This window comes from Anaerotignum sp. MSJ-24 (assembly GCF_018918145.1).
Taxonomy (GTDB): domain Bacteria; phylum Bacillota; class Clostridia; order Lachnospirales; family Anaerotignaceae; genus Metalachnospira.
The window spans coordinates 288,358-346,028 of sequence record NZ_JAHLPX010000001.1 but is presented as its reverse complement, the minus strand read 5'-3'; the positions used below and the strand labels follow the sequence as shown (position 1 = coordinate 346,028).

At 41.2% G+C, this 57,671-nt stretch carries 47 protein-coding genes and 1 pseudogene (1 of these 48 running past the window's edge); 40 read left to right on the top strand and 8 right to left on the bottom strand.

What is annotated here, in order from left to right; translation table 11 throughout:
• The 12 genes from KQI66_RS01595 to metA all read left to right on the top strand — a co-directional run.
• Positions 1–1,027, top strand: the 3' portion of a protein-coding gene (locus KQI66_RS01595) for a DUF5067 domain-containing protein (protein ID WP_216426951.1). The gene continues 779 nt to the left of window position 1, outside the view; 1,027 of the gene's 1,806 nt are visible here — the last part of the coding sequence; the start codon falls outside the window, past its left edge; it ends in the stop codon at positions 1,025–1,027.
• Between the two features lie 319 nt (positions 1,028–1,346).
• Positions 1,347–2,486, top strand: a complete 1,140-nt coding sequence (locus KQI66_RS01590) for a Trm112 family protein (protein WP_216426950.1) — start codon at positions 1,347–1,349, stop codon at positions 2,484–2,486.
• Between the two features lie 13 nt (positions 2,487–2,499).
• Positions 2,500–3,294, top strand: coding sequence for a TPM domain-containing protein (locus KQI66_RS01585; protein ID WP_216426949.1), 795 nt, complete (start codon positions 2,500–2,502; stop codon positions 3,292–3,294).
• A complete protein-coding gene (locus KQI66_RS01580; protein ID WP_216426948.1) occupies positions 3,281–4,507 on the top strand; it encodes a hypothetical protein in 1,227 nt (408 codons plus the stop codon). The genes KQI66_RS01585 and KQI66_RS01580 overlap by 14 nt, the downstream gene beginning before the upstream one ends.
• A 276-nt stretch (positions 4,508–4,783) precedes the next feature.
• Positions 4,784–5,725 carry an AEC family transporter gene (locus KQI66_RS01575; protein WP_216426947.1) on the top strand — a complete coding sequence of 314 codons (942 nt, stop codon included), beginning with the start codon at positions 4,784–4,786 and terminating at the stop codon, positions 5,723–5,725.
• A gap of 160 nt (positions 5,726–5,885) precedes the next feature.
• A complete protein-coding gene (locus KQI66_RS01570; protein WP_216426946.1) occupies positions 5,886–6,047 on the top strand; it encodes a hypothetical protein in 162 nt (53 codons plus the stop codon).
• Between the two features lie 116 nt (positions 6,048–6,163).
• The gene (locus KQI66_RS01565; protein WP_216426945.1) at positions 6,164–6,598 is read left to right on the top strand and encodes a hypothetical protein; all 435 of its coding nucleotides are present in this window, start codon (positions 6,164–6,166) and stop codon (positions 6,596–6,598) included.
• A 212-nt stretch (positions 6,599–6,810) separates the two neighbouring features.
• The gene (locus KQI66_RS01560; RefSeq protein ID WP_216426944.1) at positions 6,811–9,102 is read left to right on the top strand and encodes a hydratase; all 2,292 of its coding nucleotides are present in this window, start codon (positions 6,811–6,813) and stop codon (positions 9,100–9,102) included.
• 51 nt (positions 9,103–9,153) lie between these two features.
• The gene (locus KQI66_RS01555) at positions 9,154–9,972 is read left to right on the top strand and encodes a C39 family peptidase (protein ID WP_216426943.1); all 819 of its coding nucleotides are present in this window, start codon (positions 9,154–9,156) and stop codon (positions 9,970–9,972) included.
• A gap of 121 nt (positions 9,973–10,093) precedes the next feature.
• The gene (locus tag KQI66_RS01550) at positions 10,094–10,585 is read left to right on the top strand and encodes an RNA polymerase sigma factor (RefSeq protein ID WP_216426942.1); all 492 of its coding nucleotides are present in this window, start codon (positions 10,094–10,096) and stop codon (positions 10,583–10,585) included.
• Positions 10,578–11,537 carry a hypothetical protein gene (locus KQI66_RS01545; protein WP_216426941.1) on the top strand — a complete coding sequence of 320 codons (960 nt, stop codon included), beginning with the start codon at positions 10,578–10,580 and terminating at the stop codon, positions 11,535–11,537. The genes KQI66_RS01550 and KQI66_RS01545 overlap by 8 nt, the downstream gene beginning before the upstream one ends.
• A gap of 274 nt (positions 11,538–11,811) precedes the next feature.
• Positions 11,812–12,726, top strand: a complete 915-nt coding sequence (metA, locus tag KQI66_RS01540; RefSeq protein ID WP_216426940.1) for a homoserine O-acetyltransferase MetA — start codon at positions 11,812–11,814, stop codon at positions 12,724–12,726.
• 218 nt (positions 12,727–12,944) lie between these two features.
• On the opposite strand, the gene KQI66_RS01535 is transcribed toward metA, so the two are convergent.
• The 4 genes from KQI66_RS01535 to KQI66_RS01520 all read right to left on the bottom strand — a co-directional run bounded on the left by KQI66_RS01535 (position 12,945) and on the right by KQI66_RS01520 (position 23,493).
• Positions 12,945–14,435 carry a glutamate synthase subunit beta gene (locus KQI66_RS01535; protein ID WP_216426939.1) on the bottom strand — a complete coding sequence of 497 codons (1,491 nt, stop codon included), beginning with the start codon at positions 14,433–14,435 and terminating at the stop codon, positions 12,945–12,947.
• Positions 14,436–14,448: 13 nt separating this feature from the next.
• Complete coding sequence (gltB, locus tag KQI66_RS01530) at positions 14,449–18,996, bottom strand: glutamate synthase large subunit (protein ID WP_253287615.1); 4,548 nt, start codon at positions 18,994–18,996, stop codon at positions 14,449–14,451.
• 160 nt (positions 18,997–19,156) lie between these two features.
• A complete protein-coding gene (locus KQI66_RS01525; RefSeq protein ID WP_216426938.1) occupies positions 19,157–20,878 on the bottom strand; it encodes an ammonium transporter in 1,722 nt (573 codons plus the stop codon).
• 530 nt (positions 20,879–21,408) lie between these two features.
• Positions 21,409–23,493, bottom strand: a complete 2,085-nt coding sequence (locus KQI66_RS01520) for a glutamine synthetase III family protein (protein WP_253287614.1) — start codon at positions 23,491–23,493, stop codon at positions 21,409–21,411.
• Between the two features lie 353 nt (positions 23,494–23,846).
• On the opposite strand from KQI66_RS01520, the gene KQI66_RS01515 reads away from it, so the two are divergent.
• The 24 genes from KQI66_RS01515 to KQI66_RS01400 all read left to right on the top strand — a co-directional run bounded on the left by KQI66_RS01515 (position 23,847) and on the right by KQI66_RS01400 (position 52,962).
• Positions 23,847–25,034, top strand: coding sequence for an ATP-binding protein (locus KQI66_RS01515; RefSeq protein ID WP_216426936.1), 1,188 nt, complete (start codon positions 23,847–23,849; stop codon positions 25,032–25,034).
• A 283-nt stretch (positions 25,035–25,317) separates the two neighbouring features.
• Positions 25,318–26,916 carry a CTP synthase gene (locus KQI66_RS01510; protein ID WP_216426935.1) on the top strand — a complete coding sequence of 533 codons (1,599 nt, stop codon included), beginning with the start codon at positions 25,318–25,320 and terminating at the stop codon, positions 26,914–26,916.
• A gap of 43 nt (positions 26,917–26,959) precedes the next feature.
• Positions 26,960–27,805: a diaminopimelate epimerase gene (gene dapF / locus KQI66_RS01505; RefSeq protein WP_334300579.1), complete on the top strand. Its 846-nt coding sequence runs from the start codon at positions 26,960–26,962 to the stop codon at positions 27,803–27,805.
• Complete coding sequence (locus KQI66_RS01500; protein WP_216426933.1) at positions 27,789–28,970, top strand: LL-diaminopimelate aminotransferase; 1,182 nt, start codon at positions 27,789–27,791, stop codon at positions 28,968–28,970. The genes dapF and KQI66_RS01500 overlap by 17 nt, the downstream gene beginning before the upstream one ends.
• 480 nt (positions 28,971–29,450) lie before the next feature.
• Positions 29,451–30,926, top strand: a complete 1,476-nt coding sequence (locus KQI66_RS01495; RefSeq protein ID WP_216426932.1) for a pyridoxal-5-phosphate-dependent protein subunit beta — start codon at positions 29,451–29,453, stop codon at positions 30,924–30,926.
• A gap of 196 nt (positions 30,927–31,122) precedes the next feature.
• A complete protein-coding gene (gene thrC, locus KQI66_RS01490) occupies positions 31,123–32,367 on the top strand; it encodes a threonine synthase (RefSeq protein ID WP_216426931.1) in 1,245 nt (414 codons plus the stop codon).
• Between the two features lie 126 nt (positions 32,368–32,493).
• On the top strand, positions 32,494–33,015 hold the full coding sequence (locus tag KQI66_RS01485; RefSeq protein ID WP_216426930.1) for a GNAT family N-acetyltransferase: 522 nt from the start codon (positions 32,494–32,496) through the stop codon (positions 33,013–33,015).
• Between the two features lie 10 nt (positions 33,016–33,025).
• Positions 33,026–33,559, top strand: coding sequence for a methylated-DNA--[protein]-cysteine S-methyltransferase (locus KQI66_RS01480; protein ID WP_216426929.1), 534 nt, complete (start codon positions 33,026–33,028; stop codon positions 33,557–33,559).
• A gap of 171 nt (positions 33,560–33,730) precedes the next feature.
• Positions 33,731–33,985: a response regulator gene (locus KQI66_RS01475; RefSeq protein ID WP_216426928.1), complete on the top strand. Its 255-nt coding sequence runs from the start codon at positions 33,731–33,733 to the stop codon at positions 33,983–33,985.
• Positions 33,986–34,069: 84 nt separating this feature from the next.
• Entirely contained in the window at positions 34,070–34,855 is a 786-nt protein-coding gene (locus tag KQI66_RS01470; RefSeq protein WP_216426927.1) for an SDR family NAD(P)-dependent oxidoreductase, read from the top strand.
• Between the two features lie 250 nt (positions 34,856–35,105).
• Entirely contained in the window at positions 35,106–36,833 is a 1,728-nt protein-coding gene (locus KQI66_RS01465) for a peptidoglycan D,D-transpeptidase FtsI family protein (RefSeq protein ID WP_216426926.1), read from the top strand.
• A 187-nt stretch (positions 36,834–37,020) separates the two neighbouring features.
• Positions 37,021–37,728, top strand: coding sequence for a TetR/AcrR family transcriptional regulator (locus tag KQI66_RS01460; protein ID WP_253287613.1), 708 nt, complete (start codon positions 37,021–37,023; stop codon positions 37,726–37,728).
• On the top strand, positions 37,718–42,457 hold the full coding sequence (locus KQI66_RS11215; RefSeq protein ID WP_253287612.1) for a stalk domain-containing protein: 4,740 nt from the start codon (positions 37,718–37,720) through the stop codon (positions 42,455–42,457). Before KQI66_RS01460 ends, KQI66_RS11215 begins: the two co-directional genes overlap by 11 nt.
• A gap of 215 nt (positions 42,458–42,672) precedes the next feature.
• On the top strand, positions 42,673–45,261 hold the full coding sequence (locus KQI66_RS01450) for a hybrid sensor histidine kinase/response regulator (protein WP_216426924.1): 2,589 nt from the start codon (positions 42,673–42,675) through the stop codon (positions 45,259–45,261).
• 227 nt (positions 45,262–45,488) lie between these two features.
• Positions 45,489–46,028, top strand: coding sequence for a flavodoxin family protein (locus KQI66_RS01445; protein ID WP_216426923.1), 540 nt, complete (start codon positions 45,489–45,491; stop codon positions 46,026–46,028).
• 13 nt (positions 46,029–46,041) lie between these two features.
• Complete coding sequence (locus KQI66_RS01440) at positions 46,042–47,172, top strand: DUF362 domain-containing protein (protein ID WP_216426922.1); 1,131 nt, start codon at positions 46,042–46,044, stop codon at positions 47,170–47,172.
• A gap of 119 nt (positions 47,173–47,291) precedes the next feature.
• Complete coding sequence (locus KQI66_RS01435; RefSeq protein ID WP_216426921.1) at positions 47,292–47,783, top strand: GNAT family N-acetyltransferase; 492 nt, start codon at positions 47,292–47,294, stop codon at positions 47,781–47,783.
• Positions 47,784–47,887: 104 nt separating this feature from the next.
• Positions 47,888–48,103, top strand: a complete 216-nt coding sequence (locus KQI66_RS01430) for a hypothetical protein (protein ID WP_216426920.1) — start codon at positions 47,888–47,890, stop codon at positions 48,101–48,103.
• Entirely contained in the window at positions 48,103–48,354 is a 252-nt protein-coding gene (locus KQI66_RS01425) for a type II toxin-antitoxin system RelE family toxin (RefSeq protein WP_216426919.1), read from the top strand. Before KQI66_RS01430 ends, KQI66_RS01425 begins: the two co-directional genes overlap by 1 nt.
• A 205-nt stretch (positions 48,355–48,559) precedes the next feature.
• The gene (locus tag KQI66_RS01420; RefSeq protein ID WP_216426918.1) at positions 48,560–50,242 is read left to right on the top strand and encodes a SpoIID/LytB domain-containing protein; all 1,683 of its coding nucleotides are present in this window, start codon (positions 48,560–48,562) and stop codon (positions 50,240–50,242) included.
• A 13-nt stretch (positions 50,243–50,255) separates the two neighbouring features.
• On the top strand, positions 50,256–51,281 hold the full coding sequence (gene queA, locus KQI66_RS01415; RefSeq protein WP_216426917.1) for a tRNA preQ1(34) S-adenosylmethionine ribosyltransferase-isomerase QueA: 1,026 nt from the start codon (positions 50,256–50,258) through the stop codon (positions 51,279–51,281).
• Positions 51,282–51,301: 20 nt separating this feature from the next.
• Complete coding sequence (locus KQI66_RS01410; protein ID WP_253287611.1) at positions 51,302–51,640, top strand: PAS domain-containing protein; 339 nt, start codon at positions 51,302–51,304, stop codon at positions 51,638–51,640.
• A gap of 27 nt (positions 51,641–51,667) precedes the next feature.
• Positions 51,668–52,528: a DUF3990 domain-containing protein gene (locus tag KQI66_RS01405; RefSeq protein ID WP_216426916.1), complete on the top strand. Its 861-nt coding sequence runs from the start codon at positions 51,668–51,670 to the stop codon at positions 52,526–52,528.
• 11 nt (positions 52,529–52,539) lie between these two features.
• Positions 52,540–52,962, top strand: a complete 423-nt coding sequence (locus KQI66_RS01400) for a hypothetical protein (RefSeq protein WP_216426915.1) — start codon at positions 52,540–52,542, stop codon at positions 52,960–52,962.
• A gap of 42 nt (positions 52,963–53,004) precedes the next feature.
• Here KQI66_RS01400 and KQI66_RS01395 read toward each other — a convergent pair whose 3' ends face one another.
• The 3 genes from KQI66_RS01395 to KQI66_RS01385 all read right to left on the bottom strand — a co-directional run bounded on the left by KQI66_RS01395 (position 53,005) and on the right by KQI66_RS01385 (position 54,609).
• The gene (locus KQI66_RS01395) at positions 53,005–53,655 is read right to left on the bottom strand and encodes a DUF1847 domain-containing protein (RefSeq protein ID WP_216426914.1); all 651 of its coding nucleotides are present in this window, start codon (positions 53,653–53,655) and stop codon (positions 53,005–53,007) included.
• A 141-nt stretch (positions 53,656–53,796) separates the two neighbouring features.
• Positions 53,797–54,381 carry a polysaccharide deacetylase family protein gene (locus KQI66_RS01390; protein ID WP_216426989.1) on the bottom strand — a complete coding sequence of 195 codons (585 nt, stop codon included), beginning with the start codon at positions 54,379–54,381 and terminating at the stop codon, positions 53,797–53,799.
• Between the two features lie 21 nt (positions 54,382–54,402).
• On the bottom strand, positions 54,403–54,609 hold the full coding sequence (locus tag KQI66_RS01385; protein WP_216426913.1) for a hypothetical protein: 207 nt from the start codon (positions 54,607–54,609) through the stop codon (positions 54,403–54,405).
• 130 nt (positions 54,610–54,739) lie between these two features.
• Between KQI66_RS01385 and KQI66_RS01380 the strand changes: the two genes are divergently transcribed.
• From KQI66_RS01380 to KQI66_RS01365, 4 genes and pseudogenes are all read left to right on the top strand, one after another.
• Positions 54,740–55,072 carry a cupin domain-containing protein gene (locus tag KQI66_RS01380; RefSeq protein WP_216426912.1) on the top strand — a complete coding sequence of 111 codons (333 nt, stop codon included), beginning with the start codon at positions 54,740–54,742 and terminating at the stop codon, positions 55,070–55,072.
• A gap of 247 nt (positions 55,073–55,319) precedes the next feature.
• Entirely contained in the window at positions 55,320–56,240 is a 921-nt protein-coding gene (locus KQI66_RS01375) for a calcium/sodium antiporter (RefSeq protein WP_330654939.1), read from the top strand.
• Between the two features lie 108 nt (positions 56,241–56,348).
• A pseudogene (locus KQI66_RS11540) lies at positions 56,349–56,591 on the top strand (toxin HicA).
• Complete coding sequence (locus KQI66_RS01365; RefSeq protein WP_216426910.1) at positions 56,591–56,962, top strand: type II toxin-antitoxin system HicB family antitoxin; 372 nt, start codon at positions 56,591–56,593, stop codon at positions 56,960–56,962. The pseudogene KQI66_RS11540 and the gene KQI66_RS01365 overlap by 1 nt, the downstream one beginning before the upstream one ends.
• Positions 56,963–57,061: 99 nt before the next feature.
• Here KQI66_RS01365 and yajC read toward each other — a convergent pair whose 3' ends face one another.
• On the bottom strand, positions 57,062–57,571 hold the full coding sequence (gene yajC / locus KQI66_RS01360; RefSeq protein ID WP_216426909.1) for a preprotein translocase subunit YajC: 510 nt from the start codon (positions 57,569–57,571) through the stop codon (positions 57,062–57,064).
• Between the last annotated feature and the right edge of the window lie 100 nt (positions 57,572–57,671).

The following is a 57,671-nucleotide window of genomic DNA, read 5'->3' as shown; positions in this document are numbered from 1 at the left end:
TGACCCCGGCTTAATGGAAAGAGACAACATAATCTGCATAGAAGGTTGGTACGAAAACGGTGACGATGAATACTACTATGAGATTTATCTTCGCCCTTGGGGAACCTACTGGGATGATGCAGGAGAAGACTTCTTACCTTATAATTATGAAAGCTGGTATTTGCCGCTTATTGATGATGGCAAGTCTATGCCTGACAGCATTGGCTCAGAAGCACCTTCGTCCAGTATGGGCGGAGGCGGAAACACATCCGGAGGAACCGGTATTGTAACTGATGAGCAGGTACAAAAAGGTTACGTATGGATGAACGAGGTTAATAATAATATTTTCGATACAACATATGAGGAATTGGTTGCTTACTTCGGCGTAGAAGGCGAGTTCGTTAAAGAAGAGTACAGCGATCATATGAAGGCAAATTATCGCTACTATAAATGGATTTCATCCGAGAATCCTTCAAATTTCATTTACGTCAATTTCGTAGAAGAGAAACCCGGCGTTTATGAGGTTAGTGCTTACAATACAAGCGGTTTCTCAGGAAACGAAGCTATAGAAAAGTATCTTGATGTTGTTAAAGCTGAGGCGGCAGAAGCGAATAAGGCTGCTTCTGCAAATGCATCAATGAAAGACTTCTCTGTTGATATTGCTCAATTTGCAAAAAAAGATGTAAAGGTTAAGATTACTACGAAGATACCTACATCAGGTTGGTCATACGATGAAAACGGAAGAAGTCTTGTAGAAAATGATGATCCTTCAGCATTTGGTGCAGGCAAAATTAAGTTTGAAGTTAGTGGAAGTGTTGCTGATTTCGATTACTATAAGGATAAGTTTGAAAACTATAAGGATGTTGAAGACCGTGTAATCGGTGGTATCACATTCCATGGCCGTACATATGAATACATTGGCTATCAGTGGCTGCAGTATGTAGCACAGATTGATGATGGTCGTGCCCTCTCTATTGGATTGATAGATATGGATTGTGTATCGGGAACTATGCCTGATATTATTCTCACTAACATGAAGTTCCAGTAATGCAGACTTTCGGATGTGATATGTGTTCACACTATTTTGAATCAGTGTGGAAGAAAAAATAGGTAAAAACATATAATCCGGCTCCCGTCCCGTTTGGGACGGGAGTGATATGAATTCTTCGGGCAAGGAAGTATTGGCATGAAGCTGAACAAAAGACAGATTAAATGCCAAATATGCACGGGTAGATGCAGAAACTGCCTTGCTCGATGCTTTATCCTTGTGATAGTGAAAATCCACCGAAGATAAGCCATCAGAGTTACTGTCTTTACCGATGACAGTAACATCGGCGTAAGACAAGACAAAGAAATGAGGGATTTAGATGGCAACAAAGATAACAAATTATCAATGTCCCGCATGCACGGGTCCTCTGCATTTTGTGGGTGAATCCGGAAAATTGGAGTGTGACTACTGCGGTACCAGCTTCGATGTGGAGGAAATTGAGGCACTCTATGCAGAAAAGGAACAAAAATCGGAAAAAGCAGCAGAAGATGCGACAGATGCGGTAGATGCGACAGCTTCCGATTCCAAGGATGGTTCTGAATGGGATATTTCAGATTTGAATGAAAACTGGGGTGCAGATATTGAGGGAATGCGTGCTTATAGCTGTCCGTCTTGTGGAGCAGAACTGATTTGTGATGAAACAACAGCAGCTACATCATGCCCGTACTGTGGCAATCCAACTGTCATTCAGGGACAATTTTCCGGTATTCTGAAGCCTGACTACATTCTGCCTTTTAAACTCAGCAAGGAGGATGCCATTGCGGCACTTAAAAAGCACTATCTCAAAAAGCCACTTTTACCATCAACTTTTTCTAAGGCAAACCATCTTGAGGAAATCAAGGGTGTGTACGTTCCTTTTTGGATGTACGATGGTAAGGCGGACGGAAGTGTGCAGTTTCATGCCGTCAAAGTACGTGAATACACATCCGGAGATTATGAGATAACAGAAACCAGTCATTATGATGTGAGTCGCAAAGGCTCTATTGCCTTTGAAAAAATTCCTGTAGATGCATCAAGCAAGATGCCGGATGATTACATGGATTCTATCGAACCATATGATTATTCTGATCTCAAACCGTTTTCAACAGCATATTTGCCAGGATTTTTGGCAGATAAATACGATGTAAGCGTAGAAGAAAGCCGAGAACGAGCGGATATACGCTGTGCAGGTTCTTTGGTAAATGCACTGAGAGATACTGTAAAAGGTTATGCCAGCTGTGACGAAACCGATCGTAATATCAAACTTACACGAGGTAAAGTACATTATGCACTGCTTCCTGTGTGGATTTTGAATACAAAATGGGATGGAAAAGATTTCCTCTTTGCTATGAACGGTCAGACCGGCAAGATTGTCGGAAATCTTCCGGTCAGTACAAAGAGATTGATCGGCCTGTTTGTAGCTATTGCAGCACCGCTTGTTGCGCTTAGTGTGATTGCAATTGTGCTTATGGTACGGTAAGGAGGGCTTAGTTATGAATAAAAAACGAATATTTTGCCATCTGTTGGCGATTATTATGGCTCTTGCCTTCTGTATTAGTGCATTTGCAGCGGAGCAGACCGGAGCACAGCTGAATTATGTAACAGATGCCGCCGGGCTTCTCAGCGAAAGCGAAAATGATCGTTTGGAAGAAACGGCAGAGTTAGTTTCAAATAAATACGGTGTTGGTGTTTACATAGTGACAGTGGAGGATTTTCACGACTTTAATCCTGACGGCGTATATAAAGCAACCTATACGATATATCATGACTATACAATGGGAGAAGGGCCAAATCGTGATGGTATAATGCTTCTGCTCAGTATGGATGATAGAGACTGGGCTATGTTTTGCTATGGCTCACGCTGTGAGTATGCGTTTAATAGCTATGGTCAAGAGAAGCTGGAAAAGGTCTTTCTGGATAATTTTGGAGAAGACGACTGGTATGGTGGTTTTAATGACTATGTAAAAGAATGTGGTGTTTATCTTGGAATGGCTGCAAAAGGTAAGCCTGTTCGAGCCAATCCGGTGTATGCGTGTCTTATTGCAGCAGTTTTAGCTCTGCTTGTTGCAACGGTTATTGTTTCCGTAATATGGAATAAGATGCAGTCTGTTTCTATAAAGACAACTGCCAACGCCTACGTTTCGGGAGTACTTCAGTTGACTGGGCAAACAGACACTTTTACACACAAGACAACTTCCAGTCGTAAGATTGAACGTAGTTCTTCGAGTGATAGCAGTAGCCGTAGTGAATCCGGTGGCGGAGGTTCCGGTCGAAGTGGAAAGTTCTGAAAGGAGAAGTGGAGAAGCTATGAAAATAATACGCAAACGAGCACTTGCACTGTTGCTGGCGCTGGTTATGCCACTGCCTTTGTGTGCTTGTGCACCGAAACAGCAACAGAATCAATCTTATAAGAATGAATTGAACACCAGTAAGGCAACTTTGCCTTCAAAAACAGAAGAAACAGTAATAACGAAAGACCAGACTGTACAGAATGGTTTTTCAACGGAGGCTAATAAATCTCTTGAATTGCTACGTGACAGTATTGATTTTTCAATGACAATGTTTGGTGCTACGTATCTTGGTTATGTTGGAGGAATGTTTGAAGAAGGTTTCGAAACAGGTTTTCCTAAATGGATGTCGGAAACAAACAAAGCAATGTTGTTAAAATATCCTTTTATTGGGGAAATCGATGAGAACCATATCATTGGCAGAGCGGGACATCTGTATTGTATTGTGCCGGTTGATGAAAATGCTACAATTTCAATCAATCGTGTAAAATGGAATGAAAAAACAAAAACCGATGAGGTTACCGAGGTTCTATACAGGTCTGAAAGCGGAGAGCCGGTACTGTTATTTGCAAACCTTGATGGTGTTGCATATGAGGATGATACACAGGTCTTTATCACTGACAACAACGGAAAGACATGTGAATGGCATCCATCCACCGGTGCAAGGGGCTATCTTGCTCCGTGTATATCAGAAACCGGTGAATATCTTTTATTTGATTTTACGGAATACGGATGGACTAATACTCCGATTGAATTTTCAGAGTGGCTTGCTGATGGATGGTCGGGCATGACTGCACTCGGTCTTGCAGGATCGCAGAGCTGCGGTATGACTTGGGTAACAGAATCTATGGTTAGAGAAACAGACCGTTATGCCTTTTTCGCATTAACCTTCTATCCCGGTGATGAAACCGGAGGAACGGTCGATCTTAACTGGGTATACGATAATGGTGACGATTTTGAAGAAATGTGGAGTGGTTTTTGGACAATTCAAACCGTCATGGACGGTCCAAGCTATGTTACACTCAGTCTGTCACTTGTGGGTGGCAAAAGCTACGGAGTAACAGACGGCCCAATGTATATATGTGAAACCTATCCACTTATGATCAACCCCAGTGGTACCGGATTGGTAATCGGAGCAGGCGAAAACGGAATCTGCTTACCGTTTATGTCGCAAAGCACAATGCTGAGTATACTTACACAGTCCGTAGGATAGAAAATAAAATAAACACAATGTAGATTTTTATATGTAAATAATGTGTAGAAATTAATTAAAAGTGCAACAATTTTATCTTTCGTATATTCAAAATGCGTTAGATTTGAGTTGCACTTTTATCTTGTTTAAGGAAAGATAACCTTAACAGGATAATGTATAGATATTTTCCTAAATAATTGCTTTATTTATATATATTTTTTAAAAATAATGTTTGACAATTTAGAACAAATGATATATTTTAGACTAAGCAGATAATTTGTTTTAATGGAGGACATTATGGGAGAGCAATTCAATATTTTACTTAACCAAATGCTTATGTTTTTTACGCTTATAATCATAGGCTTTGTGGCACAGAAGATTAAGCTTCTGGCAAACGAAACAATAGACGGTCTTTCTAAGCTTGTTGTTAAGCTTATACTTCCGCTGATGGTTTTTACTACGGTTGTAAACGGTGCAACAATAAGCGGTATAGCACAGAAATTTCCGTTTTTTCTGTTTTCGTTTCTTATGATATTTATTCTTGTCGGAATCGGTATATTGAGCAGTAAGCTTATGCGTCTGCCTAAGCCGACAAGCTATATTAATACGGCAATAGTCGGTTTTCCGAATACAGGCTTTATGGGATACCCGTTGTTAATTGCTATGTTTCCTGAAACCGGTCCGCTTGCCGTTGCTGTTTATGTTATTGTCGATCAGCTTACCTTCTGGACATTCATGCCTGTACTTACTCAAAAAGAAATAACATTAAAAAGCATAAATTTTATGAATATGCTTAAAAATCCGCCGTTTATAGCACTTATACTCGGAATAATATGTATTTCTTTTAAGCTCCATCCGTCGGGTGTTGCATGGGATACAATGACTGCGGTAGGCGGAACCTGCAAGTATTTTGCACTTATCTATATCGGTGCGGATATAGGAAGAAGAGGCTTTAAGACGCTTGTGGAAAAACCGAAGGTTTTCCTTACAATACCGATTAAGCTTATAATAGCACCCGTGGTTGTGTTTTTCCTGTTTAAATTCATCGGTGTGCTTTCGTCTGAGGATCTTATGATGATTACTATACTTGCTATGCTGCCTTCTATGGTCGTTTTGTGTATGCTTGCGGCAGATAACGGCTCCGATGCGGATTATGCCACAGCCGGCCTTATCGTAACAACGCTTTGCAGTATGGCAACAATGCCGCTTGTAATGAAGTTTTTGATGGCGTTTTTGTGATGAAAATGTGTAATAAAAATTTAAATATAGTTTTGGAAAATTGCGTTGTTATTTTTGGTGTCGTTGTGTATAATATAAATAAGAACATATAGTTCTGTGTTTTGTATAAGTAAAAACTTTTATTTAGCATTAAGGAGAATATTAATTTGGAGGTGATTGTATGGCAACTTCATCAATTAGGAAGGAATTTTATATCAATAATGAAAATGAATACGATAATTTAAAAGAAGAATTAAGTAAAAGTCCTGAGAGAAAGACAGTTACATCGTCTCCTTCTTTGGATAAAGGTAGAAAAAAATTAGCAACATTTGTCTTTCGTTAAATGATTTAGCAGAAAGAGCATCTGCTGTTGGTGGTTTAGATAAATTAGCGGATGCTCTTAATGCTTTTAAATGTTGCCTTGATGAAGATATAGAAGACTTTTTACATAACAAAGCAATGCAGTATTTGGAAAGAGGTTGGTGTTCGACATATTTGGTTGTTGATGAAGACAGCTTTGATAACAATGTGTTAAACATTCAAGGATATTTTACATTATCACATAAAGCCTTGATACCTCGTTTCGCAAGCAAAGGAAAAATTAAAGAAACCGGAGGCTTTAAGGAAGCGGAAAGCATACATTTTGTACTTATAGGTCAATTAGGCAGATACATAGATAAAAATGACGATGCCATAATTTATGGCAACGTTAGCGGAAATGAATTGTTAGATTATGCTATGGAGATAATCAGAAGTGTGGATTCACTTATACCTTGCAGATGTGCATTGGTTGAGTGCAGTGATAATGTTAAACTGCATGAGTTTTATACGAAATACGGTTTTAAATTCTTTCAGCAGGACGAACTGCATTATCAATTTTATATTCGTATATAAATATTAAATTCGACAGGCCTTCTATGATAAAACATTATGGAAGGCCTTTAATTATGCCGAAATACAGTTTAAAATGAATTTCGGTTATCAATGAAAAATTTTTAATACCGGCAATCAAATTTTTCATATTATGAAAAAATATCATGATTAATATTTACATCAGCGAATTAAAGCGTTATAATGGAACAAATATTTTCCACGGAGGTAAAAAGATGATTAAATTATATGACGGCGGTGCATATCTTGTTGACGGAAAAACCATTGTGCCGGATAATGCAGATGCGGCTAAGGAAATTCAGGCTCTTACAGGCAAAACAATTTCCAAGGAACAGGCTTCGGAAAACACAATGGCTTACGGAATTCTTAAGAACCATAATACTTCCGGTTCAATGGATAAGCTTAAAATAAGATTTGATGCAATGGCATCACATGATATTACATATGTAGGTATTATTCAGACAGCAAGAGCAAGCGGACTTGAAAAATTCCCTATGCCTTATGTCCTTACCAACTGTCATAACAGCCTTTGTGCTGTCGGTGGAACAATAAATGAGGACGACCATCTTTTCGGCCTTTCCTGTGCAAAGAAATATGGCGGTATATATGTACCTGCACATCAGGCAGTTATCCACCAGTATATGCGTGAAATGATGAGCGGAACAGGCAAAATGATTCTCGGTTCGGACAGCCATACACGTTACGGTGCTCTCGGAACAATGGCTATGGGCGAAGGCGGCCCTGAGCTTGTTAAACAGCTCCTTAATAAAACATATGATATAGACAGACCTCAGGTAATCGGCGTATATCTCACAGGAAAGCCTGAAAAGGGAGTAGGCCCTCAGGACGTTGCACTTGCCATTATCGGTGCTGTTTTTGATAATGGATATGTTAAAAATAAAGTAATGGAGTTTGTCGGCGACGGTATTGCAAATCTTTCTGTTGATTACAGAAACGGTATTGATGTTATGACAACGGAAACAACATGCCTTTCTTCTGTATGGAGAACAGACGACAGCGTTAAGGAATGGTACGAAATCCACGGCAGACCGGCTGATTATAAAGAACAGAATCCCGGTGAAATTACATATTATGACGGCATGATTTATGTTGATCTTTCAACAATCAAGCCTATGATTGCAATGCCTTTCCATCCGAGCAATATCTATACAATCGAGGAGCTTAACGCAAATCTTTATGATATTCTTGATGAGGTTGAAAAGACAGGTGCTAAACAGCTTGATAATGATACAATCAAGTTCTCGCTTAAGGATAAGGTTAAAAACGGCAGACTTACAGTTGAACAGGGCGTTATTGCCGGCTGTGCAGGCGGTACATACGAAAATATCTGCGATGCCGCCGATATTATCAGAGGCAATTCAATAGGTGCGGATGAATTCGCACTCAGTGTATATCCTTCAAGCCAGCCCGTATTCCTTTCACTTGTTGAAAACGGAAGAATTGCAGATATAATGATGTCCGGTGCTACCGTACGTTCTGCATTCTGCGGTCCTTGCTTCGGTGCAGGTGATGTTCCGGCTAATAACTGTCTTAGTATAAGACATTCAACAAGAAACTTCCCCAACCGTGAAGGCTCTAAGATAACAAGCGGACAGATTGCGTCAGTTGCTCTTATGGATGCTCGTTCTATTGCTGCAACAGCAATCAATAAAGGTGTTATCACAGCGGCAACAGATATTGATGTTGATTTTACAAAGCCTAAATATTTCTTCAACGGCGATGTTTATAAAAACAGATGTTATAATGGATACGGAAAAGCAGACAGCTCCGTTGAGCTTAAGTTTGGCCCGAATATCACAGACTGGCCTGCAATGAGTCCTCTTACAGAAGATATTGTTCTTAAGGTTGTTTCTCTTATTACAGACCCCGTAACAACAACCGATGAGCTTATTCCTTCGGGTGAAACATCATCATACCGTTCAAATCCTCTTAAGCTTGCGGAGTTTGCACTCTCAAGAAAGGATCCGGCTTATGTCGGCAGAGCAAAAGAGGTTCAGAAGGCAGAGAAAGCAAGACTTGCCGGAGAAGATCCCGTTGCGGCACTTGATGAGCTTAAGTCGGTTAATGATACAATAAAGACACAGTTTGCCGATTTCGATATTAATAAAACAGGCATCGGAAGCACAATATATGCGGTTAAACCAGGTGACGGCTCTGCAAGAGAACAGGCGGCAAGTTGTCAGAAGGTTCTCGGCGGATGGGCAAACATTGCCGGAGAATATGCAACAAAGAGATACCGTTCAAACCTTATTAACTGGGGTATGCTTCCCTTTATTCTTGACGGAGAAACACCCTTTGAGAACGGAGATTATATATTTGTTCCCGCAATCAAAGATGCAATCAAGGATAAAAAGACAGAAATTCCGGCTTATATCGTGAAGGACGGCAAGCTTGTTCCGTTTACACTCAAAATGGGCGATATTACAGACGATGAAAGAAAGATTATTCTTGCCGGCTGTCTTATCAATTTCTATGCAGAAAAGTAAGTTTAAATAAGTTTATTAAGCCTAAGGGCGTATTATAAAGGAGATAGATAAATGAAAAAAACAGTAACACTTACACTTGCCGCAATGCTTGCTATCGGAATGCTATCCGGTTGTGCATCAAATAACGGCACAAATAGCAACTCTGCTGCTACAGAAACAACGGAGTCAAAGGAGAACTTTTCTGATGAAATGAAAATTCCCTATGCGTTGGATCTGTCAGAGGAGGACGGTGCAGACAGCATTGAAAGGCTTGGCGACCATGAGGATTCCCCTTATTTTGCTCACCCTGATTTTTATAATATGGAGTCAACTGATACACTTACAATACTCCATAATTATAAAACACAACAGCAGACGAGCGAATGGTCATGTGGTGTAACTGCGGCTCTTATGGCTCTTAACTGGTATGGTAAACTTGGCGACTGGAACGAAGAAAGTCTTGCGGCATTAAGACATAAGCTTGATTCCGAGGTTTACGGAGATTATCCGGGAACTACCCTTGATCAGGAAATTGATATATTTGAAGGTGTCGGTGGATTTGATCTTATTACTACATATGATTATCCCGATGGAATAACCTTTGATGATATAAAAGGCTGGCTTGCGGAAGGCAAACCAATACTTTTTGCTTGGAATGACTGGGGCGGACATTGGCAGACAATGATTGGCTATGATGATATGGGTACGGAAACAACACAGGACGACGTAATCATTGTTGCTGATTCATACGATACAACAGACCATAACCAGGATGGCTACGGCATTTATCCGGCAGAAAGACTTATTTATAACTTTACAATGTATAACGCATTTACAGAGGATGAGGGTGGAAACGATTATCTTTTCGTTGTTCCTTCACCGAAAGAGTAATTTTGAATTTGTTTATAAACAGATGTCGTTTTTGCGACATCTGTTTTTTGTATAATTATTTTTTATTTTGAAACAAAAACCGTATCACAGGCGTGTTATAAGTGAAAGGAGAAGATAGATATTGAATACATACAAAAGTGAAGAATTTCTGTCAGCCTCCATTGACCGATTCGGTGATTCGGTTTACCGACTGGCATTGTGCAGACTCGGCAGTGAGGCAGATGCAGAGGACGTATTTCAGGAGGTTTTTCTGCGGCTGTTTAAAAGCAATACGGATTTTAACGACAATGAACATTTAAAGGCATGGCTGTTAAGGATTACGATTCAGCGGTGCAACGATTTCCACAGGGCGGTAAACAGACGGCAGACGGAAAATATAGACGATTGCCGGGAGCTCAGCCAAAATATACCGCAGGATTACAGTGAGCTTTGGTTGGCGGTGAACAGTCTGCCGGACAATCAGCGGACTGCCGTACATCTTTTTTATGCCGAAGGCTATTCCACAGAGGAGATAGCCGAAGTAATGGATTGTCAGCCATCAACAGTCAGAACATGGCTTCACAGAGGCCGCAAGGAGCTTAAAACAATGCTTGAGGAGGATTGCTATGAATAAAAATAATGAATACAGAAAAATGCAGGAAAATATAAAAATGCCCGAAGGACTTAAGGAAAAAACAATGCTTGCCGCAAGACAGCTTGAGGAAAACGATAAAAACAATAAAAATGAAAGTACTGAAAGTATCGTAAGTATAAATAAGGCACGCAAACCGAAACACAGTAAGCTTAAAAGATTTGCTGCCGCCGCTGCGGCTTTTGTATGTGTTGTTGCTGCCGGAAACGGAATACTTAACCATAACACAGTAAATACAAATGAAGTTGGCAACAATAACAATAGCTTTGGCATTGTTGCTTATGCCGCAGAAACAGGTGAAATAACCGAACCTAAGAACAGCAGAATTATATTCAGTTCCGGTGACGGAGAAGGAGGAGCTGACTGGGGTTTTTTCTCCGGAAGTCTTTTCAAGGTAACGGGAGAGAATATCAAGAGTGTAAGTATGAAGGTGAACAAGGGCGGTATTTATCGCCAAAGAGAATATTATTATACGGAAGAGCAGATGAACGATATGCTGAAGGATTCTCCGGACGGAAATATTGTTATAGACGGCTCTGATACAGTAATGCTTTCATCGGCTGATAAGAAAAACTGGACGGCAGATGCGTGCTGGGTGCTCGGAAAAGATGCAGAGGCAGATTATAATGCTGATGATTTATTCGGATTCTGGATTGACGGAGCAACATATGAACAGCTTCAGAATGATGACGATGATTTGCAAGTTTCATGGCATAAAACAACGGATTATTTTGACGGAGCAGAGCTTGAAATAACGGTAAGGTTTGATGACGGCTCGGAAAAAACAGAAAATCTTAGCCTTAAAACAGGAAAACTTGAGGTTGACTATGATGACAACGGAAATATGTATTACACAGGAAATGTTCTTGATTATAACGATAATGTTACGCCTTATGACTACGGTGTGTACGCCGAAATAGGCAATATGCAGTAAACAAAAAACAAAATGTGTTCAAACTACTTGACAGATAGGAAATAAACGTGTATTATCTATTTCAGTTTATTGTAACGAAGGGAGAAGTATAAACATGAGAGAATTCCGAATGTGCAGATGTATATATTAATAAATAATATTATACAGTACTGCTGTCTGCTTATTGCGGATTTGGAATGAAATCATATTTATATGCTCGCTTATTATATTTAAGGATTTTTGGCAGTGCCGTATTGGTACTGCCTTTTTATTTTATTGTATCGGAGGAATCGAAATGCCAATAAAAATACCTAATACACTTCCTGCTGCGGAAACGCTCAAAAAAGAAAATATATTCTTTATGACGGAAGGCAGAGCAACAACACAGGATATACGTCCGCTCAGAATACTTCTGCTCAACCTTATGCCGACCAAAATAGCCACAGAAACACAGTTTTGCCGTCTTTTGAGCAATACACCGATTCAGATTGAAATTGAGCTTATACACACTCATACGCACGTTTCCAAGAACACTTCTGCCGAGCATATGCTTGCGTTCTATAAAACCTTTGATGATATTAAGAACCAGAATTTCGACGGTCTGCTTATAACAGGTGCACCTGTGGAAAATATGCCCTTTGAAGAGGTTGAATACTGGGATGAAGTTTGCGAGATAATGGAATGGAGCAAGACACATGTAACGAATACCGTTCATGTATGCTGGGGCGCACAGGCAGGACTTTATTATCACTACGGAATAAATAAGGTTCAGCTCGATAAAAAGCTTTCAGGTGTGTATCTCCATAAAAGAGAGGACGATATGAGCGATTATTTAAGAGGCATGGCGGATATGTTCTATATTCCTCATTCAAGAAACACAACGGTTCTGCGTGAAGATATTGAAAAAATTCCGGAGCTTGAAATACTTGCGTCCTCGGATGAGGCCGGTGTTTTCTTTGTAAAAAGCAAAAACGACAGACAGATATTTATTATGGGACACCCGGAATATGACTCGGAAACGCTCAATAACGAGTATGTAAGGGATCTTGAGGCAGGAATCAATCCGGAAATTCCGGCAAACTATTATCCCGACAATGATCCGACAAAGAAGCCTGTAAATCTCTGGAGAAGCCAGGCGAGCTTGATTTATATTAACTGGATTAACCACGTTTATCAGGAAACACCGTACAGCTTGGAGGATATTAAATAAAAAAATAAGTCGAAATCTTGTCATGACTATCATTTCATAATACCTTCCGCTTTACAAAATAACTTTATATACAGTTTAAAGCCGGCATATCGAATTTAATATGCCGGCTTTAATTTTAGGGTTGCAGGGAGCAGACATTGTTGTTTGCTCCCTGTTGTACTGCCTTACGGCAATACTGAAATATATGAATAAATAAATAAATTAGGGGCTGAAGTGGATTAAACCATGTTTGTATATCCCATAAGATAGCTGTCGATTTCCTTTGCGGCCTCTCTGCCTTCGGCAATTCCCCATACAACAAGGGACTGACCTCTGTGCATATCTCCGGCTGTAAATACTTTATCTACATTTGTTTTATAGCTGCCTGCCGCTGTTTTTACATTTGTTCTCGGATTAAGCTCAACACCGAAGGCATCGGCAACATATTTCTGAGAACCGAGGAAGCCAGCCGCAATGATAAGAATATCGGCGTCGAGTATCTGTTCACTGCCGGGGATTTCCTTCATTGCCATTGCACCTGTTTCGGGATTTTTCTCCTGTTTAAGCTTAACTGTTTTGACTGCCTTAAGGTTGCCCTTGTCATCTGCAATAAGCTCTTTTACGGTTGTTTCGTAAACTCTCGGATCGTGTCCGAATACGGCGATTGCTTCTTCCTGACCGTAGTCTGTTTTGCAGACTCTCGGCCACTGCGGCCAAGGATTGCTTTCCGAACGCTTGTCGGGAAGCTTAGGCATCATTTCTATCTGTGTTACGGATTTACAGCCATGTCTTATGACTGTTCCGGTACAGTCGTTTCCTGTGTCACCGCCGCCGACGATAACAACGTTTTTGCCTTTGGCATTTACATATTTTCCGTCCTTGAAATTTGAGTCGAGAAGGCTCTTTGTGTTCATTGTGAGGAAGTCTACGGCAAAATAGATACCGTTTATTGTTGAACGTCCTTCAAGTGCCAGATCACGGGGATTTCCGGCACCGCAGCAGAGCACTACGGCATCGTATGCTTCGAGAATTTCCTCTGCGGAAACATTGTTTCCTATGTCTGCATTGGTAACGAATTTTATTCCTTCCTCTTTCATAAGGTTTATTCGTCTGTCAACAATGCTCTTTTCAAGCTTCATATTAGGTATGCCGTACATAAGAAGTCCGCCGATACGGTCATGCTTTTCGTATACGGTAACATTATGGCCTCTCTGGTTAAGTCGGTCGGCAACGGCAAGTCCCGAAGGACCTGAACCGATAACCGCAATCTGCTTGTCTGAACGCACCTCGGGAATGCGAGGTACAACAAGACCGTTTTCAAAGCCGTTTTCGATAAGCGCAAGCTCGTTTTCCTTAACCGTAACGGGAGTGTCGTTCATTCCGCAGGTGCAAGCCGCTTCGCAAAGGGCAGGGCATACACGACCTGTAAATTCCGGAAAGTCGTTTGTTTTTCTGAGTCTTGCGAGAGCATGCTCCCAGTTGCCTTTGAATATTTCGTCATTCCATTCGGGAATGAGGTTGTGAAGAGGACAGCCTGTTGCCATGCCGTTGAGCATCATGCCCGACTGGCAGAAGGGTACTCCGCAGTTCATACATCTTGCACCCTGAAGCTTTCTTTCCTCATGTGAAATCATTTTGTGAAATTCGTTAAAATTCTTTATTCTTTCCTTCGGTGATGTCGAAGGGTTAAGTTCTCTTTCGTAATCTAAAAATCCTGTCGGTTTTCCCATAATCAGTACCTCCTTATCTGCTTGTATTCATGTAGAATGCTTCGATTTCAGCCTGTTCTCTTGACATGCCTTTTTCCTCCATCTGTGAAATTGACTGGAGCATATGGTTGTAATCAATAGGCATAATCTTCTTGAATTTGTCTGTGTAGCTGTCGAAGTTCTCAAGAATACGTTTAGCAAGAGGAGAGCCTGTTGCCTCTTCGTGCTCGGTGAGTAATGTCTTTATTTCGTTGATGTCGTGCTTTTCGGTAACTGTTTCGATGTTTACAAGCTCCTTGTTTACACGGAGGTAAAGGTCGTGCTTTTCATCGAGAACATATGCGATACCGCCGGACATACCTGCGGCAAAGTTTTTGCCTGTTCCGCCGAGAATAAGCACCGTACCGCCTGTCATGTATTCGCAGCCGTGGTCGCCGACACCTTCAACAACAGCGGTTGCACCGGAATTTCTTACGCAGAAACGCTCGCCGGCAACACCGTTGATAAATGCTTTTCCGCTTGTTGCTCCGTAAAGGGCTACGTTGCCGATTATGATATTTTCCTCCGGTTTGAACTTGCTTCCCTTAGTAGGGTAGACGATAAGCTTACCGCCGGAAAGACCTTTGCCGAAGTAGTCGTTGCTGTCGCCTTCAAGCTCCATTGTAAGTCCTTTGGGAATGAAAGCACCGAAGCTCTGGCCACCGCCGCCGTTACACTTGATTGTGAACATATCGTCCTCAAGCGAGTTGGCGTAAAGCTTTGTAATCTCTGAACCGAATATTGTTCCGAGAGTACGGTCTGTACTGCTGACATTGATTTCGATTTTCTGTTTCTTATGGTTTTTAAGAGCAGAACCGAGCTTTTTGAGCAGGATTTTTTCGTCGATTGTATCTTCAAGCTTGAAGTCGTATACGTTTTCGGGATTGAAATGTGTTTCCTCTTCGCTTGCTGTATGAGGATTGTAAAGTATACGGCTCATATCTATTTTTGATGCTCTTTCTGTTATCTGTTTGTCACGGACACGAAGAAATTCCGAATGGCCAACAAGCTCGTCAACGGTACGAACACCGCATTTAGCCATTATTTCACGAAGCTCTTCGGCAATAAACATCATAAAGTTGATTACATATTCCGGTTTGCCTTTGAATCTCTTTCTGAGTTCGGGATTCTGTGTTGCAATACCAACGGGACAGGTATCAAGATTACATACACGCATCATTACACAGCCCATTGTTACAAGGGGAGCTGTGGCAAAGCCGAATTCCTCTGCACCAAGCATACAAGCGATTGCAACGTCACGGCCGCTCATAAGCTTTCCGTCTGTTTCTATAACAACTCTTGAACGAAGTCCGTTCTGTATGAGAGTCTGATGTGTTTCCGAAAGACCAAGCTCCCAAGGGAGTCCTGCGTTGTGTATTGAGCTCTTCGGTGCCGCACCTGTACCGCCGTCATAGCCGGAGATAAGTATTACCTGTGCACCTGCTTTTGCAACACCGGCTGCGATTGTTCCTACGCCTGCCTCCGAAACAAGCTTAACCGATATACGAGCGTCACGGTTTGCGTTCTTAAGGTCGTATATAAGCTGTGCAAGGTCCTCGATTGAATAAATATCGTGATGAGGAGGAGGAGAGATAAGCGAAACTCCGGGTGTTGAATATCTTGTTTTGGCAATCCAGGGATAAACCTTCTTTCCGGGAAGATGTCCGCCTTCGCCGGGTTTAGCACCCTGTGCCATTTTAATCTGTATTTCTTTTGCACTTACAAGGTATTCGCTTGTAACGCCGAAACGTCCCGATGCAACCTGCTTGATTGCACTGCAATATTCCGAATGAAGTCTTTCGGGAAGCTCGCCGCCTTCGCCGGAGTTTGATTTTCCGCCGATTGTGTTCATGGCCTTTGCCATACATTCGTGTGCTTCCTGTGAAATTGAGCCGTAGCTCATAGCACCTGTTTTAAATCTCTTAACGATTTCCGATGCAGGCTCAACCTCTTCGATGGGAATGCTCTTTTCGGGATCATAGTTGAATTCAAGAACACCTCTTAATGTATGAGGCTTTGTTTCATCATCAACCATTGCAGTATATTCTTTGAATTTCTTGTAATCGCCTGTGTGTGTTGCCTGCTGTAAAGCAACGATAATCTGGGGACTGTAAAGATGGTCGTCCTTGTCCGAACCGCTGCGGAGCTTATGAGCACCGTTGGAATCGAGTGTTGTATCTACGCCGAGTCCGAGAGGATCGAATGCGTGTGAATGACGCCATTCAACACCTTCGTCAATTTCCTCAAGACCGATACCGCCTACACGGCTTACTGTGTTTGTAAAGTATTTGTCGATAACGTCCTGTTTGATACCGATAGCCTCGAAAATCTGTGCCGACTGGTATGACTGGATTGTCGAGATACCCATTTTTGATGCAATCTTAACTATGCCGTGAAGTATAGCGTCGTTGTAATCATCAACGGCAACATGGTAATCCTTGTCGAGCATGCCCATGTCGATTAATTCGCCGATACATTCGTGTGCAAGGTAAGGATTGATTGCTCTTGCACCATAGCCGAGAAGGGTAGCAAAGTGGTGGACATCTCTGGGCTCTGCACTTTCGAGAACGATTGATACGGCAGTTCTTTTCTTTGTTTTGATAAGATACTGCTCAACAGCCGATACAGCAAGGAGAGAAGGGATAGCCACATGGTTTTCGTCTACGCCTCTGTCCGAAAGAATGATTATGTTTACACCGTTTTTGTAAGCTCTGTCTACGTTTACATAAAGATGGTCGATTGCACGCTCAAGAGGTGTGTTTTTGTAATAAAGAAGTGAAACCGTTGCAACCTTAAAGCCGGGAATATTCATATTCTTGATTTTAAGAAGGTCTACACTTGTAAGTATAGGGTTGTGTATCTGGAGCATACGGCAGTTATCGGGCTTCTCCTCAAGAAGGTTGCCGTCCGAACCGAGATATACTGTTGTGTTTGTAACTATTTCCTCACGGATAGCGTCGATAGGCGGATTTGTTACCTGTGCGAATATCTGCTTGAAATAGTTGAATAAAGGCTGATGCTTGTCTGATAAAACGGCAAGCGGAATATCAATACCCATTGCGGCAGTCGGCTCAATGCCGTTGGCAGCCATGGGAAGAATTGCTGTTTTAACGTCTTCGTATGTATAACCGAAGGCTTTATAAAGCTTATCTCTTATTTCCTGACTATGTACGTCAACCTTTTTGTTGGGAATAGGGAGATCTCTTAAGTGAACAAGATACTGGTCGAGCCATTCACCGTAGGGCTTGCTTACAGCATATTTTTCCTTAAGGTCTGTGTCGGAAATAACCTCGCCCTTCTTTGTGTCAACGAGAAGCATTTTGCCCGGCTCAAGACGAGATTTTTTCTTGATGTTTTCGGGAGCAAAATCGAGTACGCCGACCTCGGAGGAGAGTACAAGATAGTCGTCCTCTGTGATGTAGTATCTCGAAGGACGAAGACCGTTTCTGTCGAGAACAGCACCTACGACATCACCGTCGGAGAAGAGTATAGATGCAGGGCCGTCCCAAGGCTCCATCATTGTTGCATAATATCTGTAAAGGTCACGTTTTTCTCTTGTTATATTCTTGTCGTTTCTCCAAGGCTCGGGAATTGTTATCATCATGGCAAGAGGAAGTTCCATGCCGTTCATAACAAAGAATTCTATTGTATTGTCGAGCATAGCGGAGTCCGAACCGTTTACGTTTACAACGGGAAGTATTTTGTCCATGTCATCTTCCATGCACTTTGAGAACATTGTTTCCTCACGGGCAAGCATACGGTCTACATTGCCTCGGATAGTGTTGATTTCGCCGTTGTGAAGTATAAATCTGTTGGGATGTGCTCTTTCCCAGCTGGGATTTGTGTTTGTTGAAAATCTTGAATGAACCATTGCGATTGCAGATTTGTAATCCTTGTCCTGTAAATCCGGATAGAATTTACGGAGCTGGTCAACAAGGAACATTCCTTTGTAGACGATAGTACGGCTTGAAAGGGAAACAACATATGTGTTGTCGTTGCTCTGTTCAAATACTCGTCTTATAACGTAAAGCTTTCTATCGAAATCAAGACCTTTTGCTATTTCTTCCGGTCTTTCAATTATTGCCTGCATTATGTAGGGCATACAGTCCTTTGCCTTCTGTCCGAGAATGCCCGGATTAACGGGAACAGTACGCCAGCCTAAAAATTTAAGGCCTTCCTTTTCTGTAATAACCTCGAACATCTTCTTTGCCTGATTGCGTTTGAGAGTGTCCTGAGGGAAGAAGAACATACCTATACCATAGTCACGTTCTCCGTTTAATTTTATGCCGAGTTCAGCGGCAGCCTTCTTGAAGAAGTCATGTGAAATCTGGAGCATTATGCCGACACCGTCGCCTGTTTCGCCTTTAGCGTCCTTACCGGCACGATGTTCAAGCTTTTCTACTATTTTGAGTGCGTCGTCAACGATTTTGTGCGACTGCTTTCCTTTGATGTTTACGACAGCGCCGATACCGCAGTTGTCGTGTTCGAATTGTGTTTCGTATAATCCCTTATTTATTTTTTCATTATTCATATTTTCTTTCATAAATTGCAACCCCTAACTTACTGAATATAGAAAATTGCAAAAGGTACACGATAAGTCATTCAGACTATTTAATTAGGTGCACCTTTTGCTTATTTCTTTGACTTATTATCCTACGCTTTTTGTTTCAAGTGTTTAAGGCTTGTAGTTTACAAGATTCGCTTTATTCAACGTCCTGAAGGGCATCGAAGCCTTCCTCGCCTGTACGAACCTTAATTACATTCTCTACATCGTATACGAAAATCTTACCGTCGCCGATGTGTCCTGTGTAAAGAACCTTCTTAGCTGTATCAATAACTGTTTTAACAGGTACCTTGCAGATAACAACCTCAACCTGTACCTTAGGAAGGAGAGTAACCTCCTGCATAACACCACGATAATATTCGGGTTTGCCTTTCTGAGCACCGCAGCCCTGAACATGAGTTACTGTCATACCTGTGATACCGATTGCCATTAATGCGTTCTTAAGAGCTTCAAATCTTTCCTGCTTGATAAGCATTTCAACCTTAGTCATCTTTACATCGCCGGGAGCATAAACCTTCTTGTCTGTTTTAAGCTGAACCGGAATAGCCTCGTCAACGGGAACATCGCCGAGAACGGGAGTATAATCGCTGTCTGCATCAATCTGAGGAATAGCAGGCATGAAGTCTGCATATGCAGATACAAGACCATGTTCGGGAAGGTCAAGTCCCTGAATTTCTTCTTCGGGTGTAACACGAAGACCGATTGTTTTCTTAATGATTGTGAATGTGATTGTTATTGCGATTGCACCCCAGATGATTGTTGAAACAACACCGAGAAGCTGTACGCCGAAGAACTGGATTCTTGTCATGCCCATTGCTTCGAGAGAAGCGTTAGAGCAGAAGACACCTGTTAATATTGTACCTAAAGCACCGTTTACAAGATGAACACCGCATGCACCTACGGGGTCATCAATTTTGAGCTTTTTGTCGATAAATTCGATAGCACCTACAACTGCAAGACCTGCAATGATACCGATGATAGCTGCTGCCCAAGGATTTACAACGTCGCAGCCTGCTGTGATAGCAACAAGACCGGCGAGTGAACCGTTAAGAGTCATGGAAACATCGGGTTTTTTGTAAAGGCACCATGTTAAAATCATTACTGTTACCGTAGCTGTCGCAGCAGCGAGGTTTGTGTTGAAGAATACTTTTCCGGCAAGAGCGGCTGAGCCGTTTGTCATTGATACTGTTGAACCGCCGTTGAAACCGAACCAGCAGAACCAGAGAATGAAGCAACCGAGTGCGCCGAGAGTAATTGAATGTCCGGGAATAGCTTTTGAGTTGCCTTTTTTGTCGTATTTACCGATACGGGGACCAAGCATTTTAGCACCGATGAAGGCACAAACGCCGCCGAGCATATGAACTGCTGTTGAACCGGCAAAATCGTGGAAACCGAGCTGTGAAAGCCAGCCGCCGCCCCAGATCCAGTGACCGCTTACGGGATAGATGATAAGGCTTATGATAGCTGAATAACAGCAGTAAGCACTGAATTTTGTTCTTTCAGCCATTGAACCGGAAACGATTGTAGCTGCTGTTGCACAGAAAACTGTCTGGAAGATGAAATATGAGAAGAATGTAACACCTTCGGGAAGTATTGCCGAATAATCGCCTCTTGTAAATAAATCGATTCCTCCGAAGAAGTTGCTTGCCGAGCCGAACATAATGCCGAAGCCGACAATCCAGAAGAGTGGAGTACCGATACTGAAGTCCATGAGGTTTTTCATAATTATGTTGCCGGCGTTTTTAGCTCTTGTGAAGCCTGTTTCGACCATTGCAAAGCCGGCCTGCATAAAGAATACCAGTGCTGCTCCGATGAGCACCCACATGGTGTTTACGTCTGAGAATAATTCTGTAAAATCCATTGTCATTCCTTCTTTCTGTCAAAAAAATTATGTCATAAATTATGTGATAATTGCGTTTTAAAATTATGCATACTTTATTGCCAATCGCAATTCTACAAAATTAATTTGCGGCTTTACAAGTCGCAGGGTTGTTTTGCGAGGGAGGACGCGCTTAGAATTGCGAATACTGACCGCACAAGACGGTGCGGCAACGGAGTTGCTTTTGTTTGCAAAAGTCATGACCAACGCTGTCCTCCCTCGTGCTCCCTCCTTTCCGGACACGCACGAGTTACTGAAAAACCTAAATCTCGCAGGAATACTGCTCGATTTTTAACGGTTTTTATACTTTAGGTGTGTTCAAGTTGGGAGAATTAATTTTAATTTTTCCCTAACTACATTCGTCAGAATGTAGTTAATCAAAGTTTAGGTACACCCTTTTTAAAGGGTGTCGGGTTTAAGGGCAGAGCCCTTAAGGTCTTGATATTTCTTTAGCATCGGAAGCGGAGTCCCGACAGTCATCCGCTCCCGAAAGAATAAGCTTTGTTTTTTGATTATCTTACGCCGAATAAGAGATCGCCGTATGTAGGGAAAGGCCAGTATTTCTTAGCTGTAATAAGCTCAAGCTTGTCGGCAGGTGTTCTTACTGCGTCCATAGCGGGAATAATAACGTCCTTGTAGTATAAAGCAAGTTTTAATACGTCAGATTCTGTTGCTTTGTCAACTGCGTCCTCAAGTGCTTTAACAGCCTTGTAAAGCTCTGAAGTAAGCTCTGAAATTTCTTTTACGATTTCTTCTTCGTAGCTGCAAGCACAATCCTTGATGAGTGAATGCTTTGCAATAGCTGTGTCTGCAAGCTCCTTTGAGTAAGCCGATACGGCAGGAAGAATGTCCTTCTTAGCCATGTCAAGCATTGTGTTTGCTTCGATACCGATTACCTTGCAGTAGCTTTCAAGAATGATCTCATAACGTGAGAAGATTTCTGTTTCTGTAAGAACATGAGCCTCTGTAAAGAGCTTGATGTTTTTCTCTTTGATGAAGTAGGGGAGGCAGTCAGGTGTTGTCTTAAGGTTAAGTAAGCCTCTCTTTTCTGCTTCTTCAATCCATGAATCGTCATAGCCGTTGCCGTTGAAGAGGATTCTTTCATGCTCTGTAATTGTCTTAACAATGATGTCGTGAAGAGCCTTCTTGAAGTCTGTTGCTTTTTCAAGCTCGTCGGCAAATAACTGGAATTCCTTACCGAATACTGTGTTAAGAATGAAGTTAGGGCCTGAGATTGAAAGTGTTGAACCAACCATACGGAATTCAAACTTGTTTCCTGTGAAAGCGAAGGGTGAAGTTCTGTTACGGTCTGTGTTGTCCTTAGGGAAAGGAGGAAGAATGTCTACGCCGATTTCAAGCTTTTCTGCTTCCTTGCCGTTGTAAAGAGTACCGTTTTTGATTGATTCGAGAATTTCGTAAAGCTCGTCACCGAGAAATACAGAAACGATTGCCGGAGGTGCTTCGTTAGCACCGAGTCTGTGGTCGTTTCCGGCTGTTGCAACAGAAACTCTGAGAAGATCCTGATATTCGTCAACACCCTTGATGATTGCACAGAGGAAAAGTAAGAACTGTGCGTTTTCGTAAGGTGTTGCACCGGGCTCAAGAAGGTTTACTCCTGTGTTTGTTGAAAGTGACCAGTTGTTATGTTTACCTGAACCGTTTACGCCGTCAAAAGGTTTTTCATGGAGAAGGCAAACAAGGTCATGTTTCTTTGCAACCTTCTGCATGATTTCCATTGTAAGCTGGTTGTGGTCTGTTGCGATGTTTGTTGTTGAGAAGATAGGAGCAAGCTCGTGCTGTGCGGGAGCAACCTCGTTATGCTCTGTCTTTGCGAGAACGCCGAGCTTCCAAAGCTCTTCGTTGAGGTCTGCCATGTAAGCTGCAACTCTGTCCTTGATTGTACCGAAGTAGTGGTCATCAAGCTCCTGTCCCTTGGGAGCCTTTGCTCCGAAAAGTGTTCTGCCTGTATAAATAAGGTCTTTTCTCTGATCGTAGAGTTCTTTGGGAACAAGGAAATATTCCTGTTCGGGACCTACTGTTGTCTTAATCGATGTTACATCTTCGTTTCCGAAAAGCTTAAGGATTCGCATTGCTTCCTTATTAATATATTCCATTGAACGAAGAAGAGGTGTTTTTTTGTCAAGAGCTTCGCCGCTGTATGAGCAGAAAGCTGTGGGAATACAAAGTGTGTTTCCTTTAATGAAAGCATATGATGTGGGGTCCCATGCTGTATAGCCTCTTGCCTCGAATGTTGCTCTTAATCCGCCTGAGGGGAAAGAAGAAGCATCGGGCTCGCCTTTAACAAGCTCCTTGCCTGAGAACTCCATGATGACTCCGTCACCCTTGGGTGAGATGAAGCTGTCGTGCTTTTCAGCAGTGATACCTGTCATAGGCTGAAACCAGTGTGTGAAATGTGTTGCACCTTTTTCTATTGCCCAGTCCTTCATGGCATTGGCTACTACGTTTGCTACCCCTATATCAAGAGGAAGGCCGTCCTTGATTGTTTTCTGCATTGCCTTGTATGTTTCCTTGGGAAGTCTTGCCTCCATAACTTTGTCATTGAATACCATTGATCCAAATAATTCTGTCATACCCATAAGCGTCGCTCCTTTTCTATTATTATTCATATATTTGATAATGAGCAAAAAATAAAGGCACTACGGATATTATCCATAGCGCCTTTGCTATAACTCAAAACTGAGGTTAGTTTATCACCTAAATTAAGTATTGTCAATCATTTTTATTAAAAAAGTTTTAAAAAATTTCAAAATTCTAAAAACAGGTGTGTTTACAATATGGACAGATTGCTGAAATGCGCATATTTTTCTTTTTATGAGCTTTATGTTTTACTAAGAAGTTATAGGTACTTATAGGATTTATTTTGCGGTAATATGCGTAAGATGATTGATATAAGCGGAAAAAATGGTATAATATAATCAGAGGTGATTTAATGTTTAAAATAAATCCTTATCGTCCCGGAGCAGGACTTATGCCGATGTATATTGCCGGCAGAGATGAAGATATTGAAAGTGTAAACGAGATGTTTGACGCTTTAAAAATGAATGTGCCAATTCAGTCCGTTATATTCAGCGGATTGAGAGGCGTAGGAAAAACGGTTCTTATAAATAAATTGCAGGAAAGTGCGGAAGAAAAAGAAATATTCTGCAAGCATATCGAAATAGAAGAAAGAAATGATTTTATATCTCAGATAGCGGAATGTTCACAGGCATTTTTAAGAAAGATAAGCACAAAAGAGAAGTTTAAGTACTTAATTCAAAAACCGTTAGATGCGATTAAGTCTTTGGTTCTTTCATTTAATCCCAATGATAATACTTTTTCTCTTTCTTTGCAGGAAAGGGAGCTGTATACCTCAAATAACCTTACACAAAGCCTGACAGAGGTATTTACGACAATCGGAGAGGTTGCCTATAAAACGGAAATACCGATTTGTTTTTTTATTGATGAAATACAGTATATGAAGCAAAATGAATTAAGTGCTTTAATAGCTGCATTGCACCGCGCAAACCAGCTTGGTTATCCTGTAATGATTATAGGTGCAGGTTTGCCGAAGATATATAAAATGCTTTCGGATGCAAAGTCATATTCGGAAAGATTATTTTTATATAAGGTAATTGGTTCGCTGAATTTTGAACAGTCTAAAAAAGCTGTTACCGAGCCTGCAAAAAAATTTAAAACCTCGTATACGGAAGAGGCAATAAATAAAATAATATCAATAACGAAGGGCTATCCGTTTTTTATTCAGCAATTATGCCAGATTGTATATGCACAGAAAAAAGGCAATCTAATATCCGGAGAAGATGTAGACAATAATGTTGATACATTTTTTAAATTACTGGATACGGGATTTTTTAAATCAAGATATGAAAGATGTGCCGAAAGTGACAAAAAATTTATTTTTGCTATGGTTAAATGCGGTGAATTGCCGTGTGCAATTTCCAACATTGCAAAAAATCTTCATAAGAGTGTTAATTCAATTTCAACATCAAGAGCACAGCTGATTAATAAAGGAATTATATATTCTGTAAAATATAAAGAATTGGATTTTACTGTTCCGGAATTTTCAGGATTTATTGAAAGATTGGACGAATATCAGCAATGGTGTAATGAATGCAGTTGATATTTTATTTTTCGGCAAAGTAGGTTGGCTGTACAAACATGGTCCAAAAAATTTTGTATCAATTTGTCGCAATCTGTATTGACAGCATTCGGTTGTAGTGTTAATCTATTTTAGAGTATTGAAAAAGAGGGCGTTCATCCTATATAGGTTAAAACTCATACGGGATGAGTGCCCTTCGTTTGTGAAACAGGCTTTTAAAATTTATGCCTGTGGATATTTTTTAAATATTGTACTAAATAATAATTAATATATAACAGTGTGGATTTTGTGGAGGAAAAACATTATGACAACAAAATTTATTTTTGTTACCGGCGGTGTTGTTTCGGGACTTGGCAAAGGCATTACAGCTGCTTCTCTCGGAAGACTTCTTAAGGCAAGAGGACTTAAGGTTGCGGCACAGAAGCTCGATCCCTATATCAATGTTGACCCGGGTACAATGAGCCCTTATCAGCATGGTGAGGTTTATGTAACGGAGGACGGTGCTGAAACTGACCTCGACCTCGGACATTACGAAAGATTTATTGATGAAGACCTTAATAAATATTCAAACCTCACAACAGGTAAGGTTTACTGGAATGTTCTTAACAAGGAAAGAAGAGGAGAATATCTTGGCGAAACAGTTCAGGTTATTCCTCATATAACAAACGAAATCAAAGAATTTATATATGGTGTTGCCCAGAAAACAGATGCAGATGTTGTTATCACCGAAATCGGCGGAACAACAGGTGATATTGAAAGCCAGCCTTTCTTAGAGGCAATCAGACAGGTCGGTATCGAGGTAGGCAGAGAAAACTCTCTTTATATTCATGTTACTCTTGTGCCTTATATCAGAGGTTCTGAGGAGCATAAGTCAAAGCCTACACAGCATTCGGTTAAGGAGCTTCAGGGAATGGGTATCAATCCCAACATAATCGTTCTCCGTTGCGATGAGCCTATCGAAGAATCAATATTCAGAAAAATAGCTATGTTCTGTAACGTAAAGCCCGATTGTGTTATCGAAAACATAACAATTCCCGTTCTTTACGAAGCACCTCTTATGCTTGAAAAGAACAACTTCTCAAGTATTGTCTGCCGTGAGCTTGGTATAAACGCTCCTAAGCCCGAACTTACGGAATGGATAAACATGGTCGGCAGAATTAAATCAAGAGCAAGAGAAGTAAGAATCGGTATCGTAGGTAAGTATGTACAGCTCCATGACGCATATCTTTCGGTTGCAGAGGCTTTAAGACATGCAGGATATGAAAACGGAGCATATGTTGAAATAGAATGGATTGATTCCGAAACAATCAATGACAGAAACGTAGCCGATATTCTCAGCAAGTGTTCCGGTATTGTTATTCCCGGCGGCTTCGGCAACAGAGGTATCGAAGGAAAGATTGCGACAGCACATTACTGCCGTACAAACAATGTTCCCATGCTCGGTATCTGCCTTGGTATGCAGATTGCCGTAATCGAATTTGCAAGATATGTATGCGGCCTTGAAAACGCAAACTCAGGCGAATTTGATGAGGATAACAAGTATAAGGTAATCGACTTTATGCCGGACCAGAATAACGAAATCGCAAAAGGCGGCACAATGCGTCTCGGTGCATACCCTTGTAAGGTTGCAAAGGGCACAAAGATGTATGAATGCTACGGCAGTGAGCTTATAAGCGAAAGACACCGTCATCGTTATGAATTCAATAACGATTTCCGTCAGCTTATGATTGACAAAGGACTTGTTATAAGCGGAACATCACCCGATGGCAGAATTGTTGAAACAGTTGAGGTTCCCGAAAACGATTTCTATGTCGGTGTACAGTATCATCCCGAATTTAAGAGCCGTCCCAACAGAGCCCATGCGTTGTTCGTAGGACTTGTTAAGGCAGCACTTAATAAATAATAAAGACAAAATTTTTTGACAGAACGGGGGTTGCATAATGAAAATTAATTTTACTAAAATGCACGGTATTGGTAACGATTATGTGTATGTAAACTGCATGGAAAAAGAGCTTGAAAATCCCGGCGAAATTTCTATTGCCGTTTCACCCAGACATTTCTCTGTCGGTTCGGACGGACTTATAATGATATGCCATTCGGACGTTGCGGACGCAAAGATGAGAATGTTCAACGCAGACGGCAGTGAAGGAAAAATGTGCGGAAACGGCATACGCTGTGTCGGCAAATATCTTTATGATAAGGGTATTGTAAACAAAACAGACATCACTGTTGAAACACTCAGCGGAATTAAAAAGCTTAAGCTTAATATAGTTAACGGAAAGGCAGACACAATCTGCGTGGATATGGGCAAGGCAATACTTGAGCCTAAGGAAATTCCCGTAATTTCGGACGATATAATGATTAACAAGCCCGTCATGGTAAACGGCAAGGAATATAAGCTTACAGCCGTTTCAATGGGAAATCCGCATGCCGTATGCTTTGTTGATGATGTGGACAGCCTTGACCTTGAAAAAATCGGCCCCGATTTTGAAAACCTCAGCATTTTCCCCGAAAGAGTAAATACCGAATTTGTTAAGGTGATTGACGACAAAACACTCCAGATGAGAGTATGGGAAAGAGGCAGCGGAGAAACCTTCGCCTGCGGAACAGGCACATGTGCAACCGTTGTTGCTGCCTGCCTTAACGGTATATGCAAAAAGGATACCGATGTTACCGTTCATCTTATCGGCGGCGACCTTATTATAAGATACTGCGAAGACGGTACGGTATTTATGACAGGAAAAGCGGAAACGGCATATGAAGGAGTGTTTGAATATGAATATAAAGCTTAATGATAACTTTGATAATGTAAAGGAAAGCTACCTTTTTTCGGAAATCGCAAAAAGAGTAAATAAATACAGTGCAGAGCACCCCGAAGCAAAGATTATCCGTCTTGGTATCGGCGATTGCACACTTCCGCTTACAAAAACAGTTATTGATGCAATGCACAAGGCTGTTGACGAAATGGGAGTAAAAGAAACATTCAGAGGTTATCCGCCCGAATACGGCTACGATTTCCTCAGAGAGGCAATTTCCAAATATTATGCGTCAAACGGCGTTGATGTTGCCGCAGACGAAATTTTCGTAAGCGACGGTGCAAAGAGCGACTGCGGAAATATCGTAGATATTCTCGGAGATAATACAATTCTTATTCCCGATCCCGTATATCCCGTATATATGGACAGCAATATAATGAGCGGAAGAAAGATTGAACTTATTTCAGGAAACCAGGAAAACGGATTCCTTCCTATGCCGAACGGACTTGAGGTTAAGCCTTATGTAATTTATATCTGCTCACCTAACAATCCGACAGGTGCAACATATAATAAGGAACAGCTCGGCGAATGGATTGCATTTGCAAAGAAGAGCGGCTCACTTATTATATTCGACTCTGCTTATGAGGCATTTATAAAAGGAGATTATCCTCATTCGATATATGCTGTTGAAGGTGCAAGAGAATGTGTTATCGAAATTTGCAGCTTCTCAAAGATGGCAGGCTTCACAGGTACAAGATGCTCATGGACAGTTTTCCCCAAGGAGCTTGAGGTAAACGGAAAATCCGTACAGAAGATGTGGGCAAGACGTCAGGCAACAAAGTTCAACGGTGTTCCCTATGTTATCCAGAGAGCGGCAGAGGCAGCTCTTTCACCCGAAGGTGTTAAGGAAGCAATGGCAAACATTGATTATTATATGAGTAACGGCAAGCTTATCGGCGAGCTTTTAAAGGAAAAGGGCGTTTGGTTCTCCGGCGGCGTTTGCTCACCTTATATCTGGTTAAAATGCCCCAATAATATGAAATCATGGGATTTCTTCGATATGCTTCTTGAAAAGGTTCAGGTTGTAGGTACTCCCGGAGCAGGCTTCGGCGATGAAGGCGAAGGATATTTCAGACTTACATCATTCGGCAGCAGAGAGGCAACAATCGAGGCAATCGAAAGACTTAAAACGATACTTTAATTCCTATCGGAATTTTTACGAAATAATTTGCGGCTTTACAAGTCACAAGGGGGTTTTTGCGAGGGAGGACGCGCTTAGAATTGCGAAGTCCGCCTGTCCTCCCTCGTGCTCCCTCTTTTCCGGACACGCACGAGTTACTGAAAACCTAAATCTCGCAGGAATGCTGCTCGATTTTTAACGGTTTTTATACTTTAGGTGTGTTCAAGTTGGGAAGTTTGCTTTTAATTTATCCATAAACCTATTTCGCAGAAATAGGTTGTCAAAATTTACGTCCACGCTTTTTAAAGGGTGGCGGGTTTAAGGGCAGAGCCCTTAGGTCTTGTATTTAGCAGAAATCGGCTTTGAACATATTGGTTTGGAGCCGATTTTTTGTGCTCAAAAAATATACCTAAAAATTTTTCAGCTATTTACAAAAATAATTTGCTGTGCTATATTATAGTTAAGGTAAAAAAGAGAAAATACCACACAGGAGGCTGAGTTATGATTGATTTAACAATAAACAAGGAAAATCTGGAACGTAACATCAAAAAAGCAAAAGAGAACAATATCGTAATCCCTACATACGAGCAGATGAAGCATCCCGAAACTATCCCCGATAAAATTAAGGATAAGCTTCTTAACGTAGGTCTTTGGGATGTTGATCCTCTCAACCTTTTCAGAATTACATGGAAAAACGAGCCTAAGGCAAAGGGCGGTCTTTTCGGCGGCACAAACTATATCGAGCTTCCCAAAGAGCTTACAGGCGTTGATGCAAGAATCGTATGCCTTATTGGAAAATGGTTCCCGACAGGCTGCCATAAGGTAGGCGCATCTTTCGGCTGCCTTGCTCCCAGACTTGTAACAGGCCAGTTCGACGCAACACGCCATAAGGCTGTCTGGCCTTCAACAGGCAACTATTGCCGTGGCGGTGCTTTCAACTCAAAGCTTCTTGCTTGTGATTCAATAGCTATCCTTCCCGCTGAAATGAGCCGTGAACGTTTCGAGTGGCTTTCAAAGATTGCAGGCGAGGTTATCGCTACACCCGGCTGTGAATCAAATGTTAAGGAAATATTCGATAAGACTTGGGAGCTTAAAACAACTCGTGACGATGTTATGATATTCAACCAGTTTGAAGAAATGGGCAACCATCTCTGGCATTATCAGGTAACAGGCAGTGCCATTGCCGATACATTTGAGGCAATCAAACGTGACGGCGACCGTCTTGCGGGAGCTTGCTTCACATCAGGTTCGGCAGGTACAATCGGCTGCGGAGATTATCTTAAGGAAGTATATCCCGAAATGAAGCTTGCGGTTGGTGAGGCTCTCCAGTGCCCTACAATACTTAACAACGGCTTTGGCGGACATAGAATAGAAGGTATCGGTGACAAGCATATTCCTTGGATTCATGACGTTAAGAATACAGATATGGTTATCGACATTGATGATGAGGACAGCCAGAGACTTATCCGTCTTTTCAACGATCCTGCCGGAAGAGAGTATCTCGTAAAAGAGGCTCATGTTGCTCCCGAAATTGTTGACCAGCTCGGCTATCTCGGAATTTCCGGTACAGCAAACGTGCTTTGTGCAATAAAGATGGCTAAATATTATGAAATGACAGAGCATGATGTTATAGCAACTGTGCTTACAGACTCTATTGATATGTACGGCTCAAGAATCAAAGAACTTGAAGAGGAAAACGGCCCTTACTCAATGACAGCCGCAGCAGTTGACCATAACCTTCATATGCTCGGACTCCGCACAGATAACATGGAAGAGCTTACATATGTAGGACGTAAGAGAATCCACAACCTTAAATACTATACATGGGTTGAACAGCAGGGCAAGACAGTTGAGGAGCTTAACGATCTCTGGTATAACCCCGAAAAGACATGGAAGGGCGTTCATGGCCAGGCGAAGGATCTTGACGAGCTTATCAATGCGTTCAACGATGCAACAGGCGTGCTGAAGAATATGTAATAAAATATTGGGGCTTTGCCCCAAACCCTACAAGCCTTTCTGGTCATGACTTTCGCAAGCGAAAGTTGCCTACGGCAACCGCACTGTCTTGTGCGGTCAATAAAATGCTTGACCGAAACTTTATTAAACTGCATTCTTATGAATGCAGTTTTGCGGAATAAGAAAAAATACGACTTATTGTATTGGAGGAATTTACTTGCGTAATGTAATATCCGCTGTATGTATCAAGTGCGGTGCAGAGATAGAGCCTACACCGAACATAACAGTCTGCCCTCACTGCGGCGGTCTGCTTGATATAAAATACGATTATAAATATATTGCATCAAGAGTTACGGCAAAATCACTTTCCGAAAGCCGTGACTACTCAATGTGGCGATACAGAGAATTTCTTCCCGTTGAGGAGGATACAAAGAATACACCTTTAAGAGTAGGCTATTCACCGTTTTATGAGGTTAAAAAGCTTGCCGAAATGCTCGACATCGGCAGACTTTGGATAAAGGACGATGGAATCAATCCTACCGCAAGCCTTAAGGACAGAGCCTCCGCAATGGCTGTTGCCAAGGCATATGAGGCAAAGGCAGATACTATTGCCTGCTCATCAACAGGCAATGCGGCATCATCTCTTGCCGGCAATGCCGCTGCCGCAGGCTTTAAAACATATATTTTCGTTCCCTCGAGAGCACCTAAGGGCAAGGTTGCACAGCTTATGATTTTCGGTGCAAACGTAATCTCCGTTCAGGGTTCATATGAAGATACATTTATGATTTCCGCAGAGGCTATCGACCGTTGGGGCTGGTACAACAGAAATGCGGCAATCAACCCGTATCTTGTGGAAGGCAAAAAGACCGTTTCTCTCGAAATAGCCGAACAGCTCGGTTTTAAAATGCCGGACTATGTTGCTGTTTCCGTAGGCGACGGCTGTACAATCGCCGGCGTTTGGAAGGGCTTTAAAGACCTTTACGAAACAGGCATTATAGACAGACTTCCAAGACTTATCAGTGTTCAGGCGGCCGGCTGTTGCCCTATAAACAGAGCCATTGAGTCAAACTCACCGCTTCAGCCTATGGAGGAAAACACTATCGCCGATTCAATAGCAGTCGGTGTTCCCAGAAATCCCGATAAGGCAATGAACGCAATAAGAGAATCCAACGGCATTGTTGTAAACGTAACAGATGAGGAAATACTCGGAGCTATGCGTCTTTTGGGCCGTACCTGCGGTCTTTTCGGCGAGCCTGCCGGTGTGACGGGAGCTGCCGGAATAAAGAAGGCAAGACAGCTTAACCTTATTCCTGCCGATGCAACTGTTGTCGGAATTATATCCGGTAACGGTCTTAAGGACGTAAACAATGCGATAAAAGCCGCCGGAGAGCCTATATCAATTCCGCCTAAAATGGACGATCTTCTTAACGCTTTCAAGAGCAAAGGCTTTAATCTTAAATAAGAACATAAAGATATATCGGCACAGCTTAAACGGCTGTGCCGTTTTGTATTTATTAAAGCATTGCCTTGTGTTAAAAGGTATAAGGATATATAATTAAATAAATTTTTCTATATTTCGGAGGATAAAATGGAAATAATAAAATGTAACATGAATCACATTGACGCCGTTTCGGACTTTTACGGCATTGTTGTGGACAATCTTGAAAAAACGATAAATTATCCGAAATGGTCAAAGAAATATCCCTGTCGTGAAACCGTTAAAACGGCAACAGAAAGCGGTACACAGTATGCCTGCATTGAAAACGGAAATGTGATAGGTGCATTTATACTTAATGATATTCCCAGAGGAAATTACTTGGTCGGCGAATGGAAAAAAGAATTGAACGAAGGCGAATATAGCCTTATACATACGCTTGCCGTCGATTTCAGAACAAAGCATAAGGGCATAGGCAAATTTATGGTTGATTATTGTATCGAAAAATCCAGAAAAGACGGCTACAAGGCTGTCAGGCTTGACGTCATTCCGGACAACTATCCGGCAATAAAGCTTTATGAAAGCAAGGGCTTTACATTTGCCGGAACAAAGGATTTGGGCCTTGCAGACGAAGGAGCACCGATTCTTAGTTTATATGAGCTGAATTTTATATGAGGTGTTTTTTATGGAATACATTCATCATTATATGTCGCCGCTCGGAGGGATTACTATTGCGTCCGACGGAGAGGCTTTAACGGGACTTTGGTTTGACGGTCAGAAATATTTCGAGGCTAATCTTTCGGAGGAGCATGAGGAGAAAAGACTTGAAATATTCGACATTACGGATAAATGGCTGGATATTTATTTCAGCGGAAAAGAGCCGGATTTTACACCGCCACTTTCCATGAAAACAACCGAGTTCAGAAAAAAGATATGGAAAATACTGCTGACAATTCCTTACGGAAAAACAATGACCTACGGCGAGATAGCCGAGAAAATAGCCAAGGACAGCGGAAAGGCGAAAATGTCCGCACAGGCTGTTGGCGGTGCGGTCGGACATAATTCGATTTCACTTATAATACCATGCCACAGAGTTGTCGGAACAAACGGAAGCCTTACGGGTTATGCCGGCGGAATAGAAAAAAAGAAAAAACTGCTTGAATTGGAAAAGACAGATATGTCGGGAGTTTTTGTGCCTAAGAAGGGTACTGCGCTGTAATTTATTTTTAGACGGCATTAAATAAATATATTATAAATAAGAAATATATATAAAATTTTTCACATCAGCTTAAAAATATTTCGGACAGTACATGTAATTAGTATTAATACAAGTTATAATGGCTTTTAATTTTAATATGTATAAAAACAGTAAATTTTGGGGAAATAAGCAATGCAGAGAGAAGACAAACAGATGGACAGACATATGCCGGTTATGAACGGAGAAGATGCAACCAAGGCAATACGTGAAAACGAAGGCGAAGGAAAGCATATACCGATTATAGCATTGACGGCAGACGCGATTGCCGGAGTTAAAGAAAAATTGCTTGAGGCAGGCATGGACGATTACATAGTCAAGCCGATTGATTTTGTTGTGCTGAGCGGTGTGCTGAAAAAATATCTGCCAAAAGAAAAAGTGAAAGGTTAAGACCTTAAAACCTTAAGGGCGTTGCCCCAAGGTCTTGTTTATTCTCTTTAATTTTGTGGTATAATTCGGTCAGAAGGTGATACTATGAAAAATATAGCCATTATAACAGGAGCATCGGGTGGCCTCGGCAGACAGCTTACATTTCTTGCCGATAAGGACGGCTATGATGAGCTTTGGCTTATAGCACGTAATAAAGAACGTCTTGAATCGGTTAAGTCGGAATGTGAAACAGAAGTGCGTGTTATTCCGGGCGATCTTACGGATGAAAGTGTTATACAAGATATATGCAGTATGCTTGAGGAGTATAAAACAAAGGACGGAGTGAATGTAAAACTGCTGATTAATAATGCCGGCTATGGCAGAATAGGTGCATGGAACGAGCTCGATATATCCGACTGCGGAAGAATGATAGAGCTTAACTGCAAAGCCGCTGTGCTTATGACACAGAGCATTCTGCCGTATATGCAGAAGGGCAGTGGTATAATGAATATATGCTCAACAGCCGCATTCCAGCCGTTTCCGTATCTGAATGTATATGCCGCAACAAAGGCATTTCTCTATCGTTACAGCCGAGCACTGCGTATGGAGCTGCTGCCAAAGGGCATACGTGTTACGGCGGTTTGTCCGTATTGGATAAAGGATACCGAGTTCATAAAAACAGCCGGAAAAAACACAACAGGTAAAAACAGAATACGGCATTTTCCGCTTGCGGTGCATGAAAGAGGTGTAGCAAGAACAGCAATGAACGGGTATAAGCTGGGGCTGCCGGTTGTTACTACCGATGTGGTGTCGTTTCTGCATAGGATTGCCGCCAAGGTTATTCCGTCAGAAATAATGATGTGGATTTGGGAGATATTGAGAAGAGTTTAAAGATAAGACCTTAAGGGCGTTGCCCTTAACAACCCACAAAACTTTAAAAAGTTTTGATTCAAACTTTATTAAACTACATTCTTATGAATGTAGTTTTTGTTATATATAGGAATATTTAGTAATATATATAAATGATATTATCCCTAAACTATTTCGTAGAAATAGTTTATAAAAGTTTCGGTCGAACCTTTTCAAAGGTTCGCAGGTGTGGACAGAGTCCACGGTCTTAACGCTCTTAGGAGGTCTTTACATGGATCGGATTTCCTTCAACGGCAGACGCCGGCTGTTTTTTATCCTTTTGCTGTCTGCGGCGGCACTTGCCGCTTTGTCAATCAGATTGGGTTATATTATGCTGACCAAAGCGGAGGAATATCAACAGCTTGCCTATGACCAGCAGACAAGAGACAGACTTATTACACCAAAGCGTGGTAAAATACTGGATAGAAACGGAGTGGAGATTGCGGCAAATGAATCCGTAAGTGCTGTGTCCGTTATACACGCACAGGTAAAGGATAAGGAAGGCACAGCAAAGGCACTTTCCGAAATACTTGAGCTGGATTATGATGACGTACTGAAGGCAATCAATGAGCGTGTCGCACTTAAACGCATAAAAACAAAGGTCGATAACGAAACTGCGGCAAAGATACGTTCACTTGATCTTGATGGCGTTATGATTGACGAAGATGTCGAGCGTATATATCCTTACCGTTCAATGGCGGCACAGGTAATCGGCTTTGTCGGTAAGGATAATCAAGGTATCATAGGTCTGGAAAGTAAGTACGAGGAATATCTTAAGGGTGAAAAAGGCAAAATTCTTACATTGACAGACTCAAGAGGCAGACGGGTTTCCGATTCTGAAGAGAGAGTGGAGCCGACAGACGGTTTAAACCTTGTTACTTCGCTTGATGTGGTGATGCAACAATATGCTGAACAGGAAATACAGGCGGCAGTGGAGGCTAAAAACGCAAAAAGCGGTATTATTATATCTTTAAACCCACAGAACGGCGAAATATATGCAATGGCACAATATCCGTCCTTTGATTTGAATGAGCCGTTTGTAATAAACGATGTTACATTGGCGGAAAACTGGGACAGCTATACACAACAGGAGAAAAATGATTTTCTCAATAAAATGTGGCGAAATAAAGCTATAAACGATACATATGAGCCGGGAAGCACATTCAAGGTGGTCACAGCCTCAACCGGCTTGGAGGAGGGCGTTATAACGCCGGAAACACAGTTTAACTGCTCCGGCTCAATGACCGTCGGCGGCAGACAGATAAAATGCTGGCGTTATCCTCGGTCACATGGCACACAGACATTTACCGTCGGCGTGCAGAACTCATGCAATCCGGTATTTATGCAGGTGGCGGAAAGAATTGGAGCGGAAACATTTTATGAATATATGGTGAAATTCGGGTTCAATGAAAAAACAGGCATTGACCTGAACGGCGAGGCAGTCGGCATACTTCATAAAAAAGAGGACATCGGCCCGGTTGAGCTGGCAACAATGAGCTTCGGACAGACGTTCCAGATAACGCCGATACAGCTTTTGCGTGCGGCGGCCGCAGTGGTAAACGGCGGAAGGCTTATAACGCCGCATTTTGCCGTTGAGCTTAAGGACAGTGATGGATATATACAGAAGGTATTTGAATGGGACAGCGATAAGCAGATATTGAGTGAAGAAACAAGCGAAAAAATGCGTGTAATTCTGGAGAGCGTTGTTGCGGAAGGCACTGGAAGCAAGGCTAAAATAGAAGGCTACCGCATAGGCGGAAAGACCGCAACAAGCCAGAAGCTGCCAAGAGGCAGTGGGAAATACATAGCCAGCTTTATGACCTTTGCTCCGGCGGATAATCCGCAGATAATGACACTGGTTCTTATTGATGAGCCACAGGGAATGTATTACGGCGGCTCGGTTGCCGGCCCGGTGATGAAGGATTATCTTTCGAATATACTGCCGTATATATTGAAGTGATTTTTATTGTGCATTGCTTAAACTACATTCTAACGAATGTAGTTTTTGTTATAAATAGAAAATAATACCTTAACTGTTTCAAAGAAATAGTTAATTAAAATTTGGATTGAACTTTATATTGCAATGAGCCTTAAAATATATTATAATTGGCTTATAAGCCAAGTTTGGAATGATTGGGGGTGTTTATTTGAGGAGAAAAGACAGTGATGACGCAAGACGCAGAATTTTGTCTGCCTGTGTAAAGCTGTTCATTGAAAACGGATATAAAAATACACGAATGGCAGACATTCTGAGTGCCGCAAAGGTGTCCAACAGCACATTTCAGAATCTTTTCCGCTCGAAGGACGGCGTACTTATGGATTTGACGGAGTTTATGTTTGATAACCAGTTTTCCATAGCAAGAACAATGTTTGATAAACATATAAATCCGGTTTTTATCTATGCGTTGGAAACATCTATACAAATGGCAATTACCGAGCTGAACGAGCATATAGGAGAAATTTATGTTTATGTATATACAGTTCCGGAAACGGCGGAATATATTATACAGAAAACTTCAACTGAGCTTTATAAAATTTTTGGCTCATATATGCCGGACTGCGAAGAAAGCGATTTTTATGAGCTGGACATCGGCACAGCCGGTATAATGCGGAACTATATGGCGAAAAAATGCGATAAGTACTTTACGCTTGAAAAAAAGATTGAGCGTTTTTTGTCCTTGAGCCTTCGGGTTTACAATGTGCCGCAGGACGAAATAAAAATAATTATCAGCCGTATTCTTGAAATGGACATATGCTCAATGGCAAATGATGTCATGCAGAAGCTTTTTAAAGGCCTTGAAATGAAGTTTAATTTTACTCTTACCGAAATGGGGGAATTGCAGAATGAAGTTTAAAAAATTATTAAGCATATTTACAGCTGTGTGTATGCTTGCGTCAATTATACCTTCGACCGCATTTGCGGCTGAAACCAACGTTGTCGATTCCGATGACGCCGAACAGGAGCAGCAGGACGAAGAACAGGAAGAAAAAGAAATAAAAGAAGAGAAGAAAGAACAAGAGAAACAGGAAGAAGAAAAAGAAAAGGATTCCGAAGAATCCGAACAGGAGGAGGAACAGGAAGAATCCGAGAAAGAGGAAGAAGAGGAGCTTCCTTTTACCGAGGATGAGCTTGCACTTCTGGAGGAAGATCCCGAAGACCTCTCTCTTGACGAACAGGCAACATATTTCATGCTCGTTGAATATCTCGACAGCATTGACGGCGGTATCGCCCTTTATGACGGTGAAAACGCAAACGCAACAAAGACTGTGTTCAAAATTTCAACGGCAGACCAGCTTGTTGATCTGGCAGGCAAGGTCGAAAACGCCACAAGCTATTGGGGCGGTTTATGGAAGGATGCAAGCTTTGAACAGGTTGCCGATATAAATATGAAAAATATAGATTGGAAGGGCATTGGTTCCTTCAGAGGAAAATATAACGGCGGCGGCTATTCCGTAAAAAATATTAAAATCAAAGCAAACGGCACATCGGCAGGCTTCTTTTCCGTTGCCGAAGGTGCGGTTATTGAAAATCTTGCGATTGTCAATTTCGGAGTAGATACTTCGGCGGATTATGTCGGTGCGGTTGTCGGATATGCAACCGATACGGTGATAAGAAACTGCTGGACATCGGGCAGTGTAACCGCAAAGGAAAACGCAGGCGGTATTGCCGGATATATGGACGAAAGCGGCTCTGTAAGTAAATGCTATTCCTTATGTAATGTTAAATCCAATAATGAGGCCGGTGGTATTGTCGGAAATGCAGACGGAATAACGATAACAGGTGCGGTTGTTCTTGGCGAAAAGCTTGAAGGAAGTTCCGTAAACCGCATTAACGGCGGAAATACTGCTCCGGATAACTGCTACGCATGGAGCGGCATGAATACAGACGGCAACATACAGGGAAAGGATATTACATATAATTCCGGCGGCTTCAGCACAGAATTCAGTGATATTTTCGAAGACGACGACGCATGGAATTTTACTGAGGATTTACCTGTCCTTGCGGACGGCAATGATGAGCCGGGCAGTAACTTCCCGACATATCTCTATACCTCGGACGGCGATTTCAAGGGCAGTGGCACACAGAGCGATCCTTATTTAATCAATAATAAATATGACCTCATAAACCTCAGAAATAAGGTAAACGGCGGCAGTTCGGAAAAAGATTATTATAACGGAAATAAATTTACAAATAAGTATTTTAAACAGACTGCCGATATTGATCTTGAAGGAGAAGAATGGATTCCGATAGCAAATACAACTTCAGTAAGAAATACAAATTCGGAAGGAAAAGTATACAATAAGTTTTGCGGAACATACGACGGTAACGGACATGTAATAAAAAACCTGAAGGTGTCAGCTAAATTCATACATTCAGGATTATTCGGTGTCATAGGAAGCGGAGGTGTTATTAAAAACCTCGGTCTTGAAAACTGTGATATAGAAAGTTATGATGATGCCGGAACAATAGCAGGTGCCGGAATGGATGTTGGAAGTAATGTAGGAACAATCCTGAACTGTTACGCAACAGGAACTGTAAAAGGAAGCGAGGCAGGCGGTTTAGTTGGAACAGGCTTTAAAAAGATTATAAATTGCTATACTGTGTGTAATGTAGAATCAATAGATACCGACAAAGGACATGCAAGCGGAATAGCCGCCATTCCAGCCGGACGAATCGAAATTAAAAATTGCGTTGCATTAGGACAAAAATTAACCGGAGGCCAGTTGGATCAAGTAGGTTCTCCTCGTACGACAAGAATATTATTTTATACCTCAGATGATATTACCGATAACAACTACGCATACGCACAGATGAAGGTGAATGGAAGTGATATATCCACAAGTAGTGACTTTTATGGTCATAACAAAGACCATGGTGCAAATATATCTTACAGCAGTGGCAAAGGCCTTGATAAGCAGTTCAGCGAAATTTTCAAGGACATAGGCGGCGAAAAGGCATCGGACATCTGGAACTTTGAGGACAATATGCTCCCTACGCTCAAAAACGAGAACGTAAGCACAGCAAAACCTCTTCCGAGCTATATGCGTTCCGGCAGTACAACAGCCGACTTTTCGGGCAAAGGCACACAGGCTTCGCCTTATCTCATACAGAATAGGGATGACCTTATTAAATTGAGGGACAGAGTAAACAGCGAAACAGGCTATGCAGGAAATTATTTCAAGCAGACCACAGATATAGATTTGGATGGTATAGAATGGATACCCATTGGTACAGATGACAGTGCCAAAACCAAGTTCAAGGGAATCTATGACGGTGACGGACACGAAATAACAAATCTCAATAATAGTGATGGTCGATATTACGGCGGTTTGTTCGGAGATATAACCGGAACAGTCAAAAACCTTGCGGTAATAGACTGCAATATAACAACTACCATTTATTACGGCGGTGCGATTGTTGCCAACGGCGGAACTATCGAAAACTGCTATTCAACGGGAACTGTTTACGCGCCAAATGGCAGTGCCGGCGGTATATCCGGCAACGGCAGTACAATAAAGAACTGCTACTCAACAGCAACGGTCAGCGGAAAAACAGCCGCCGGAATCGGTGCAAATGCGACTGAAATAACAGGCTGTGTTTCCTTCAACGACAGCATTACGGGAACAAATGCAAGCCGTATCGGCAGTTCAAATAAGCTCAGCGGAAACTATGCGCTCAACAGCGTTAAGGTGAATGGTGCTGTGCCGGATAACAATAAATCCGAAACAAAAATAAACGGACTGGATCTTAAACCGGCAAACGGCAGCTTCTATCTGTATACAGGTGCTGAATACGCATGGAACGGCTGGAGCAGAAGTATTTGGATAATACCTATGACAGGCGGCGAGCTTCCTCATTTTGAAAACAGCACACGAATTGTTCTTGATTTCAATAATCAGGTTAATGTCAGAATATCCTTTGACGAATCAAGGCAGACATATAAATATGACGGAACAAGAAAGGAATTTGTGCTTAGGAACCTGAACGTAGAAGGCGTTGACGGTGTTAATGTTAATGTTTTCTACACTGCGAACGCTTCGGGAAAAATGGACAGGGTAGAACCGATAAATCCCGGTTTATATGATGTCAATGTTGTAAGCGGCGGCAATGCGGACGGAAGTATTTCAGCATACTTTAAAACATTAACGAGAGCACTTGTTATAGAAAAGGCAGACAATGAGATAACAAACTTTACATTCCCCGAAAGCTGGGTATACGGTGAAGCCGAAAAGACACCTTCCGCAGATGCAAAGCATGGTACGGTTAAGTTCAAATATTCACAGGTTGGCTATCCGGAAACGGATACACAGCCGACAGACGCAGGATATTACACAATAAAGGCGTATGTAGAGGAAAGCGATTTTTATAACTATGTGGAAGAAACAAAGCAGTTTGTAATAAAGGACAAAAACAAAATAGAAGTCTTTGATTTTCCCGATGAATGGTACTTCGGCGAAGATAAAAAGATACCTAACGGCACGGCAAAATTCGGTCTTGTTAATTTCAAATATTCCATTGACGGCGGCGAAAGCTGGACAACGGAACAGCCGAAGTCAGCCGGAAGCTACCTTATAAAAGCGTATGTTGACGGAAGTGACAATTATAGCGATGCAGAGGAGACAAAGAACTTTACAATTAAGCAGGCAGTAAACGAGATAACGGAGTTCTGGGAGATAAATGACTGGACTTACGGTGATTCGGTTATTATAATAGATACCAATAAGGCGAAATTTGGAAAGCCTCAGCTTGTATTTTCCGCTGACGGCGAAAACTGGACAACTGAAATACCCAAAAATGCAGGTCAGTATATCGCAAAGGCATATGTAGAGGAAACAAATGACTATTCCTATGCGGAAAAGACACAGAATTTCGAGGTGCTTAAGGCAACACCGACAGTAACGGAACTTCCTGTTGCCGAAAAGGTAAAGAGAAACAGACAGCTTTCGACTTCGGCTATAAGCGGCGGTGAGGTAACAGGTGTTGATACATGGTTTACGGACGGTGTTCTTTCCGGAACATGGTCATGGAAGGATGGCAGTGAAAAGATGAAATCCACAGGCGATTTCACAAGAATGGCAGTGTTCACGCCGGACAGCTTAAACTATAATCCGGTTGAGGCAGAAATAAACGTACATGTTTATATGCCGACAACAGGCGGATCATCATATACTCTGCCTAAAGTAGAAAATGATACAACTAAGCCTGAAGAAAACAAGAAATTAATACTTACGGTCGGAAGTAAAAATGCGATTGTATTCGGTGAAAGCGTTGTAAACGACGTAGCACCGGTTATAGTAAACGAAAGAACAATGTTGCCGGCAAGATTTGTTGCAGAGGCACTCGGTGCAAAGGTGCTTTGGGACAGCAATACAAGAACAGTTTCAATTATCGGTGAAAATGCGATAGCCATTACAATCGGCAGTGATACGGCGTATGTAAACGGCGTTGCGGTCAAGCTCGACAGCCCGGCGTTTATTGCAGACGACAGAACATATCTGCCGCTCAGGTTTATTGCCGAAAATCTCGGTGCAGACGTAGAGTGGCTTGCAGACGAATTAAAGATAGTTATAACAAAGGAATAATTATATGTGGCGTTGCCCTAAACCCCACAAAACTTTGATAAACTATTTCTGCGAAATAGTTTAGGGGATTAAATAGCTTATATCATAGGAATGGTTGCAAAACCATTCCTATTTTTTGTTTAATTGCAACTGAGTCAAAAACCTGTTTACCTTATGATAATTTAATGTTAGAATAGTGCCGTATGCTTGTATACAGGAAAGGAGATACTTTAATCATGAACGGCGAAAATCAAAGTCGCGTCGAATGGATACTGCAAAGACTTACAGAGCTTGAACAGGCACATAGTGTGGACGAGCTGACAAATGAGATAACATATATTCTCGGTCTTCTCGGAAAATATACAAAGGCTGACAGGGTTTTTCTTTGTGATAAAATTGAAAATAATAGGCTTGAGTTTGCAAATGCTTTTGAATGGCAGAATGAGAATGTTGAACCATGGAATGAAAAATTTGATATTGTTTCTGAAATGAGCATTCCTAATTGGATAATAGAATTCGAAAAAAATAAAAATATATTTATAAATGATGTTGAAGAGATAAGGCATACAATGCCATATGAATATAAAAGGCTTAAGCTGAATAATGTACAGTCTGTTATTGCCGTTCCGATTATGGGCAGAAATTCTTTTCTGGGCATTATCGGTATAGATAATCCGAGAATTAATGTATCGGAGCTTTTTCTTAGTGAAATAAAATTTATCGGAGCACATATAATAAGTGTCCGTAACAATATAAATATGGTCAATGAGCTTGAGCTTAAACAGGCGGAGCAGCAGAAAAATATTGCCGAAATGGAAAAAGAACGTCAGAATCTGCTTGTGCTTTGCCGTGACAGTACATCGGTATATCGTATGAATCTTATGAACGATACGGCTGAAATAGTTAAGCTGGATATGAATGCAAATGCGTCCATTCAGCTTATGGGAATGGTAAATACACGTATTATTTATTCCAAGGAGATGGAAAAGTATTATAACAATTTTGTTATAAAGGAATCTGCTCCGGATATGCGTAAGATGTTTGATGTGAATTATCTTATGCAGGAGCTCAGCGATAAAGACAGCATTTCATACCGTTTTCAGAGTCGGCCCAATAATAACGGCGATCGTTATTTTGAAATGCGAATTACAAGAATAAGCCGGTCGGAGGACAGCTTTGTTGTGCTTGCCGATTTCAGAAGCGTTGACAGAGTTATAGAAGAGGAGCGCAGACAACGGGCTTTGATTGAAAAAGCACTTGCCGAATCAAGAATGAGTAATGATATTATATCGTCGGTAAGTAAAATTTATTTCGCCATGTATCATATTGACCTTACAAATGACAGTTACGATGAAATTTCGAGAGATACATCTGTATATAAATTAAGCGGAAAAAACGGAAGTGCCGCTGCAAAAATGAAGAAAATATGCAATAGTTTTGTTGCTGAGGAGTACAGAGAAAAGGCGTTAAAGTTCTTTAATCTTACTACATTGAGCGAAAGATTGAAATATGACGAAACCGATGCTGTTGAGTATTTTGCGGCTGACGGAAACTGGCATCTTGCCAGATTTATATCGCATAAAAGAGATAAAAACGGCCTAACAACCGAGGCACTCTGTGTTATCAGACTTATAAGTGAGGAAAAACGCCGTGAGAAATATTGGATCGTTGCGGCAGAGGAGGCAAATAAGGCCAATAAAGCAAAGAGCGAATTCCTCTCAAGAATATCGCATGATATTCGCACGCCTATGAATGTAATTATGGGCTTTACGAATATAGCCGAAAAGAATATTGAAAATACCGAAAAGCTTAAGGAATGTCTTGATAAAATAGAGATGAGCGGTAAAAACCTTGAACAGCTTATTGATGATGTTCTCGATATGTCCAAAATAGAAAACAACAGTATGCAGCTTGTGCCTCAACAGACAAGCGTTTCGGAAATATTTGAATTTTATAAATCGACCGCCGCAGGCTCAAATAAACAGCTTAATTATGAATTTGTAAAGCATGATATTGAGCATGAATATCTTATGGTTGATAAACTGAGACTGAACCAGATAAATATAAATCTTCTGTCAAATGCCGTTAAATATACAAACGAAGGCGGCAGTATAAACTTTGAGATATATGAAGAAAAATCTCCGAAGGAAAACATGACAAGGCTTGTTTCGATAGTAAGCGACACAGGTATAGGAATGTCTGAGGAATTTATGGAGGTTATGTATTCGGAGTTTTCGAGAGCGGTGGACACAAGAGTGAATACAGTCCGTGGCAGCGGGCTTGGTCTTGCCATAGTCAAAAAGCTCGTTGACATCATGGGCGGAACGATAGAGGCAAAGAGCAAAATAAACGAAGGCACAACATTTAAGGTAGTTATTGATGTACCGTATTGTGATGAGGCCGATGTAGCAGATACTGAGGATAATACGCCGGTTGAGTTTGACAGGACGGTAAATATACTTATTGCAGAGGATAACGACCTTAACTATGAAATACTTTGTGAACAGCTCAGTGATTATGACATAAGCTGTACGAGAGCGAGAAACGGCGTTGAGTGTGTTTCGGAATTTAAGAACAGTAAGCCGCATAGCTTTGACATTATACTTATGGATATGCAGATGCCGGTTATGAACGGACTTGACGCAGCGGCGGCAATTCGTGCATTGGATTTTGATGAAGCGAGAACAATACCGATTATTGCAGTGACAGCCAATGCCTATAATGAAGATATAGAAAAATGCCTTGCCGTCGGTATGAATGCACATTGTTCTAAGCCGATAGATATTGAAAAGCTAATGAAGATAATAGGTAAGTATTTGAAATAATTGCAGATTAAGCCGTAGACCGAGAAGGTTTACGGCTTTTTGTATGCCCGAAAACCACGTGGTAGTCACGTGGTTCAAAAAGCCTACTGTATAATATTTATTTACATTGTATCGAAAACTGCAAGTCATGCCTTTCAGACATATCACAACCGATAAACAAAGTATTTGCCACTGCCGCACACAGCCGCTATAATACTTATAAAACAGACATAGAGAGAGGTTTTGTTATGAAAAAGGTACTTATTATTTCTTCAAGCTTAAGACATAACTCAAATTCCGAGCTTATTGCCGACGAGTTTGCCAAGGGTGCGGTACAAGCCGGACATGAGGTTGAAAAGGTCAGCCTTAAGGGCAAGAATATTGCATTCTGCAAGGGCTGTCTTTCGTGTATCAAAACAGGAAGCTGTTTTATAAAGGACGATGCCATAGAAATTACGGAAAAAATGAAAAATGCCGAGGTTATTGCATTTGCAACGCCGGTGTATTATTATAGCATGAGCGGACAGCTTAAAACATTGCTCGACCGTGCAAATTCACTTTATGGCTCGGACTATAAATTCAAGGACATTTATCTTCTTGCGACTGCCGCGGAGAATGAACGGTCGGCTGCCGAAGGCACTATAAAAGGAATACAGGGCTGGGTTGATTGCTTTGAAAGAGCCGAGCTGAAGGGTATTGTGTTCGGCGGAGGCATTGACGATGCAGGAGCTGCGGTAAATCATCAAGACGTAATGAAAGCTGCGTTTGAATTGGGAAAGAATATTTGAAGAGGAGAAAAGAATGGAAAAATCTAAGGTATATTTTACTGACTTCAGAGCAAAATTAGGTGAAGGTCTTCCTACTAAGCTTAAAAGACTTATGAAGGCTGCCGGAATCGAACAGATTGACATGGAAAATAAGTTTGTTGCCATAAAAATGAACTTTGGTGAGCTTGGCAACCTCGGTTATTTAAGACCGAATTATGCAAAGGCTGTTGCAGATGTTGTTTATGAGCTTGGAGGAAAGCCTTTTCTTACAGACTGTAATACACTTTATGTCGGTAGCAGAAAGAATGCAATAGAGCATCTGTATTGTGCATGGGAGAACGGCTTTACACCTCTTTCCGTAGGCTGTCCTGTTATCATTGCAGATGGACTTAAGGGTACAGACGATATTGATGTTCCCGTTGTTGGCGGAGAATGTGTAGAAAACGCTAAAATCGGTCGTGCTATCATGGATGCTGATATATTCATAAGCCTTAACCATTTCAAAGGCCATGAGACTACCGGATTCGGCGGTGCAATCAAAAATATCGGTATGGGCAGCGGCTCAAGAGCCGGCAAAAAGGATCAGCATATGAGCGGAAAGCCCGAGATTCATGCGGATAAATGCGTTGGCTGTAAACGCTGTATGAGAGAATGTGCAAACAATGGTCTTGTGTTTGACGAAGCAACAAGAAAGATGTCGGTAAATACAGATAATTGTGTGGGCTGTGGACGTTGTATCGGTGCTTGTAATACAGACGCAATCGAGTTTATGAACTGGTCGAGCACTATTGAGCTTAATAAAAAAATGGCAGAGTATGCAAAGGCTGTTGTTGACGGCAGACCGAATTTCCATATTTCTCTTGTAGTTGATGTTTCACCTAACTGCGACTGTCATCCCGAAAACGATGCACCTATACTTCCCAATCTTGGTATGTTTGCATCATTTGATCCCCTTGCACTTGACCAAGCCTGCGTTGATGCCTGCCTTAAACAGGAGCCTCTTCCCAACAGCCAGCTTTCCGACAATATGGCTAAGAAGGATTTCTGTGATAAGCATGACCATTTCGAAAATACAACGCATAATGCAGAGTATAAGAGCTGTCTTGAGCATGCTGAAAAAATCGGTATCGGTTCAAGAGAGTATGAGCTTATTACAATAAAATAATTCAAGTACGAATAAAGCCCTTTCCGTAAGCTTTGATGGGAAGGGCAGTTTTGTTTGTGTTAATGCTGTAAATGTTATAAAATATACTCATTTGATAAATATATTTCGGAGGGAAAAACATGAACTATAAAAAAATAGATAAATCAGATAATGCTGCTATCGCAAAAATAGTCAGACATAATCTGGAAAAAGCACGCCTCAACATTCCGGGAACAGTATATTTCGATAAGGGTTTAGATAACCTGAGCGAATTTTATAACGCAGCTCCGGACAAAAGGGTTTATTATATCGCAAAAAACGATGAAGGCGAAACTATCGGAGGAATAGGCATTGCGGAGTTTGACGGCTTTGATGGCTGTGCAGAGATACAAAAGCTGTATCTTTCGGACGAAGCAAAGGGCAAAGGTTACGGAAAACAGCTTATGTCGCTTGCGGAGGAGTTTGCACGAAAAGCAGGCTATAAACTGCTTTACCTCGAAACGCATACCAATCTTGCAACGGCAGTAAAAATGTATGAAAAGCTCGGCTTCCGGGAAATTGAAAAGCCGAAGGCGGTTGTACACAGCACAATGAATAGGTTCTATATAAAGAAGCTGCAAGTGCCGTGTTGATTTTTCAACTTTATTGTAATCTGTGTAAGCGTATATTATAATATATAGAAAATAAATGATATAAATTTGTGAATATATAATTAGTATAATAATGAGGTGATACAATGAGTAACAAGGAAATAATAATTAAATTGCTGGATAAAGTGCCGGATTATAAAATGGGCTATGTTCTTGCATATGTGCAGGGAATAACTGCTGATGAGGAATCTGATGAAGATTTTTGCGAAGAACTTTGGCAGGATTATAAAAAAGATAAAGATCCCGACAAGGACAAAGAGTATACACTTGAAGAGTGTAAAAAAGAATGGGGCATTGACTGATGTATAAAATTATCATTAAAAAGAAAGCCAAAAAATTTATTGATAAACTTCCGATGCCAACTAAAAAGAGAATTATAGAAGCTATCAACCTGTTACCATATGGCAGTGATATAAAGCAGATGAAAGGGCATGATGATTTATTCAGATTGCGTGTCGGTGATTACAGAATTATTTATACAGTGGATAACGGTGAATTGATTGTATATGTAATCGGTGCAGGAAACAGGGGACAAATATATAATAAATATTGAAAACACAAAAATCGTTCTGTCTGTAACAGGACGATTTTTTGCACTTATGGTATATCGCTTTTATTAAGACTTTGAGCAAATCTCCATATCCTTAAATATTAAATTTTTATTAAAATTCATTATAGCCCCCTTTAGTTTTTGCATTTTGAACGATTATATTTTATAATGTACAGTGTAATAAATATGAAAAGCGGAGGTAATAATTTTGAAATATTTAAAAAGAATAGCGTCAGCGGTTGTGTGTGCTGTTCTTATGCTTTCGAGTACACCGGCAACAGCCTTTGCAAAAACAACCATGCCCGAATACATAAGAGTAGGACTTACAAGCGCCTATGAAAACAAACAGCAGATAAACATTCAGAATAAGACTTTGAAATTTATCGACAGCCCTTCGGATGATCCTCTTGATTATACCACAATATCCGAGTTTTATTCAGCCAACGGCTTTGCAGTCAGAGTCGGTGTAAGCTATCAGGTGGTCATTCCCATAGACGCCAACGGCTTTGACGATGCAAAGGCACAGGCAGATAACTATATATCACAGGGCTATGCCAATGCACTTCCCGGATATAATAACAGAGGCTGGACAGTAACAATATACGGCTATCAGTCAATGAGCGAAGCACAGACTGCCGCAGCTTCATTGGGCGGCTCTGCGGTAGCGCCTTCCGATGTGCTTATTCTTTCGGTAAGCGGTGATCCCATATTCCTTATAACAAATACAGATGCGTATTTTGCCGGACAGAGTGCTGATACAAATGTTGACCTCGGTTCAAGGGAATACAGAGGAATAATGAAGTTCCAGCTTGCGTCAAGCGGACTTATAACGGCAGTAAACATAGTTGATTTTGAGGAATATCTTTACGGCGTTGTTCCTTCGGAAATACCGTCAAGCTATGCTTATGAGGCAATAAAAGCACAGGCTTGTGCCGCAAGAACCTATGCGCTTATTAAGGTGCAGAAAAAGTCTGATTTGGGCTATGATATTTGCGATACAACCCATTGTCAGGTATATGGCGGATATACAAATGAAAGCAAAACAACAACACAGGCGGTTGTTGACACAGAAGGAAAAGCAATATATTATAACGGTTCACCCATTGAGGCACTTTTCTCGTCATCATCGGGCGGATATAGCGAAGACGCCGTAAACGTATGGGGTAATGATGTTCCTTACCTTAAGGCAGTTCCCGATGAATATGAAACCGACTGTCAGACATGGACAAGAACATTCACACTTTCCGATATAGACAAAATATGTGCTGCCAAAGGTTACAATATAGGCTCGGCAACAGGCATGAGAATAACAATAGACAATAAGACAAGCAGGGTGCAGAAGGTTGAATTTATAGGAACGGAAGGCACTAAGGCCATAACACTCGAAAGCTGTCGTACTGTGTTTAATGCAATCGGCTCATCGCTTTCAAGCCGTGTGTTCACAATAACAAACGGCATAACCGAATCGGGAAATTCGTCATCGGGTTCAAATTCAAATCTTAATGTTGCACTCGGTACGTTTGTTTCGTCACCTATTGACGGATATACAATGACGGATAAGAATAACTACGTGATAGGTAACGACTGTGCGGTTGTTTATTCAACAGCCTCCGGCACAAAGGCATACGGTGCGGACGGAAAATCCGTTGACTTAAGCAAAATACCTGAGCTTGTTCCGTTCATAAACAATGCGGCAGGCAGTTCTTCAACAAGCACAGCTTCAACCGGAACAACGGTAATCCGTTCAAGCGGTTCAACAATAAACATTTCCGGCCGTGCAATAGGTCATGGTGTCGGCTTAAGCCAGAGAGGTGCCAACGGCTACGGACAGCTCGGATATGACTATATCGAAATATTACAGCATTACTATACAGGAGTAACAGTAGAATAATCGGAGAAAGAATATGAAAACAAGTGATTTTTATTATGACCTTCCGCAGGAGCTTATAGCACAGGAGCCGCTTAAGGACAGAGCATCTTCAAGACTTCTTGTGCTTCATAAGGACAGCGGAGAAATTGAACACAAAATATTCAGAGATATAACGGAATACCTTAAAAAAGGCGACTGCCTTGTAATAAACGATACAAAGGTTCTTCCGGCAAGACTTATCGGAGAAAGAAAAAATACCGGAGCGAGAGTGGAGATACTTCTTCTTGTGCGTAAAGACCTTGATACATGGGAAGTGCTTACTTATCCCGGAAAAAAGGCAAAGCCGGGCGATGTAATAACCTTCGGCGACGGCAGACTTGAGGCGGAAATACTTGAGGTAATCGAAGGCGGCAACAGAATTGTTAAATTTCACTATGACGGAGTTTTTGAAAATATACTTGAGGAGCTCGGAGAAATGCCGCTTCCTCCGTATATAACACATAAGCTTGAGGATAAAAACCGATATCAGACGGTTTATGCTGTGCATGACGGCTCTGCGGCAGCACCTACGGCAGGTCTGCATTTTACACCGGAGCTTCTTCAGCAGATAAAGGATATGGGCGTTGAGATTGCACATGTAACGCTTCATGTCGGTCTGGGAACATTCCGTCCCGTTAAGGTTGAGGACGTTACAAACCATGAAATGCACTCTGAATATTATGTGGTTGAGGAATCAGAGGCAGAAAAGATAAACAATGTAAAGAAAAACGGCGGCAGAATAATTGCGGTAGGCACAACAAGCACAAGAACGCTTGAATCCGTAACCGATGAAAACGGTGTTGTTCATGCCGGAAGCGGCTGGACAAAGATATTTATTTATCCCGGATATAAATTTAAGGCTATCGACTGCCTTATAACAAATTTCCATCTGCCGGAATCCACGCTTATAATGCTTGTTGCGGCGTTGGTCGGAAAAGACAGAATACTTGATACCTACAAAATTGCCGTTGAAGAGAAGTACAGATTTTTCTCCTTCGGCGACGCAATGTTTATTGTATAACGGTCTAAGGGGGATTTTATATGAAAACAATGGAGCAGTATATTCTTGATGCAATACCGTATCCGATTATGTATGTTGATGTGAACCATATAATACGGTATATGAATAAAAAGGCAGAATTTTATTTCTATGAGGTAAGAGGATACAGGGATTTAATCGGCAAAAATCTTCTTGACTGCCATGATGAAAATATCCAGAAAATGATTATCCGCTCGGTAGAAAAGCTCAAAGCACACGGAAGTGAAATATACCTCGGAGTGACAACCGATAACCTCAGAAAATATATTAATCCCGTAAGAGATGAGAATGGCGAGCTTATCGGATATTTCGAAAGATTTGAACTTAATCAGGAGAAATAATGTAAAAGTGTATCGGAGGCGGCATTTATGCAGAAAATAATCAAAAAAATCCGCACATATATGAATATAAGCCAAAAGGAGTTTGCCGAAAAAATAGGCGTTACGGCGTCAACGGTCAATCGTTGGGAAAAGGGCGCCGCTCCGACGGAGAACATGGCAGAAGGCATTTATTCATTGTGTGTTAAAAATAATATTCCTGCTTATGATATGATTATTGATGAAATAAAAGCCGCCGCCGATAGTATTGTGTTGGAAGAAAACCGAATATTGCTGTATCATGGCTCAAAATCCGGAATTAACGGCAGAATAATGCCGAAAAGCAGGGATAAATGTGATTTCGGAAAGGGCTTTTATATGGGAACAGAGCCGAGTCAGCCGCTTACATTGATATGCGATTATCCGAAATCGAAATTTTATATTGTTTCTCTGGATTTGAAAAATCTTGATTTGCTTAATGTTGAGCCGGATTTGGAATGGGCAATGCTTATAGCATATAACAGAGGTAAAATGGACAAAATAAAAGGTACCGGGTTTTATAAGAAGTATCGGGATATGTCGGAAAATAAAGATTTGATTGTCGGCAGTATAGCCAATGACAGAATGTTCTACGTAATTGACAACTTTTTTAACGGGAATATTACGGATACAGCATTGGTAAACAGCCTGTCGGCATTGAAGCTCGGTAAGCAGTATGCAGTTGTAACGCAAAAAGGCTGTGATGCGGTAAGGATAGAAAAAGAGCTTGATATATCAGGTTTTGAAAAACGCTTTTTGCGGACCATTGCGGATAAAAACCGCAAGAGCGGAGTTGATTTTGCCAACAGGGTATGCAAGGACTACCGCAGAGAAGGCAGATTTTTTGATGAAATTCTTGATGATGCTTTGTGAGGTGAAAGCTGATGGAGCCAATGGATTTTAAGCTTTGCGATATACAGGGAAGGCTGTTTGAACTTTCCGTTGATAAGGGCTATGACAGTGCCGTGTTTATCAGAATATTTATGAAATCCGATATCGCAAAACAGCTCGATTCGGTATATAACCGTATGCAATGGGCAGGCGAAGAATATCTCCTTGAGGAAATTGAGGACGGAGCAGGAGATAAGCTGATAAAGGGCGGAGAAATATATCCGAAGGACACAATATACTGGATTGGATATATATATAGATATTGGCACTATTATACGGGCGAAAGCAGTTCGCAGATATATAAGCAGGCTGATGTGAAAACAATGAAACGAAATTATTTTATGTTTCATACTATGGATCCCGAACCGGCGATAGACGATTTAAAGGAAATATATGAGCAGAGAAAAGGCGTGTGAAAAAACAGAATTTATTTTTTCATACGCCTTTAATTTTAAAATTTATTTATCCTCTTTGGGCGGATACATTCTTTTCTTAAAATAGAAATCTGCACCGTAAAGTGCCGCAACGGGATTGTGTCCGAGAATTCTGTCCTTTGTTACCGCTGTTGTTACAAGAGCGTCGGAGTATTTGTAGAATAAGCTGTCGTGGCCTACACATAAACCGACAACTATATTAAGCTCAGTCTTTGCCTCATTGAGCATTTTAGCCTGTAAAATAGGATTGCAGATATTTTTGCCAACCGCATTGCATTCTTCGGGAATGCCGATTTCAACCTTGGGAATACAGCCGATTTTGCAGCCGTAGCCGACTACCTCAAAGCCGTTGTAGCGGAGTATTTTTCCAAGTGTACCTGCTTCCTTTATAAGACCTAAGCAGTTGGCAATTCCGATTTTTTTAAAGCCCATTTTTCTGGCAAATTCCATTATTTCTTCAATACGGGTTGTTTTGCCGTAGCCTTCGTATTCAACCATTGCGGCTGAAAGCATACATTTGCGGTTTTCCTCTTCCTCATAAATATTTTTGATTTCATCACGTTTTTCTTCGTCTATTGTGTTGACGGTAGGACAGAACTGCGGAAATGATTTGTCCATAAAGTTGCAGTTTCCGACTGAACAGTCAACACATGACATTTTTGAAATATCTTCCATGTGCAATCCTCCCAAGTATAATTATTGCGATATAAACAACTAAATTATAACATGAAAATATATAAATAACAATATACTGTTGTTAAAATGATGTATTTTATTAAAAACAAAGTGAAAAATATATGCATTTTTACTATAAAATTAATCTGTAAGTGAATTTTTGTTTGTGACTTCGTTTGGAATTTGTCTGCCTTCGGCGTTGATGGTGTAGTTGTCTTTTATAATAAGCTCGGATATGGGAACGATTTCGTAGCCTTTATCCTTAAGACCCTTTATTATTGTGCCGAGAGCATCGGGAGTGTATTTGGCATCGTTGTGGAAAAGTATAATTGAGCCGTTGGAAAGGTGCTTGTGGTTCAAAACCTGGTTGATTTCGGAATCAACACCGTATTCCTTCCAGTCAAGGGAATCAACATCCCATTGCACCGTATAGTATCCGCATTTTTCAGCTGTTGAAATAACGTCATTGGTATATTCTCCGAAGGGAGCACGAAAAAGATTCATTTCCACTCCGGTTATATTCTTTACCTTCTCGCCTGTTGCGGTAAGCTCTTCGGCTATCTGCTCGGAGGACAGCTGGCTCATATGCGGATGGGTAGCGGAGTGGTTTCCGATATCGTGTCCGGCCTCAGCAATCTTCTTGACCTCCTCCGGATATTTGTCTACCCAGTAGCCGCACATGAAAAAGGTCGTTTTTACATCGTTCTCTTCGAGTATTTCAAGCAGTCGGTCGGTGTCGTCCGCTCCCTAAGCGGCGTCAAAGCTGATTGCTATTTTCGGTTCATCGGTCTGCACACAGTATATCGGCAGAAGACGCTCGGTTTTTGCAACAACTGTGTTGAATACGGTTTTTGCGGCAGGTGGTACAGCTTTGATAACGGCGGCAAATGCGGCAATTATCGCTATGCCGAGCAGAAGTTGTTGTTTTCTAAGTTTGAAGGCTTTGATAATCAAGAAAGTCACCTCATTTATTTATATACAATAATGTATATGTTAAAAAATCTCTAAAATGTTGTAATTAAAACGGATTTATCATATGCAAATGAGTTATAATGATTATGAATAAAAATCGGAGGTATGGATAATGGACGTTAAAATTAAAAATATCAAAAAATCAGAAAAATTAAACCTTAAAACAGAGCTCAGCTATCAGGAAGGACAGGTTGTAAGCAAAACACTTGCACAGAATGAATATGTCAGCCTTACACTTTTCTCATTCTGGAAGGGTGAAGAGATAAGCACACATGAATCAATGGGCGATGCTATGGTTCAGTGCCTCGACGGAGTCGGAAGAATAACAATAGATGGTATAGAGCACGAACTTCACGAAGGCGATACAATCGTTATGCCTGCCGGACATCCTCATGCGGTTTTCGGTGTAGAGAATTTCAAAATGCTTCTTACGGTAATTTTCTAAATAAAATTTGCATATATTGAAATATAACTGTTGACAGATAAGGCTTTATGTGGTAAATATTATATAAATATTAGGGAGTAGTTGACATTCGGTAAAATCGAATGGTTTATTGTTCGTCATCACGCTGTTTCAGCCGGGCAATAAATATACACCATTGTATATGACGAGACTTTTATTGCATTACAGGTGCGATAAAGGTCTCTTTTTTGTACCTGAATAAATTTTATTTATTTTGGGAGGTAATATTATGATGATGTATTTGTTGCTTATTGTCGGTTTTGTTCTGCTGGTTAAGGGAGCGGACTTCTTTGTTTCCGGAGCATCTTCGGTCGCAAAGGCACTTAAGGTTCCGTCGGTTATTATCGGATTGACTATTGTTGCCATGGGTACAAGTGCACCGGAAACAGCCGTAAGCATAACGGCAAGCCTCGGCGGAAATAACGGTATTTCGCTCGGTAATATAATCGGTTCGAATATATTTAACCTGCTTATGGTAATCGGTATCAGTGCCGTAATTATACCGTTCAATTCAGATAAAGAAATATTGAAAAGGGATATGCTCTGGAATATTGCAATAACGGTGCTTCTGCTGGTGCTTATATTCGACGGCAGCTTAAGCAGACTTGACGGTGTAATATTGCTTGCCGGCATTGCCGCATATCTTACGGTTGTTGTGAGAAGTGCATTGAAAAACAGGGTAGAGGATAACTCCGACGAAAAGGTATCTGTTCCGAAGGCAGTTGTGTTTATACTCGGCGGCCTTGCCGCAATAGTATTCGGCGGCGATCTTGTTGTAGATAATGCAAGTCTTATTGCAAAATCTCTCGGTATGAGCGATACACTTGTCGGACTCACCATTGTTGCAATCGGAACATCTCTTCCTGAGCTTGTTACATCAATCGTTGCGGCAAAGAAGGGCGATTCCGGACTTGCTCTCGGTAATGCCGTCGGCTCATGTATATTCAATATTCTGTTTATACTCGGTATTGCCTCGACCATCGCTCCAATGACCGCCGATTATGAGATAATTGCCGATGTATGTATATTGATTTTTGTAAGCATTGTAACATACATTTTTGCAAGATCAAAGGAAAGAGTGTCAAGACTTGAAGGTCTGCTCTGCGTGCTTATATATGGTACGTATAGTGCGTATATCATTATGAGATAAATTTCCGGCCGTAAACTTATGTTTGCGGCTTTTTCTATAAAAGCCTTAGAATGTTGACACCATATATGGTATCATATATAATATACATATAGATAGGAGGTATTGAAAATGTCGCAATGGGATAAATTAATAAAACGTATACGAAATTTATCAAAAGACCTCCGCTTTGATGAACTTAGAAAAGTATTGGAAAGTTAGGGATATGTAATGAATGCGCCGAGAAGCGGAAGCAGTCATTACACGTTCAGAAAAATAGGGTGTGTGCCTATTACAATACCGAAGCATGAACCGATTAAAAGAGTATATGTTGAAATGGTGAGACAGATTGTAGAAAGTGAGGAGGAGAATTGATGAAAACGCTTGAAGAATATATGGCAATGCCATACCGTATGGAGATTGTTGAGGATAAAGATGAGGGCGGTTTTGTGGTTTCTTATCCTGATTTGCCGGGGTGTTTAACCTGTGGTGAAACAATCGAGACTGCGGTAACAAATGCCATCGATGCAAAAAAAGCTTGGCTTGAAGCTGCCATTGAGGAAGAAATAGATATATACGAGCCTGACAGCCTTGATGATTATTCAGGTCAGTTTAAATTACGAATACCTAAAAGCCTTCATAGAATGTTGGCCGAACATTCGCAAAGAGAAGGAATAAGCATGAATCAGTATTGTGTTTATTTACTTTCGAGAAATGATGCACTTTATTCTAAGATAAAAAATTAAAGATTGAATCCAATGTTTATACTTTGACTATACTTAAATTGAAATATTCAGACAAAACAAAAACGCCCGAAAATCAAGTTTCGGGCGTTTTATAAATTCTTAGTTTTCTTTTTTTTCTGTTGATGCGTCTACTGCATTTGCATCTTCAGCCTTTGTTTCTTCTTTAGCTTTTTTCTTTCTTCCGAAAAGGCCTGTTTTTTCTTCTTCAACGGGTTCTTCAACCTTGTTTGAAAGGTTAGGCTCTTTTACATAAGCAATTTCGCTCTTAAGAACGGGAACTCTTACGCCTCTGTTCATACCGAATTCAACGATGTAGCATTCAGCTGTTACATCAACAACCTTACCGTACATACCTGTGTTGCAAAGAACAGAATCGCCGGGTTTGATTTTGCTGATCATTTCGTCATGCTCTTTCTGTCTCTTTTTCTGAGGTCTGATTGACATGAAATACATAGCTGCAAAAATAACTATGATGTAAATGATAATCCATGAAAAAGATCCGCCGCCTGAGCTTGTTGCCGCTGCTGTTGTTGATGAAGAAGCGGCAGCTGATGATGCAGCCTCAGAGCCGATTTTAGTACTTACTTCTGCAAGAAAATTGTAAAACATTGTGTTCTCTCCTTTTGTTAGCTTAATATCCGAATAGCCTTCGGACAACCTAAAGAATATTATATAAAATTATAACATGGTAGTCAAGCAATTAAAGCTA

Excerpts from the sequence above, each read along its gene's own strand:
- KQI66_RS01590 (WP_216426950.1), top strand. The coding sequence starts at position 1,347 with ATGGCAACAAAGATAACAAATTATCAATGTCCCGCATGCACGGGTCCT.
- KQI66_RS01585 (WP_216426949.1), top strand. The coding sequence starts at position 2,500 with ATGAATAAAAAACGAATATTTTGCCATCTGTTGGCGATTATTATGGCT.
- KQI66_RS01575 (WP_216426947.1), top strand. The coding sequence starts at position 4,784 with ATGGGAGAGCAATTCAATATTTTACTTAACCAAATGCTTATGTTTTTT.
- KQI66_RS01570 (WP_216426946.1), top strand. The coding sequence starts at position 5,886 with ATGGCAACTTCATCAATTAGGAAGGAATTTTATATCAATAATGAAAAT.
- KQI66_RS01565 (WP_216426945.1), top strand. The coding sequence starts at position 6,164 with ATGCAGTATTTGGAAAGAGGTTGGTGTTCGACATATTTGGTTGTTGAT.
- KQI66_RS01560 (WP_216426944.1), top strand. The coding sequence starts at position 6,811 with ATGATTAAATTATATGACGGCGGTGCATATCTTGTTGACGGAAAAACC.
- KQI66_RS01555 (WP_216426943.1), top strand. The coding sequence starts at position 9,154 with ATGAAAAAAACAGTAACACTTACACTTGCCGCAATGCTTGCTATCGGA.
- KQI66_RS01545 (WP_216426941.1), top strand. The coding sequence starts at position 10,578 with ATGAATAAAAATAATGAATACAGAAAAATGCAGGAAAATATAAAAATG.
- metA (WP_216426940.1), top strand. The coding sequence starts at position 11,812 with ATGCCAATAAAAATACCTAATACACTTCCTGCTGCGGAAACGCTCAAA.
- KQI66_RS01535 (WP_216426939.1), bottom strand. The coding sequence starts at position 14,435 with ATGGGAAAACCGACAGGATTTTTAGATTACGAAAGAGAACTTAACCCT.
- gltB (WP_253287615.1), bottom strand. The coding sequence starts at position 18,996 with ATGAAAGAAAATATGAATAATGAAAAAATAAATAAGGGATTATACGAA.
- KQI66_RS01525 (WP_216426938.1), bottom strand. The coding sequence starts at position 20,878 with ATGGATTTTACAGAATTATTCTCAGACGTAAACACCATGTGGGTGCTC.
- KQI66_RS01520 (WP_253287614.1), bottom strand. The coding sequence starts at position 23,493 with ATGGGTATGACAGAATTATTTGGATCAATGGTATTCAATGACAAAGTT.
- KQI66_RS01515 (WP_216426936.1), top strand. The coding sequence starts at position 23,847 with ATGTTTAAAATAAATCCTTATCGTCCCGGAGCAGGACTTATGCCGATG.
- KQI66_RS01510 (WP_216426935.1), top strand. The coding sequence starts at position 25,318 with ATGACAACAAAATTTATTTTTGTTACCGGCGGTGTTGTTTCGGGACTT.
- KQI66_RS01500 (WP_216426933.1), top strand. The coding sequence starts at position 27,789 with ATGAATATAAAGCTTAATGATAACTTTGATAATGTAAAGGAAAGCTAC.
- KQI66_RS01495 (WP_216426932.1), top strand. The coding sequence starts at position 29,451 with ATGATTGATTTAACAATAAACAAGGAAAATCTGGAACGTAACATCAAA.
- KQI66_RS01485 (WP_216426930.1), top strand. The coding sequence starts at position 32,494 with ATGGAAATAATAAAATGTAACATGAATCACATTGACGCCGTTTCGGAC.
- KQI66_RS01480 (WP_216426929.1), top strand. The coding sequence starts at position 33,026 with ATGGAATACATTCATCATTATATGTCGCCGCTCGGAGGGATTACTATT.
- KQI66_RS01475 (WP_216426928.1), top strand. The coding sequence starts at position 33,731 with ATGCAGAGAGAAGACAAACAGATGGACAGACATATGCCGGTTATGAAC.
- KQI66_RS01470 (WP_216426927.1), top strand. The coding sequence starts at position 34,070 with ATGAAAAATATAGCCATTATAACAGGAGCATCGGGTGGCCTCGGCAGA.
- KQI66_RS01465 (WP_216426926.1), top strand. The coding sequence starts at position 35,106 with ATGGATCGGATTTCCTTCAACGGCAGACGCCGGCTGTTTTTTATCCTT.
- KQI66_RS11215 (WP_253287612.1), top strand. The coding sequence starts at position 37,718 with ATGAAGTTTAAAAAATTATTAAGCATATTTACAGCTGTGTGTATGCTT.
- KQI66_RS01450 (WP_216426924.1), top strand. The coding sequence starts at position 42,673 with ATGAACGGCGAAAATCAAAGTCGCGTCGAATGGATACTGCAAAGACTT.
- KQI66_RS01445 (WP_216426923.1), top strand. The coding sequence starts at position 45,489 with ATGAAAAAGGTACTTATTATTTCTTCAAGCTTAAGACATAACTCAAAT.
- KQI66_RS01440 (WP_216426922.1), top strand. The coding sequence starts at position 46,042 with ATGGAAAAATCTAAGGTATATTTTACTGACTTCAGAGCAAAATTAGGT.
- KQI66_RS01435 (WP_216426921.1), top strand. The coding sequence starts at position 47,292 with ATGAACTATAAAAAAATAGATAAATCAGATAATGCTGCTATCGCAAAA.
- KQI66_RS01430 (WP_216426920.1), top strand. The coding sequence starts at position 47,888 with ATGAGTAACAAGGAAATAATAATTAAATTGCTGGATAAAGTGCCGGAT.
- KQI66_RS01425 (WP_216426919.1), top strand. The coding sequence starts at position 48,103 with ATGTATAAAATTATCATTAAAAAGAAAGCCAAAAAATTTATTGATAAA.
- queA (WP_216426917.1), top strand. The coding sequence starts at position 50,256 with ATGAAAACAAGTGATTTTTATTATGACCTTCCGCAGGAGCTTATAGCA.
- KQI66_RS01410 (WP_253287611.1), top strand. The coding sequence starts at position 51,302 with ATGAAAACAATGGAGCAGTATATTCTTGATGCAATACCGTATCCGATT.
- KQI66_RS01405 (WP_216426916.1), top strand. The coding sequence starts at position 51,668 with ATGCAGAAAATAATCAAAAAAATCCGCACATATATGAATATAAGCCAA.
- KQI66_RS01400 (WP_216426915.1), top strand. The coding sequence starts at position 52,540 with ATGGAGCCAATGGATTTTAAGCTTTGCGATATACAGGGAAGGCTGTTT.
- KQI66_RS01395 (WP_216426914.1), bottom strand. The coding sequence starts at position 53,655 with ATGGAAGATATTTCAAAAATGTCATGTGTTGACTGTTCAGTCGGAAAC.
- KQI66_RS01380 (WP_216426912.1), top strand. The coding sequence starts at position 54,740 with ATGGACGTTAAAATTAAAAATATCAAAAAATCAGAAAAATTAAACCTT.
- KQI66_RS01375 (WP_330654939.1), top strand. The coding sequence starts at position 55,320 with ATGATGATGTATTTGTTGCTTATTGTCGGTTTTGTTCTGCTGGTTAAG.
- KQI66_RS01365 (WP_216426910.1), top strand. The coding sequence starts at position 56,591 with ATGAAAACGCTTGAAGAATATATGGCAATGCCATACCGTATGGAGATT.
- yajC (WP_216426909.1), bottom strand. The coding sequence starts at position 57,571 with ATGTTTTACAATTTTCTTGCAGAAGTAAGTACTAAAATCGGCTCTGAG.